Genomic DNA, 57,671 nt, shown 5'->3' on the forward strand with positions numbered 1-57,671 from the left:
CCCGCCCAACAACCCCAAGAGTCAGAGACCTCAGGCGCCCACCCACACACCCGACACCCGACACCAGCCACCCGCCACCTCCACCCCTCGGCCTTACTCATCTAGTCGCTGTCCCGTGGAGCACGGGGGCGCCCGAACACGCCGAAGCGCTGGCGGAGACACAAAGAGACACAGAAGAAGGGGCGGTCCGCACTGATCAGTGCGGACCGCCCCTTCCTTCGTGTCGGAAGATCCCGCGCTCAGCCTTCGGTTCCGGCCGGAGGGGCCGCGGCGAGTTCGCGGCGACGCACCTCGAAGCGGCGTGTCTCCTTCCACAGCCGCAGCACCAGGATCACCTCGAAGAGGGCCAGCGCCAGGACGGAGAAGACCGCCACCGGGATGATGAGGCTGTTCAACGGGGTGAAGAACGCCACGAGCACGGTGATCGGGGCGACCACGCACAGGAACATCTCGAACTCGATGCCGCTGAACAGGTGCGGACGCACGCGGTGCCGCATCAGCAGGCCACGGGCGCGCGGGTACAGCCCCTTGGACGATGTGGAGGTCGCCTTGCTCTCGGACTCCGCGGACTCGTCGTCCTCGGGGTCGGCGGCCTGGGAGGAGATCGCGTAGTCGTGCACCCGGTCGGCGTCACCGGAGGCGATCACCAAGGTCTGCCTCATGGACTTGCGTGTCTTGGCGACCTGGGACCCGTTGAGGTAGCGCAGCAGGTCGAAGAAGACCACCACGGGCGCGACGATCAGGTAGGCGGGGTTGTCGGTGATCAGCCACTGCCCGATGAGCAGCGTCATCACGCAACCGAAGAAGCGGATGCGGTCGAAGACGAAGTCGACCCACGCCCCGAAGATCGAACCGTTGCCCTTCAGGCGGGCGATCTTGCCGTCCATGCAGTCCAGTACGAAGCTCAGGTGGAACAGCAGGGCGCCGGCCACCAGCCAGACCCACCCGGTGTCACCGGCCCAGATCGGAGCGAGGAAGCACAGGGCGGAGAACAACCCCAGCACCCCGGCGCCCAGTGTGAGCTGGTTGGGGGTGATGTTCGTGCGGTTCGCCGTCCACACCACCAGCCGGCCGGCCAACGGGTCGACCAGGAAGACGGTCCACCAGGCGTCCTTGGCCTTGTAGGTCTCTTCCTTGACTTGCGCGAGAGTGAAACGCGACATGCTGGTTTTCTCCTGAAGGGATCTGGTGTCCCCTGCGCCCACCGGCAGCGGCGTCGTGTCACCGGGTCCGGGCATGGGTCAGGCACCGAGTCGAGGCGGGAATCGAGTCATCATTACAGACGGGGGTACCTCCAAGGTAATCGGTCACGGCATACTTGAGTCGTAAGAGGGGGATCAACAGGGTGCCGCCGGCGCCTAGCGGCGGAGTGGTCCACCCCCTTCGGTCTCGACCGAGGTAGAGGCATTGCGTTTTCTCAACGACCAGGTTCCCGATCAGGACCTGACGTACAGCGACGTGTTCATGGTCCCGGGCCGCAGCGCCGTGGGTTCCCGTCTCAGCGTGGACCTTTCGTCGCCGGACGGTACGGGCACCACCATCCCGTTGGTCGTGTCGAACATGACCGCGGTGGCCGGTCGGCGCATGGCGGAGACCATCGCCCGACGCGGCGGGATCGCCGTCATCCCACAGGACATCCCCATCGAGGTGGTGTCCGATGTCATCTCCTGGACCAAGCAGCGGCACCTGGTCTACGACACCGCCATCACCCTCAACCCGACGAGCACCGTCGGTGAGGCCCTCAACCTGCTGCCCAAGCGGGCGCACAACGCGGTGATCGTCGTCGACGACGACCGGCGTCCGCTCGGTGTGGTCACCGAGGCCGACTGCGCGGGCGTGGACCGCTTCGCGCAGCTGCGCGACGTGATGTCCGACGAGCTGCTGACCATTCCCGCGGGCACCGAGCCCCGTGAGGCGTTCGGCATACTGCACGACTTCCGCCACCGGTTGGCCCCGGTCGTGGACGAACAGGGCGCCCTGGTGGGTGTGCTCACCCGCACCGGCGCACTGCGCTCCACGCTGTACACGCCGGCCGTGGACTCGGAGAACCGGCTCCGCGTGGCCGCCGCCGTGGGCATCAACGGAGACGTGGCGGGCAAGGCCGGCGAGCTGCTGGCGGCGGGCGCGGACACGCTGGTGATCGACACCGCGCACGGCCACCAGGAGAAGATGATCGCCGCGATCGAGAAGGTCCGCGCGCTCTCTCCGAACGTGCCGATCGTGGCGGGCAACATCGTCACCGCACAGGGCACCCGCGATCTCATCGAGGCCGGTGCCGACATCGTGAAGGTCGGTGTGGGACCGGGGGCGATGTGCACCACCCGGATGATGACCGCGGTGGGCAGGCCGCAGTTCTCCGCCGTGCTGGAGTGCGCGGCCGCCGCCCGTGAAATGGGCGCACACGTGTGGGCCGACGGCGGTGTACGCCACCCGCGCGACGTGGCGCTCGCCCTGGCCGCCGGTGCCTCCAACGTCATGGTGGGTTCGTGGTTCGCGGGCACCTACGAGTCTCCCGGCGACGTCCTGCGCGACGCGCAGGGCCGCCAGTACAAGGAGAGCTTCGGGATGGCCTCGGCCCGCGCGGTGAAGCTGCGCACCGCCGAGGACTCGCCCTTCGAGCGGGCCCGCAAGGCCCTGTTCGAGGAGGGCATCTCGACGGGCCGGATGTACCTGGACTCCGAGCGTCCGGGCGTGGAGGACCTCGTCGACCAGATCATCGCTGGTGTGCGCAGCTCCATGACGTACGCGGGCGCCACCTCACCGACCGAGTTCCACGAGCGTGCCGTGGTGGGCGTGCAGAGCGCCGCCGGCTACAACGAGGGGCGTCCGGTGGAGAACGGCTGGTAGAGCCCGCTCCGACGGACGCCTTGGGGAGGGGCCTTCGGGCCCCTCCCCTTCCTGGGTTCAGGCACCCGTCGCGCCGCCCTTGGCCTTGTACTCCTTGCGGTACCGACCGCACATACGGTCGGCGTGCCGGATGGGCTCGGGGATGCGGTACTTGGGCGACACCCGGAGGATGAGGTCGGCGGCGCCGGCCAGGTCCACCCGATGGCCCACGGACACGTACACCGGTTTGGTGCGGCTCCGGGTGCGCAGGGTTCGGCCGATCACCTCGGTGCCCTGCTGTGCGAGGGTCTCGGTGTCCTCGACGAGTTCGGAGCGTCCGGCCACCATGGGGGTCCAGGAACCACGTTCCTCGCCGGGCAGGGAGTTCCGTCCGTAGAGCACCGTCTTGGCGGAGCCGACCACGCGGGCGTCGAGGAGGACGCCGAGGTGGCTGGCGACCCCGAAGCGGCGGGGGTGGGCCAGGCCGAAGCCGTCGCTGACGAATACGTCGGGGGTGACGTTCAACCCCTCGATGGCCTTGAGGACCGGCGGCAGCTCACGGAAGGCGAACAGCCCGGAGATGTAGGGGAAGGAAGGGGTGTCGGCGACCAGGGAGGTGTCGACGACCTCCAGGGTGCGGGCGTCGAGGACCACCGCGGCGGCGGCGAGTTCGGTGTCGCCCACCCCGTAGCTGACGTCCAGGCCACAGACCAGTTCCACCGCGGCGGCGTCGAGTGGTTCGGAGCGCACGCGGTCGGCGAGCGACCGTTGGCGGGTCACCGCCTCCTTGGGGTCCATCGGCCAATTCTCCGGGTCGTCCAGCGCCTTGGCCGCCCGTTCGGCGATCTCCGTCATCGGTCCCCCCAGCATCATCCGCCTGTCTGCCAGGCGCAGTCTAAGGCCGTACGCCTCGGGCCGTGCCCCCGTACACGGCTCGAGGTGGATCAGTGCGCGGCGCGTTCCACGGTGAACGGCTCGCCGTTGGCGGGGACCCCCACCCCGGTCCAGGTGAAGGGGAGCCCACCGGCCCGGTCCAGGTCGGCGTGGTCCATCAGTTGGAAGTGCAGGTGCGGTTCGGAGGAGTTCCCGGAGTTTCCGCACTCGCCGATCTTGTGGCCCGCGACGACGTGGTCGCCCTCCTTCACGGCGACGGAACCCTGACGAATGTGGGCGTAGGCGGCGTACACGCCGTCGCCCAGGTCGAGGACCACGTGGTTGCCCAGGATGCGGCCGGGTCCGCCCAGGGCCCGGACGAAACCTTCCAGGAAGAGGTAGAGCAACCCCGGATAGGAATTGCGGCTGTGATGGTCGCGCTGCCCGTCCGAGGTGTGCACGACCGTGGCGTCGGCGACGGCGAACAGGGGCGCCCCGAAGGACGGGAACCCGGTGGCCGGGCGCATGACCGGCCACCAACCGTCGACGATCGGGCGACCGGAGTCGATGAGGACGTCGATCGCGAAGGTCTGGCCCAGGCCGTGGGTGCCGTGGCTGGGCACCTTGTCGGAGGGTCCGTTGAGTCCGGTCCACTCGCCCTCCACCGGTGGCGCGACCTCGATGGGGGTCAGGTCGGTGCGACGTGAGGCCCACCGTCCGGCGAGTGCCCCGCACGCCGTTCCGGCGAGGTAGAGGGCGAGCGCCGGCACGGCGACCAGGAAGCCCGCGTAGCCGGGGATGGGTGCGCCCAGGTTCGACGCGACGACCAGTACGAACACCATGGCCGTCAGCACGAAGAAGATCCGTATCAGCACGGCACCCGTCTTGCGCAGCCTCACTTCGTTCATGGCCCCTCCTTGTCTCGTCCGCTCCACCCACAGGATTACGCAATTACGTATCTATTGCAATAGCTACGGGAAAACGAGCGGAACTGTGCGGGAGGCCACAGCGCCAGGCGATTACGGCACGGATTCGGCGCAGTACGGTGGAACTCGAATTTGTACTGACTAGTCAGTCTAAAAAGGGGGCACCAGGAATGCGTCGGGCCACCGGAGCGCGCGTCCACGCCGAGGACGTCACGCTCACCACCCGTGAGGGTCCCGTCTACACGGGGATCGACCTCACCGCCCGGCCGGGAACGCTCACCGTCTTCCAGGCGGACTCCGGCGGGGGCCGCAGCGCCCTGCTCCTCACCCTCACCGGGCGTATGCGCCCCACCGGAGGAGAACTGCACGTCGACGGCCACCCGTTGCCCCAACAGGCACGCAAGGTCCGCCGCATCAGCGCCCTCGGCCTCATGAACGACGTCAACGTGCTCGACGAGCGCCTGCGTGTGAGCGAGCACCTCTCCGAAGCCCGTCTGCTGCGGCTACGCCCCGCATCGCGCACCGTCGCCGAAGAGGCCATGGCGGCGGTCGGTCTGTCCGACCTGGACCGGAGCACCCTCATCAAGGAACTACCGATGCCCGAACGCCGACGCCTGGGCATGGCCCTGGGACTGGTGCACGAACCCCGCCTACTGGCGGTGGACGACGTCGACGGCGGCCTGAGCCCCCAGAACCAGGCCGCCATGTGGCGCACCCTCAAGGACCTGTCCGACGAAGGACTCACCGTCATCGCCACCTGCGCCGACGCCCGGGAGCTGGCCATGGTGGCCGACCACGACACCCAAGGGCCGATCCCCATCCGGCAGCGGAACCGCCGCGAGGGAGGCGCCCACCGTGCCCAGGACTGATCGGACCCCGCGCCCCCGCCCCCTGGCCGTCCCCCGACTCGGGCTGCTCACCATGCGGTCCTTCCTGCGGTCGCCCCTTCCCGCCGCCGCGCTGGCCGCCCTGACACTCATCCCCCTGCTCTACTCGGGAATGTACCTGTGGTCCTTCTGGGACCCCTTCGACCGCATGGAACACCTGCCCGTCGCCCTCGTCGTCGAGGACGAGGGGGCCGAGGTGGACGGTGAGCGGGTCAACGCCGGCGAGGAACTCTCCGACACCCTCCTGGAACGCGGTGACCTCGACTGGCGCCTCGTCGACGCCGACGACGCCGCCCGAGGGCTCGCCGGCGGCGACTACTACGTCACCCTCACCGTCCCCGACCACTTCAGCGAGTCCCTGACCTCGCCCTCGCGTGACCGAGAGGACCCCACCACCGCCCTTCTCGTCGCGAACTACAACGACTCCAACAGCTACATCGTCCGCCAACTGGCCGGCAGCGCCTTCAACGAGATCCGTCAGGCCGCCGCGTCCTCCGCGATCAGCGACTACCTCGACCAGATCTTCCTCGGCTTCAACGAGATCCACGACAAGACCGACGAGGCCGCCGACGGGGCCGACCGACTATCCGAGGGCGCGGGCGACGCCGAGAGCGGTTCCGGCGAGCTCTCCGATGGCATCGACGACGCGCACACCGGCGCGGGCTCCCTCGACGAGGGGATCGGCGACCTGTACGAGGGTTCCAAGACACTGGCGAGCGGTGCCGGCGACGCCTCGGAGCGGGTCTCCGCCAAGGTCGACGAGCTGGACACATTGGCCGACGACGCCCTCCCCCGGATCGAAGAGGACATCCCCGACATCCAGGACCGCGCCGAGCTGATCGCCGACGTGGCCGCCGGGGTGAACGACGCCCTCGACGAACTACCCGAGGAGATCGACGTCTCCGGCATGGAGGAGGTCGACGGCCGCCTCGCCGCCTACCTGGAGGAGAACCCGGAGCTGGAACGGGAACAGCCCGAACTGCACGTGTTGCTGACCGACCTCCAGGACGCCATGGACACCGCCCTGGACGTGGCCGGGTTCATCGACGACAACCGCGCGGAGATCGACGCGACCGCCGACGACGCCGCCGCGCTGAGCGAGCGCGCCACCGAGATCGCCGACGACCTGCCCGACATCGTGGGCAAGGCCGAGGACGCCCGCGACCAGATCGACGAACTGGACGAGGGCCTGGCCGACCTGGCCGAAGGTGCCGGGAAGCTCCGCGACGGGCTGTCCACCGCGTCCGAGGGCGCGGGTGAGCTCAACACAGGTCTGGGCACCATCGGCGACGGCGCGGGCGATCTGCATGACGGACTCGGGGAACTGTCCTCGGGCTCCGAAGAGCTCGCCTCGGGCCTGGCCGACGGGGTGGAGGAGATGCCCACCTACTCCGACGGCGGGCGGGCCACGGCCGCCCAGATGATGAGCGATCCCGTCCGGCTGGACAGCGAGGTCGACAACGAGGTGCCCGACTACGGCACCGGCTTCGCCCCGTTCTTCGTGCCCTTGTCCCTGTGGGTGGGAGCGATGGTCGTGTTCATGGTGCTGCCCGCCCTGTCCGACCGTGCCCTGGCCTCGGCCGCACCGTCCTGGCGGGTGGCGTGGGCCGGTCGGGTGGCGCCCATGGTGCTCGGCTGGGCGCAGGTGGCGGTCATGATGGCCGTCCTGCACCTGGGGTTGGGCCTGGAGTCGGTGAACTGGCCGCTGATGCTGGCGTTCCTGCTGCTCACCGCGTCCGCGTTCGCCGCCACCGTGCAGTTCCTGACCGTGCGGTTCAAGGCGGCCGGTCGTGTGGTGGCGCTGGCGCTGCTGGTGCTCCAGCTGACCTCCGCCGGCGGCACCTACCCGATCGAGACCAGCCCGGGCTTCTTCCAGGCCATCGGGCCGTACCTGCCGTTGCACTGGGGCGTGACCGCGATGCGACACCTGATCGGTGGCGGTGACATGGCGTTGGTCGCACAGGCATTCGGGGTGATGTCCTTGTGGTTGGTGATACCCCTGTTGTTGACGTGGCTCGCCGTGGCCCGCAGACGCTCATGGACGATGTCCACGCTCCATCCGGCCTTGAAGATTTGACCGGAGGGCACAATGGAGGCGATGAACGTGCAGACCCCGGGCCCGGCCCGACGTGTGGGAGGCCGCCGCGAGGCGACCCGACGCAAGCTCTTCGAGGCCGCCGTGACCCTGGTGTCCGAACAGGGATACGGCTCCACCACGGTGGACGAGATCGCCGAACACGCGGGGGTCGCCAAGGGCACCGTCTACTACAACTTCGGGGGCAAGGACGAGCTGTACGCCGCCCTGCTGGAATGGGGCGTGACCCGGCTGGCCGACACCCTGCGGCGGGCCGTCCCAGGCCCCGAGGTCGAGCCCCGCCAGGCACTGACCGAAGTGCTGCGGGCCGGTGTGGTCTTCATCGGCGCCCACGAGGCGCTGGCCCGGCTGCTCATGGCCGAGACCTGGCGCACCAACCGCTCCTGGTACACCACCGTCCGACAGATCCGCACTCAGGCGATCGGGGTCATCACCGAACAGCTCGACGCGATGGTCGAACGTGGTCTGACCCGGCCGGACCTGGAGACTTCGCTCGCGGGGTCCGCCCTGTTCGGCATGGTGGTGACCGTGGCGCTCGACTGGCGGACGCTCCAACCCGAACGTCCCGTGGAGGAGATCCACACCACCCTTGCGCACGTGGCCGACGGATTGATCGGCTCCCCCACACCGACGCGCTGAGCGTCACCCCCGACCCGCGCGAACCCGGAAGGACTCCCCCGACATGGCCGACCTATATCCCCTGTTGCCGGCTCTGGCCGGAGCGATCATCCTGTTGGTCGTCGCCCGGGACACCCGGATGGAACTACGCCTGATCAGACACGGCGTACGGGCCAAGGCCCGGGTCATCGGCTACCACGAGACGTCGGTCGCGTCCCGGATGATCGTGCAGTTCCAGACCGAGGACGGTAAGGAGGTCCACGCCGAGCACGAGAACACGGGGTGGACCGCCTCCCGTGCGGGGGAGATCGTCACCGTCTCCTACGACCCGGACAGCCCCGAGCGGGCCCGGATCGTCTCCGCCCCCTGGTTGAGCCACTACGTGCGGGCGCTGTTCGGCGCCCTGGGCCTGATCCTGGTGCTGGCCGGGATGTTCCTCGGCTACCTGAACTGGAACGAGACCACCTGAGGCTCATACGGGGGTGGGCCACCGCTCCGGTGGACGGGGGTGTTCGGTGTCGGGCGCCGAGTAGCGCACCAAACGCCCGGGCAGCCCACCGTCCAGGGTGGCGCGGGTGCGGACCCGGGTCCCGCAGACCAGGTCGGCCAGTCCCGTGCCGTCGGGTCGCACCAGCGCGGTGCAGGCGTGCAGGGCGACCACGATCAGCGACCACCACCCCAGGCCGAGGGCGATGAGCACCACGACGGGCGCGTGCAACAGGAGTGTGCGCGCCAGGACGCGGTGCCGGGCGGCCGAGCGGGCCGCCGTAGGTTCGGTCAACGCGAGACGGACGGCGGAGCACCCCGGGGTGGACCGGTCGCGACGCAGCAGGGGCGAGAAGAGCCAGAACACCGCCGCCAGGCCGAGGAGCGTGGCGGTTCGCACCTCGTTCTCGGCTCCGGGTTCGACCACTCCGTAGGCGTGCGACAGCGCGACGATGAGGGCCGACCCGTACCACCACGACCCCAGGTCCAGCAGGACGCCGAGGACCCGGCGGGTGAGGTCGGGAAGGCCGCGGTCGGGCACCGCACCCGGCCAGGAACGATGAGGGCCCCACGGCCACAGCACCGGCACCCAACGGGCCAGGAGCCACCCGAGGAGGACCCCGGCCACGGCGATGCCCGTGAGCGCGGTCGCGTCGTCGGCGTAGGAACAGGGGTAGAGGCCGAACACGCCGGTCGCCCGGACCGCGGTCACCGCCGACGCCAGTGCCATTCCTAGGGCGAAGGTGACCAGGAGACCTCGACGGAAGCGGGCGCGGGCCAGGATTCCGACCGGGAGGAACACCCCGAGGGCGAGCAGGGCCGGGCCCACGTCCAGGGCGGACGTCGGTCGGGGCACCACCGGGCACAACCCGTCGATGGAGGTCGGCAGGGGCCAGACCGCGTAGGCGGCCAGACCGAGCCCACTGAGCAGCGCGGCCAGGGTGAGTCGTCCGGGCCGGCCGACCAGGCGACCGTAGCGCCGGTGCTGTCCGCGTAGGTAGAGGGCGGAGCCGATCAACGCAAGCAGTGGCAGGCCGACCACCGCCACGTCGATGGCGGCCTGTCCCCCGCCGAACGCTCGCCCCATGGTGTCCCTCTCCCCGTTCCCGCGCCTCCGGGCCGCAACGCTAGTACGGACGAGGGCGAGGTGGGCACGGTACCGGGTTTTCGGCACCCCATACCCCTTGGTACGGCGACCGTATGTACCGGTGAATAACCGTTGCCACACCCCTATGGCCGCATGTGACCTTTGTCCTATAGTCATGCGCAACATCAGCACCATACTCACCAGTAGGTGGCAGACCAGCACTTGTATGAACATTTCACCGGTTCATGGCAGACTGCCTCTACCCCCGGATAATCCGGCGTTTCCCAGCCGAGATACGATCCCCCAAGCCGAAAACCCCCATATGTGGTTACTCTGCGGCAAGACCGTGTCACCCACACCCCAGGAGGGGCACGGCGCCCGGGCGGGAGGCGGTGTGCACACGCCGGTCGCGAAGAGCGACGAGGCGGACACGCCCCCGGACCCGAACGACTCACCCCATGACGCGGAGCGACAGGAGCATCGTGCAGGCAGTACCGAGAAAACGTGGGCGTACGATCACCGCCCGTATCCGCGCCATGGTCATGATCCCCACGACCGCCCTGCTCGTGCTGTGGCTGGTCCTCACCATCGTCCTCGGTGGTGACGCGGTCTACCAGCTGATCCGGGCCAAGGGCACCGAGGATCTGCTCACCCCTTCCGCGGTCGGCCTCGTGGACGCCATGTCCGAGCGCTCGGCCACGATCGCCTACCTGGAGAACCCCGAGGACGCCGACCTCTCCCAGCGAATGGCCGAGGCCCGGCAGAACACCGACGAGTCGCTCGGTGTGATCGTCGAGGACCTCATCGGCTTCGCCGACCTGGCCCCCGGTGACGGCGGCATGCACATCGAGATGCTGCACGACATGTACCAGGACATCGGTGAGATGCGCGAGGCCATCGACTCCGGTGACTCGGGCCGCGACGACGTCCTGGAGTACTACAACGAGCTCATCCAGCACGGCTCCGACAGCTTCGACAGCCAGGGCCGCACCGGTAACGACGGCGACGCGGTCAACCCCGGCTTCACCGCGGTGTACATGTTCCGCACGGTGGACATCCTCGCCCAGGCCGACGCACAGATCGCCCGAGGCTTCGCCACCGACGAACTCAGCGTGAAGGACCAGCGCGAGTTCACCGCCATGATGGGCTCCTACCAGACGATGCTGGACGCCAACGCTCCCTACTTGGGGGGCCCCGGCCAGGCAGAACGCTTCGAGGCGGTCCTGGAAAGCCCCGAGTACGCCGCCCTGCAACAGATGCGGGCCGAGATCTCCGAGCGTGAGGTCGAGTCCGAGACCAGCACCGACCCGATCACCCTCGCCCCGGAGACCGTGGAGAACCTGTCCATGCCGGTGGACGAGGCCGCGTGGGACCAGGCCCACGGGCACGTTCTGACCGAACTCACCGCCCTGGGCGCCGACGAAGCCGATTACACGGCCGTCGTGATCCGCAGGGACGCCAACCGGGCCGTGATGCTCGCGGTCGGCGGCAGCCTCGGCGTGGCCGCCGTGACCGGCGTCGCCTTCTACCTGGCACGGCGATCCTCCCGCAACCTCACCGAACGTCTGCTCACGCTGCGGGACGAGTCCCGGTCGCTGGCCGAGGAGCGTCTCCCCACGATCATGGAGCGCCTGCACCGCGGCGAACGGGTCGACACCACCACGGAACTCCCCGAACTGCACGCCGAGGACGACGAGATCGGTGACGTCGCCAAGGCCTTCAACACCGCCCAGCGCGCCGCGGTCGACGAGGCCGTACAGCAGACCGAACTGCGCCACGGCATCAACCGGGTCTTCCTCAACATCGCGCACCGCAGTCAGACCCTGGTCCACCGCCAGCTGCGTCTGCTGGACAAGATGGAGCGCGAACAGGAGGATCCGGACCAGCTCTCCCAGCTGTTCAAGCTGGACCACCTGGCGACCCGCTCTCGTCGTAACGCCGAGAACCTGCTGATCCTCGGCGGGGAGGCCCCCGGTCGCACCTGGCACCGCCCGATGCCGCTGATCGACGTCCTGCGCGGTGCGATCTCCGAGTCCGGTGACTACACGCGGGTCAAGCGCGAGCGCATCGCCCGGGTCGACCTCAACGGTCCCGCCGTCGCCGACGTCATCCACCTCGTCGCCGAGCTGGTCGACAACGCCTCGATGTTCTCGCCCCCGCACACGAACGTCCGGCTGAGCAGCGAGGACGTGCCCAACGGTGTGACGGTCGAGATCGAAGACCGTGGTCTGGGCATGACCGAGGCCGAGCTGGAGTCGGCCAACTCCCTGCTGGCCGAGCCACCCGAGTTCGACGTCATGCGACTCAACGAGAAGATGCGCCTGGGTCTGTTCGTGGTCTCGCACCTGGCCCACCGCCACGGCATTCGCGTGCACCTGCGCCCCTCGCCCTATGGCGGTGTGCAGGCCATCGTCCTGCTGCCGCAGGAGATCATCTCCGGTGACCGCACCCCGCTGCCCTCTCAGCAGGACTCCAAGGAGGACATCTGGGAGGTGCGCGAGATCGTCGACCGCACCCCCGAGGCCGCCCTGGAATCCGGTCGGACCGACGGTGGGGGCGACACCGACAAGCCGTTGCTGACCTCGGTCTCCACGCCGGTCGAACCGAGCACGGGTGAGGACGTCCTGGCCGGTCCCGGGGACGAGCGTCCTCCACTGCCCACCCGCGGCTCCCGGATCAGCGCCGTACCCGACGGCCCGACCGAGGCCGAGGTGCCGGCGACGTCGGCTCCGTCCGCTCCGTCGGCCCCCGAGACGGTGCCGGCCGGCGGTGGCCGACCGGCTCTGCCCAAGCGACGCCCACAGGAGAACCTCGCACCCCAGTTGGCCGACGGTCCCTCCTCCGAGGGCTCGGGCGGCCCCGCCTCCGGCTCCCAGAACACGACCCCGCACGCGCTCGACAGCTCGGAACGGCTGGAACGTCTGCGCAAGAACATGTCCGCGTTCCAGAAGGGGACGGACCGTGGACGACGTGAGGGCCGGCAGAACACCAACGACACCGACAAGGATTCGTAACCGTGACCAGTACCGAAAGCGCAGGCGGAACCGCCGGCAAGAAGGACATCGACTGGCTGCTCGACGAACTGCTGGACCGCGCGGTCGGTTCCCGGCACGCGATCGTCCTCTCGGCCGACGGCCTGCTCATCGGCCGTTCCCGTGACCTGGTCAAGGAGGACGCCGAGCACCTTTCCGCCGTGGCCTCCGCCTTCCAGAGCCTGGCTCGGGGTACCGGCCGCCACTTCGGTGGTGGCGAGGTACTCCAGACGGTCGTCGAGATGGAGCAGGCCTACCTGTTCGTCGCCGGTGCGGGACGTGGCGCCTGCCTCGCCGTCCTGGCCGAGGAGAGCGCCGACGTGGGACTCATCGCCTACGAGATGAACGTCCTGGTCGAGCAGGTGGGCCGTTACATGGACGCCGCGCCTCGACACGAGGGTGCTGTTCCCGAAGCCAACCGATAGGGGTCGGTATGCAAGCGCATGACGAGTTCCCGGACGGTATACGTCCCGTCCCACCCCAGCGTGACGTGGTGGGCGACTACGGCGAGGATTTCGCCCCCGAAGAGGCCGGCCCGCTCGTACGCCCCTACGTGATCGCGCAGGGCCGCGACCACGCGGACACCGTCCAGCTGGACATGATCAGCGTGGTGATCGCGGCCAAGCGGGCCGAGGTCGACGAACTGGCCCTCGAACCGGAACAGCTGCGCATCCTGGAGCTGTGCCGAAAGCCGCAGTCGGTGGCCGAGGTCTCCGCTCACCTGGACATCCCGGTCGCCGTGGTCAAGGTGCTGATCAGCGACCTTCTCAACCGGGGCCTCGCCCTGGCCAGAGCCCCCTACAAAGCAAAGAGCCCGGTGAGCCGGGACGTACTCCAGGCGGTACTCGATGGCATCCACAGACTCTGACCCGGGCACCGAGGCCCCGGTTCCCTCGGCCCTGAAGATCCTGGTCGCCGGTGGCTTCGGCGCCGGAAAGACCACCCTGGTCGGCGCGGTCAGCGAGATCGCCCCGCTCAGCACCGAGGAGGTGATGACCGAGGCCAGCTACGGGGTCGACGACCTGTCCGGGGTGGAGTCCAAGACCACCACCACGGTGGCGCTGGACTTCGGTCGCATCACCATCAACGAGAGCCTGGTGCTGTACCTGTTCGGTACACCCGGCCAGGAGCGTTTCTGGTTCATGTGGGAGGAGCTCTCGGAGGGCGCCCTCGGCGCCATCGTCATCGCCGACACCCGTCGTCTGGAGACGTGCTTCGCCGCGGTGGACTTCTTCGAGCGCCGCGGCGTGCCGTTCGTGGTCGCGGTGAACTGCTTCGAGGGAGCCCACCTGTACGAACCGGACGAGGTCCGCGAGGCGTTGAGCCTGAACCCGGAGATCCCGGTCGTCCTGTGCGACGCCCGCGACCGGAAATCGGCCAAGGACGTGCTGTTGACCCTGGTCAACCGCGTCGCCGAGAGCGTCAGCGCCTGACGGGCCCGGATCGTCAGGGGCGAACACCACCCACTTCCCCTGTACACGTGGGCCTTCCGGGTAAAGTCGGAGCGACGAAACGGAGCGGCGTTTCGTGTACCCGACGACCCTGGATCCGTCTCGGGCGGGCCAGGACGAAGGTGGGAGTTCCCATGAAACGTTTCGACCTGCACGACAAGATCCAGGGCCTGGACGCCGAAGCGGACTGCGAGGAGATCGTTCGCCTCCTGGGGACGCGGGAGTTCCCCTGGGACATCGAACAGGCCCTGGGCCTGGCGCTGTACCGCACCTACGCCATGCCCAGCGTCGGACAGCTGCTCGGTGACACCCATGAGTTCACCGAGCGCACCCAGCACCGCTACGACGACACCGCGCTGATCCTGAACGACATCATGGAGCACGGTTTCGGCCCCGGCCGCGGCCGTGACGCGCTGCGTCGGATGAACCAGATGCACCGCTCCTACGAAATCAGCAACGACGACTACCTCTACGTCCTGAGCACCTTCGTCGTCATGCCGGTCCGCTGGCTCAACGACTACGGCTACGGATGGCGCCGCCTGACCGACCACGAGATCACCGCGAGCACCAACTACTACCGCAAGCTCGGCAGGCACATGGCGATCAAGGACATCCCCGAGACCTACGAGGAATTCCGGGAACTCATGGACTCCATGGAGGCGGAACACTTCGCCTACACCGAGGGCGGCCGCGCGGTCTCCGACGCCACCCTCGAACTGATGGTGAACTTCTACCCGTCCTGGCAGCGTCCGCTGGTCCGCCCCTTCACCAAGGCCCTGTTGGACGACAGCCTGATCAAGGCGTTCGGCTACCCGGAACCGTCCGCCTTCTGGCGCAAGGCCGGTGACCTGGCGATGAAGGGCCGGGCCAAGGTGGTGCGGCGGATGAAACCGCGTGAGGAACCACGTTGGGCCCGGATGAGCCCCAACATCCGCATGTACCCCGACGGCTACGACCCCTCCCGCATCGGCACCTTCCCCAAGGGTTGCCCGGTCCCCCACGACATGCTCACCCAGGAGGTCGCCGCCACCGGAGCGAAGGTCCCCGCTCCCGGCCAGGCCATCGCCCCCGACCGGCGTTGACGGCCCTCCACCACGGACCATCCCCCGATCCCTCCCCCGAAGGACCCCCGTATGAAACGCTTCGACTGGCGCGACGAGACCCACCGCCTCGACGCGGAGGACGACTGCGTACGGATCATCCAGATCCTGACCTCCCACGAGTTCCCGTGGGACATGGGCCGGGCCCTGGGCATCGCCCTGTACCGGACCTACGCGGTGCCCAGCATCGGTGAACTCCTCGGCCGGACCGATGAGTTCACCGGCAAGACCCAAAAGCGCTACGACGACACCGCGCTCATCCTGGGCAACATGATGCGGCACGGCTTCGAGCCCGGCAAGGGCCGTGACTCCCTGCGCCGGATGAACCAGATGCACCGCTCCTACGAAATCAGCAACGACGACTACCGGTACGTGCTCAGCACCTTCGTCGTCATGCCGGTCCGCTGGCTCAACGACTACGGCTACGGATGGCGCCGCCTGACCGACCACGAGATCGCGGCGATCACGAACTACTACCGCAGGCTCGGCAAGTACATGGGGATCAAGGACATCCCCAAGACCTACGAGGAGTTCCGCGAACTCCTCGACGGCTACGAGGCGGAGCACTTCGCCTACACCGAGGGCGGCCGCGCGGTCTCCGACGCCACCCTCGACCTGATGGTGACGTTCTACCCGCCGCGCGTGTCCGGCCTGGCCCGCAAGTTCTCCATGGCGATCCTGGACGAGTCGCTCATCCGGACCTTCCGCTACGACCCGGCGCCGAGCAGGGCCTGGCGCAGGTCCGCCGACATCGCGCTGAAGCTTCGTGCGAAGGTCGTGCGCCGGATGAAACCGCGTGAGGAACCGCTGTGGGCGGACATGAACCCGAACATCCGTAGCTACCCGGACGGCTACGACGTCGACAAGATGGGCACCTTCCCCGCGACCTGTCCGGTGGCGCACAACGTGGACCCGGTGGGGCACGAGGAGTTGTACGGCCCCGCGGGCACCGACGCCCACGGGCCCGGGTGAGCGCCGTCATCGACCCGGTACGCCCCGCGCCGCTGCCCCGTTCGGTGCACGCCTGGTACGGCAGCGGCGCGGTGGCCACGGGCGTCTTCAACACGGTCCCCGGGTTGTTGCTGCTCATCTACCTGACCGACACCCTTGCGGTGAGTCCGGCCCTGGCCGGGGTGGTGATCTTCCTGCCCAAGGTGATCGACCTCCTGGTCAGCCCCTACATCGGCATCTGGTCCGATCGGACCCGCTCGTCCTGGGGTCCGCGTCGTCCGTGGATGACGGCGGGCGCGGTCACCCTGCCGGTGCTGTTCGCGGCGATCTTCTTCGGGCCGCCGTTGCAGGGCTCGGCGGCGGCCGGCTACGTGGTCGTGCTGTTCGTCCTCGCCGCCCTGGCGTCCTCGATGTTCCAGGTCCCGCACGCGGCGATGCCCGGTGAGATCACCACCGACTACCACGAGCGGTCCACGTTCAACACGTGGCGCACCGCCTTCGTGGGGTTGGCGCTGATGCTCGGTGGGGCCTTCGCCCCGGTACTGCAATCGGTGCCCGAGGATCCGGTGACGGGTTATCGCCTGATGGGCCTGGCCATGGGCGTGGTCATCCTCGTGGCCATGCTCGGTACGGTGGTGGGCACCCGTCGGGCTCCGCGCCCGAGCCACCCGGCGCGCACCGAGAACCTCCCACGGCAGTTGCGTTCGGCCTTCTCCCACCGCCACTTCCGGGTGCTGTTCCCGGCCAACCTGCTCATGGCGGTGGCGAGCGGGACCATGGTGGCGGGTGTGCCGTACGTGACCGCCAATGTCATGGGAGAGCCCGCCTACACCAGCGTCCTCATGGTGTGCGTGTTGGTGCCGCTCATGGTGTCGGCCCCGCTGTGGAAGCGGTTGTCGATGCGCGTGGACAAGCGCGCGGCCGCCGGTTACGCGGCGATCGTGTTCGCGCTGGGCGGCCTGGGACTGCTGCTCATCCCGGTGTGGGGCGTTCCCGGGGCGGTGTCCTCCTCGGTCCTGGTGGGTGTCGGCCTGTCCGGGACCAACCTGCTGCCGTGGTCCATGCTGGCCGACTGCCTGGCCACCGGTGACGCCTCCGGTCGCCGGCAGGGCGGGGTGCTGTCCGGGGTGTGGACCTCGGGCGAGGCCATGGCGCAGGCCGTGGGCACCGGTCTGCTGTCGATGTGCCTCGCGGTGAGCGGCTACGTGGAGTCCGGCGCGGGGCAGGTCGTCGAACAGAGCGAGGACGCCCTTCGTGGCATGTTGCTGGGCAGCACGTTGCTGCCGGCCGTGGTGATGCTGACCTGCCTGGTGCCGTTGATGTTCTACCGGCTCACCCGGGACGAGGTGTCGGTGGGCGCCGGGGAGCGCGTGGGCACGGGGGCCTGAGCGACCGCCGCCGCGTGGATGCGCAGGAAGGCGTCCACTCCCGACCGGACCACCGCGCGCACCTCTTCCCCCGGCAGTGGCAACGCCCCGAAGAACGTCCGGTTGTTGACGGGACTGCGCACCAGGGCCACGTAGTGCCCCGCCGCTTCGTCCTCCTCCTCGGGTCCGAGCGCCAGCAGGCCGCGGTCGGCCATGCCCCTGAGGTATGTGGCCAGGGTCCGCAGCGACAGGCCGGGACCACGCGCCGTCCATACCCTGGCGGCGTCCGGGAAGTGTGCGGCCTCGGAGATGAGCAGCCGGACCAGGGCGCCGTGGTCGGGACGGCGCCCGTTCGAGGAGAGCCACTCGTCCCCGAAGGCGATCAGCGCGGTCCGGGCGTCCTCGGCGTCGGCGAGGTGGCGTTCGGCGATGCGGGCGTGGTCGGCCGCCAAGGCGGCACTGCTGCGCTCCACGATCGTGACGAACAGTTCCCGTTTGTCGGCGAAGTGGTTGTAGATGGTGCGTTTGGAGACCCCGGCGTCGGCGGCGATGGCGTCCACCGAGGCGCGGGTGTAGCCCTCATGGAGGAACACGCGCAGCGCCGCCTCCACGATCGCCTCGCGTTTGACCTCGGAACGGCGTGGGCGCGCCTCATCACAGGGGTCCGTCATCGCCCACCTCCACCGTGGCCGCACCGATCCGTCTACCTCCACCAGTCTGGCGCACCTTCGGCGAGCCCCGACCGTTCCCCTGGGAAACTGCACCGTGTAGTTTCCTTGTGATGGCCGAGCACGATACCTCCCAGCCCACGCCGGACCCGTCCCTGGTTCCCGCCCCCTTACCCGCTCCCACCCGACTCGACCCCGCGTTGTGGAAGCTCGCCGGGGTCCTCCTCGTCGGGGCGATGGCCGCGCTGCTCGACACCACCATCGTCAACGTGGCGGTCGACCACCTGTCCCACGCCCTGGACGCCCCCGTGTCCACCGCACAGTGGGTGGCCAGCGCCTACCTGCTCTCCACCGCCTCCGTCATCCCGGTGACCGGTTGGGCCGTGGACCGGTTCGGACAACGCGCCACCTGGATGATGGCGCTGGGCCTGTTCGGTCTGGGGTCGTTGCTGTGCGCGACGGCCTGGTCGATCGAGAGCCTCATCGCGTTCCGCGTGATCACCGGGTTGGGCAGCGGCATGGTCCTGCCCCTGGTCATGACGGTGCTGGTGCAGGCCGCAGGGCCACAGCGCCTGGGGCGGGCCATCGGGCTGCTGAGCGTGCCGATCCAGATCGCGCCCGCCATGGGTCCGGTCCTGGGCGGTCTGGTCCTGGACTCGCTGGGGTGGCGCTGGATCTTCCTGGTGTCGATCCCCCTGGTGGTGCTCGCCATGCTCTTGGGCGTGCGCGGTGTGGAGCGCGGTGACCCGCGGTCGAGTGAGCGACTGGACGTGCTGGGGTTGGCGCTGCTCTCCCCCGGGATCGCGACCATGCTCTACGGCTTGTCGGTGCTGGGCGACGTACGGTTCGCGCCGTTGTTCGTCGCCGCCGGACTGCTCCTCATCTCGGGTTTCACGGTGCACTCCTTGCGTCGCCGCTCCGGCGGCCCCGCCCCCGTGATCGACCTGCGGCTCTTCGGTGACGTGCTGTTCCGGTTGGGCGCGATGCTCATGTTCGTGTTCGGGCTGTGCATCTGGGCGGGCATGTTCCTGCTACCGCTGTTCTTTCAGCAGGTGCAGGGGACCTCGGCGTTGACGGCGGGGCTGTTGATGGCGCCGATGGCGGCCGGGGTGGCGCTGGTCAACCTGTTCGTCGGCCCGATCGCCGACCGCAGCGGCCCCCGCTACCTGGTCGTGGGCGGGTTGCTGGTGGGCGCCGTGGCCACCGCGCCGTTCGCCGTGGCGGGACCGGACACCTCGCAGGCGTTGCTCGCCTCGGCGATGTTCGTACGCGGTCTGGGTCTGGGTACCGCGATGGTCCCGATGTTGGCCACCGCCTACCGCAGACTGCCCTCCGACCAGGTGCCCCGCGCCAGCAGTGCCCTGAACGTGACCCAGCGGCTCGGCGCCGCGGTGGGCACGGCCGCGCTCGCTCTGTTGCTGTCGTCGCTGCTCGCCGGCGGCACCGTCCCGACCTCGGCGTTCCAGGCCACCTTCTGGTGGATGACCGGTCTGACGGCGCTGGCGCTGATCCCCGCGATGTTCCTCCCGAAGGTCCGCCCCTGAACGTCAGCGCCCCAGTCTGCGCCAGATCGGGCGCGGCATCAGCCGCATTCCCGTGAACACCGGCCGTAGAACGCCCGGCGCCCACACGGTGGTCGCCCTGCCGCCCAACCCCTTGGCCACGGCATCGGCGACCTGGCCCGGCGTGGCGGGGAACGGCGCCGGGTCCACGTGCGCGGACATGCGGGTGGCCACGTACCCCGGGCGCACCACCAGAACGCGTGCCCCGCTGCCGTGCAGAGAGTCCGCCAGTCCCTGCGCGAACCCGTCCAGGCCGGCCTTCGCGGACCCGTAGACGAAGTTGGCGCGACGCACCCGGACCCCCGCCACGGACGACAGCACCACGAGCGCGCCGTGGCCCTGTTCGCGCAGCCGGGCGGCGACGGCCAGGTCGACCGACACGTGTCCGGTGAAGTTCACCGCCGCCGAACGCGCGGCGGCGTGCGGATCCCCGTCGTACTCGGTCTGCTCCCCCAGCACTCCGAACGCGTCCACCACCACGTCCAGGTCACCGACCAGCTCCACGGCGGCGGCCACCGTGTCGACGTGGGTGTCGGTCGCCTCGGCCTCGAACTCCAAGGAGTGGACGGTGGCGCCCAACGCCTTCAGCACGCTCGGCGGTCCGGCGACCCCGCCACGTGCGGCCAGGACCACTTCGCGGGCACCCTCGTGCACCAGCCGTTCGGCCACGGCGAGGCCGATCTCGCTGCGCCCGCCGAGCAACAGCACGGTGCGCACCTTTCCCAGCGAGTCGCGCATGGGGTTTCCTTCCGGTCCGGGTGGGTGGTTCAAAGGAGCCGCAGCCGGCGGGCCAGGTCGGAGACGAGGACCCCGTCGGGGTCGACCCGTTCGCGCACCTTCCGCCAGGCGGGCAGGTCGGGGTACATGGCGTGCACGGCCTCGGCGTCCGCCCGGCTGTCCTTGGCCAGGTACAGACGTCCGCCGGCGGCGAGCACCCGTTCGTCGAAACCTCGCAGCAGCCCGGCCAGACCGGGGAACTCGGCGGGCAGGTCCAGGGCGAGCGTCCACCCGGGTCGGGGGAACGAGAGCGGCCCCGGGGTGGGCGCGCCCATGCGTTTGAGGACCGCCAGGAACGAGGGCGCGCCGGCCTTCGACAACCCCTCCACGACGTGTCGCAGGGTGGCCTCCTCCCCGAAGGGCACCACGAACTGGTACTGCACGAACCCGTGCGGCCCGTACATGCGGTTCCAGCCCCGCACCTTGTCCAGCGGGTGGAAGAACCCGCCCAGCGGTTGCGCCTGACCACGCCTGCGTTCGGGCGCCGCGTGGTGGTAGGCGGTGTTGAAGGCGCCGACGGTCGCCCGGTTGAGCAGGCGCGGCGGCGCCCACGGCGGGGCGCTCAGTGGAGTACCCGGGCGGTACCTGAGGGGTTCGCGGCGCAGCGGCGCGGGCAGGTCGGTGACGCGGGCGTGGTGGGCCCGGGTCAGCACCCCGCGACCGGTGGCGGCCCCGCGGGCGAGCAGGTCCACCCAGCACACCGTGTACCGGTAGTCCTGATCGGTGCGCTCCATCAGCTCCAGCGTGGAGTCGAGGTCGCCGGTCCGGTCGGTGTCCACGCGCATGTGCGCGGTCTCCACGGGGATCACCGCCAGACGCACGGAGGTGATGACCCCGGTCAGGCCCATCCCGCCGACGGTGGCCCAGAACAGTTCGGTGTCACCGTGGTCGGGACCGACCTCCAAGGCCTCGCCTCGGGGCGTGAGGAGGGTCAGGGAACGCACGTGGGCGCCGATGGAGGAGTCGACGTGATGGTTCTTGCCGTGGACGTCGGCGGCGATCGCCCCGCCCAGGGTCACGTGTCCGGTCCCGGGGGTGACGGGCGGGAAGTATCCGCGCCGCAGCAGGTGCGCCATGAGTCGGCGCAGACTCGTACCGGCCGGCGCGGTGACCTCGCCGAGGTCGGGATCGAGCCGGGGCGGTCCGGTGAGTTCGGTGCAGTCCAGGACGAGCCCTCCGGCGGCCTGCGCGGCGTCGCCGTAGGAACGGCCCAGTCCACGGGCCAGGGCGCCGCGCGGTCCGGCCTGGGCCAGCGCCTCGGCGGCCTGTTCGGCGGTGCGCGGGCGCACCACGGTGGCGGCGGTGGGGGCGGTGCGGCCCCACCCGGTGAGGAGGGTCGGTCGACTCACAGGTAGATCCCCAGTCCGACCAGGAGGACGAGGGCCACCAGGACGAGCTGCAAGGGGCGGTCCCGCAGCGCGATCTCCTCTGGTTCCTCGCCCGCTCCCCGGTCCACGAGCAGGTTGTAGCGGAGCACGAACATGATGAACGGAACGATACTGGCCGCGTGGAACGGGGACTGCGGTCCTGCGGCCTGTTCCAGGGCCCAGAGACAGTAGGTGACGATCATGGCACCGGAGGCGATCGTGCGCGTCTGGGCCAGGTAGCCGGGGGTGTAGCCGAGCAGGGCGGCCCGTGTGGGGCGGGCCTCCTCGGGGGCCTCCGCGAGCCCCCGCAGCTCCGCCTCTCGCTTGCCGACCACCACGAGCAGGGCGGCCAACGACACCACGATCACGAACCATGAGGTCAGCGGTACCCCGACCACGTAACCGCCGGCCATGGCACGCAGTACGTGACAGCTCGCCACCGCCACCAGGTCGACGACGACCATGTCCTTCAGGAAGCGGGTGTAGGTCAGGGTGAGGACCACGTACACGCCCAGGACCGCGCTCAGCCCCGGGTTCCCCAGCGCGAGGGAGGCCAGGGGCGCGACGGTCACGAACAGGATCCCGGCGACGACGGCCACGGGCACCGGAAGAGCCCCGGAGGCGATCGGGCGGTGACGCTTGCGCGGATGCAGCCGGTCACCGTCCACGTCACGGACGTCGTTGAGCAGGTAGGTGCCGCCGGCGGCCACGCAGAACAGGGCGAAGGTCACCGCGCACAACAGCAGGGAACGGGGATCGGTGAGCGCTCCGGCGGTGGCCGGGGCGGCGAAGACCAACAGGTTCTTGAGCCACTGTCGCGGGCGACAGGCCCGCAGTAGGGCCAGGGGCAGTCCCACGACGTCGCTCCGCCCGGGTCGGTTCTCGGTCTCGGGGGCCGTGGTCACGCGTTCCCCCTCTGGGTCCGGCGATGGTGGGTGGATGTGGGAACCGGACCGCCCGCGGGGGTGACGGGCGGTCCGGTGGGGATGATCCGGCCGGGACAGTGGCCGGGGGGACGGGGGCGGTGGGGTCTACTGGGCGGCGCGGCGTCCGGTGACGAGCAGGACGACGGCGATGCCGATGAAGCCGACGCCGGCCACGAGCGAGACGATCGGCAGCGTGGTGTTCAGCAGCGGCAGGACCGCGCGGGCCTGGTCGGTGTTCTCGATGGCGGCGGCGCGGGTGGCGTCGTCGTAGACGAGTTCACCGCTCATCATGGTCAGCACCTCCTCCCCGTCCACGACGACGACCTGGTGGTGGTCCTCGCTGACGTTGATCGGTGAACCACTGACCGGTTCGATCCAGTAGGTGCGGATGATGGAGAAGCTCACGTCACCGACGACGTCGCCCTCACCATCGAGACCGGCGACCTCGCGCGGGATCTCCCGCTCACCGATGACGGTCGGATCGACGGTCTGGACGAACTTGTAGGCCTCGACCCCGTCGACGTCCTCGACGCCCTGGAACTCCATGGGGACGACCTCTTCGACGGTCGTCTCGAAGAAGTCGTAGTCCCGCTGTTCGGTGTTGAACGGGAACTTCCAGGCCTGGCCGCTCTGGGTGACGCGCTCTTCGTCCACCATGGCGTCGCAGCAATCGACGGCTTCACCCGTGACACGATCGTGCCCGGCGCGCCGGCTGCTGGAGCTGATCCCGAAGTCCGTGTCGGAGTCCTTGATCCAGGTGAACTGGTCCCACACCACCACGTCGTCGGTGCTGGAGGCCACGTCGGCACGCAGGGTGGAGTGCGCCTCGACCTGGGCGTTCTCCACCTGCTCGACGTCTTCGATGTTGAAGTAGGTGGCCTCGCCATTGAGGACGGTGGCGTTGTAGTAGTCCAGTGGAGTCTTCATCAGGGAAGTGGCCATCCACATGCGCATCATGGGTGCCAAAGCGAGACAGAAGACCCCCAGCGCGATGAGAACGACCGCAACGGTACGGCGCATGTGTGCCCTCCTGGGCGGATGAGAGTCCGGATCTGGAACTAGGTTCAGTTCCGGGTAGAGTACTGCCCAGTAGTGAACGACGTCACCTGGGCGTGTCTGAATTTTTATAACACGTTCTAGTGAAACGTGTTCTGACTCCCTCCCGCCCAGGAAGGCCCCATGGCGCCCACGCCCACCGCGCCCGAGGACCCCACCTCCGGCAGCCCCTTGACCGACGCGGCCGACCCCGAGCGCACGCTTCCCCAGGTGAGCGGGCGCCACCACGCCCTCGACGGGATCCGTGCCCTCGCCTGTCTGATGGTCCTCATCGTGCACGTGTCGACCGAGACCGGGGACGCTCTCGCGCCCGGGATCCTCGGCGGGGTGCTCAGCGCGACGGCACTCGCCGTCCCCCTGTTCTTCGCCCTGTCCGGAGTGCTGCTGTACCGCCCGTGGGCCCGAGCCGCCCTGGACGGCACCCGCGGCCCGAGCGCGCCCTCCTACCTGTGGCGACGCGTGATGCGCGTCTTCCCCGCCTACTGGGTGGTGGCGACCGTCGCGCTGGTGCTGTGGGCCGGGGAACACCGCGGTTCGGTGGTGCACTGGATCGAGGTCCTGACGCTGTCCTTCCCGTTCAACACCAGTCCCCACTGGGCGGGGCCGGGGCCCTACGGGCTCGGACAGATGTGGAGCCTGTCGGTCGAGGTGTCCTTCTACCTCACGCTTCCGCTGTTCGCCGCGGTGCTGCACCTGTGGGCGCGCGGCGGCGCGACGGTGAACGCGCGCGGGAAACGACTGTTCATCGGCCTGGCCACGATGACGGCGCTGTCGTTCCTCGCACTGATCCCGCAGTACTTCCCCGAGCCCAGCGAGCACATGCACTCCTGGCTGCCGCGCTGCATGGGCATGTTCGCGGTGGGCATGGGCCTGGCAGTCTTGTCGGAGTGGGCCTGGCGCGAACCCGGCGCGGACGGGCCTGTGCGCAGGCTCTGTCGCACCATCGCCGCCTCCCCCGGCCTGTGCTGGCTGGTGGCGGCCGCGTTCTTCCTGTTGGAGGCGACCCCCGCCGCCGGCGGCCGCTTCTTCGAACCGGGCAACCTGTGGATCTCGGCGGTCGAGAACCTCACCAACATCGGCTTCGCGCTGTTCATGGTCGCCCCGGCGGCTCTGGCGCCCCGGCCGAAGGAGGGGCCACCGCCGGCCATGCGCACCGCCGAGGCGTGGCGGGGCGGCGCGTGGCTGGACGCCCTCATGCGACACCGGGTGATGGTGTTCTTCGCGCCGATCAGCTACGGGGTCTTCCTGTGGCAGTTCGTGGTGCTGTACCTGTGGCGCGACTTCACCGGGCAGGAGATCTTCGTCGGTTCGTTCTGGCTGGACATCGTTCCGGTCCTGATCTTCACCACGTTGCTCGCCAAGCTCACCTTCCACTTCGTGGAGGAGCCCTCTCGGAAGTGGTCTCGACGCTTCCTCTCGGAGGGGAAGCGGGGACGGCGCCCGGTACCGGCGGGCCCGCCCCCACGCTGAGGACTCAGCCCTCCTCGTCCTCCGCTTCCTCGTCCTCCGCTTCCTCCAGGTCACTCGCGGGCGCCAGCGGGCCCAGGGAGGACCAGGTCACGCAGGTCTTGTCCGGGTCGGTGTACAGGGTGAACGTGTCGCCGCGCTCGCTCACCGGCACGTACCAGAACCCGCCGTCGGGCGCGGCCGGCAATTCGGTCCGCACCTCCTCGTCGCCCACCACCACGACCAGGTTGGCCTCCTCCTGGGAGGTGTAGCCGATCGTGGCCACCTGCTCGATCCCGCCGAACTCCCACACCGACCAGGACATCAGGCCGTCCCAGTTGTCCATGCAGTCCTCGTCCTCGGCGGGGACGAACGAGTTCACCTGCGACGGCGGACCCGCCACCACCAGGTTCCCCTCGTCGTCGAACACGTGCGCGGTGGGCGCGGGTTCGGGTTCGTACATCCGCTCGGCGAGTGCGCGATCGGCCACGGGTGTCAGCACGTACGAACTGAGCCGGCGCGGGCCGTTCCACTCCAGGACGATGTCGTCGGGCACCGGCCTGCTGTAGATCCCGGCGCCCTCGGGCACCTCGGCCAGGGACGTGCGCACGTTGTCCATGTAGGACCGCAACCGATCCCCGCTCAGCGTTCCGGCGTAGGTGTAGGTGGAGTAGCCGGCCGCGCCCGCGTAGATCAGCGTGACGACCAGGGCGAGCGCCCCGGTGACGCGTCCGGGGTGTACCAGGCGGAGTCTGCGGCGCGGGTCGCGCTCCTCCCCCGTGTTGCCCGTGTACTCTCTGGCCCGCTCCTCCTTCGGAACGAGGAAGGCGAGCGCGAGGACCAGCGCGAAGACCAGCGCGGCGTCGGCCACGTAGCGAGGGTCCGAGCCGACCTCTCCGTAGACGTCACCGCGGGCGATGACGGTCGGGATCGCGTCGGCGAACACCAGGTAGCCCAGCAGCAGCGCCCACGCCCGCCAGGCGCCCCGGCGCACACGCAGGCTCGCCACGACGATGAGGGCCAGCACGACCCACGCACCGATGAGCACGAAACCGATCGGGTCGAGCAGACCTCCGGTGGGGGTGATCGGGCTCCACTCGAACGGACCACCCAGGACGCCCACCGGGAACACCTCGGTCAGCATGCGGCGCATCAGCTCGGCGGCGGTGTCCCACACCGGCACCGAAGCGCCCTCCTCTCCGGTGCCGGCGTTCTGCCGGACCAGGTAGAGCACCAGGTAGCCCAGGGTGAGGCCGACCATGCCCGTCCAGAACCTGCGGTCCATCCAGAACGCGTACCGGATCGCCCGGATCGGCCCGCCCGGGTACAGGAAGGCCACCGCGAACGCCAGGAGCAGCGGTGGCAGCAGCATGGCCTTGACCGAGAACAGCATCCCGAACACCACCGCGGCCACGACCCACCAGACGTACCGGGTCACGCCGGTGCGCAGGTAGCGGACGGTGAACAGCAGTGCCAGGGCGACCGAAAGCTGGAACGGCACCGCGTTGAGCGCCGCCGCCCACCAGCCCAGCACCGGGATGGTGAGCGGGGCAAGGGCGTACACGGTGAGGGGCACCAGCAGGGCCCGGCGGCGACCGAACAGCTCCCACAGCAGCCGGAAGAAGACCAGGATCGCGGCGACCTGCAGGACCAACATGGTGCCCGCCGCCGACACCCAGTGGTAGGCGCCGAAGGCGTTCTGCAAGTAGATCAGGAACATGGCCCCCGGCATGAAGTGGCCCTTGTGCAACTCCAGCAGGAACTCGGGGGTGAGATCGCTGGAGTTGGCCGCCGCGAAGAACAGGAAGTCGTCTTCGACGAAGTACGACTCACCCAGCACGTAGACCTTCAGTACCGTCGCCACGGCGACGATGAGCATTCCGAGTTGGAAGACCCGGTCGCTTCGTACCCGGCCCAGCGCGGCGAACGCCTCCCGCGTGATGTCCCCGAAGGTGGGATCCTGCTCCTCGGCCTCCTCGACCGGTCCGCGTACTCTTGTGGTCCCGCCCTCATCGGGGGAAACAGGCGGCATAGGTACTCTCCCCGCCGTAGGTTGGCCAACCCGGAAAATGGGTGCCAGAATACAACACGTTCCACTTTTATTCCTGACCGTTGCCGCAGGTCTCGCAGACCCGGGCGTCCAGAACAGGAACAGGCTTCATTCAGCCCTGTTCCGGGACGGTCTCCAGCACCGTGGGGGTGATGCCGGTGGGGCTCGAACAGGTCCGCCGAGACTGGACCCGACTGGGATCCGCCGAGCCGCTGTGGGCGGTCTGCGTGGACCCGGACAAGCGTGACGGCGGGTGGGACGACGACGAGTTCCTCGCCTCCGGCCGTTCCGACATCGATCCGGCGGTGCACCGCCTGGACGAGCTCGGGCTCGCCGAGGTCCGCGGCCGCGTGCTCGACTTCGGCTGCGGTGCCGGGCGTCTGTCCAACGCCCTGGCCGCCCACTTCGAGCGGGTGGTCGGCGTGGACATCTCGGCACCCATGCTGGAGGAGGCCCGCCGCCTGGACCGGGCCGAGGGCCGGATCGAGTTCGTGCTCAACGAACGCCCCGACCTGTCCCGGTTCGAGGACGACTCCTTCGACGTCGTCTACACCGACCTGGTCCTGCAACACCTGCCCACCGACCTCGCCGAGGGATACGTACGCGAGTTCGCCCGCGTGGTGCGCCCCGGCGGCGCCCTGGTGCTGGGCGTGCCGGACAGTGAGCGGCGGACCTTCAAGGGGCTGGTGTTCAAGTACGTGCCCTGGCCGCTGGTGGCCCTGGCGCAGAGGGTGATCCTGCGGTACCCGGCGCCGATGCGCATGCACACCCTGAGCACCGAACGCCTCGCCGAACTACTGCCCGGCTCCGAGATCGTCGCATCCGACGAGTACTGGGGCGGCGACCACTGGCGACACCTGCGGCACTACGTCCGGGTGGGGGGCCGGGCGTGACCTCCACCGACAGCGGTACCGGAACGCGACCGGACGGAACCGTGCCGTTCCGCGCGACCCTCGGCCGGTCCGTGGGACTGTTCGCGGCCTTTCGCAAGGAGCAGACGGACCCGGAGTTCTTCTACGGCAAGCTCGCCCACGACACCGTCGACCAGCTGCGTTCCTACACGCCGTTGGACGGCCGGCTGGTGGTGGACGTGGGTGGCGGTCCCGGTTACTTCGCCGACGCCCTACGGGCCGAGGGTGTCCGGTGTCTGTGCGTGGACTCCGACGCCCACGAGATGACGCTGCACGGGCGGGACGCGGACGCGAACGCCGTGCAGGGCAGCGCATTGGACCTGCCGTTGCGTTCGGGGAGCGTGGACGTGTGCTTCTCGTCCAACGTGCTGGAGCACGTTCCGGACCGGATCCGCATGGCGGACGAGATGGTGCGGGTGACCCGACCGGGCGGACTCGTGTACCTGTCGTACACGCTGTGGTTGTCGCCATGGGGCGGGCACGAGACCTCGCCCTGGCACTACCTGGGCGGTTCCTACGCGGCCGAGCGGTTCACCCGCAAGAACGGGCGGCGACCCAAGAACGACTTCGGGCGCAGCATGTACGCCGCGTACGCCAAGGAGACACTGCGCTGGGTGCGCGGGCGCGAGGACGTCGACGTGGTGGACATCCGGCCGCGGTACCTGCCCACCTGGATGAAGCCGATCGTGCACGTGCCGCTGCTGCGCGAGATCATCACCTGGAACCTACTGATCGTGCTGCGCAAGCGGTGAGTCGTCGTCATTCGGTCGACGCGTGCCCGGCCGGGTTCGGGCTCAGTTGGACCTCGTCGATCCTGCGGCCGTCCGCGTCGGTGACCGTGGCGATCCACCCGCCCAGGTCCACCCGGTCCCCCGGTCCATCAGGGATGTGGCCGAGCCGGACCAGCACCATCCCCGCCACGGTGACGTAGGCGCCCTCGGGACGGTCGGTGAGTTCCACTCCCAGGTCCAGCAGTTCGTGCACGGGATAGGTACCGGGCAACCGGAGCACGCCCCCGGCCAACCTGTCGACCTCCGGCGGGTCCGGGTCGGTCTCGTCGGTGATGTCCCCGACCAGCTCCTCCAGCAGGTCCTCCAGGGAGACGATGCCACCGACCGCGCCGGTCTCCCCGATCACCATCGCGAGCTGTTGGCGTCCCTCCGTCATCCGACGCAGCGCCACCGATAAGGAGAGCGTGTCCGGTAGTTGGGTGATGTCCCGCACCAGGTCGGCGACGTCGTCGTTCCGCCCGATCAGGTCCGACCAGTGCACCACCCCGACCACGTCGTCCATGTCGCCGGACCGGACCACCGGCGCTCGCGAGTGGCCCCACTCGACCAGTAGGACGAGAGCCTCGTCCGCGCCGGTACCCGCCACCACGAAGTCCACGTCCCGGCGGGGCACCAGGACCTCGCGCAGGCGGCGCTCCCGGATCGCGAAGGCACCGTCCAGGATCTGCCGTTGTTCCGGGGTGATGTCCCCACGCGAGGTGATCATCTCGCGTAGTTCCTCCTCGGTGACCTCCTCTCGTTCGGCCTGCGGATCCCCGCCGAACAGGCGCACCACCAGGTCCGTGGAGACCCCCAGCAGCCACACCACCGGTCTGGTCAGCGTGGCCAGCAGGTCCAGCGGGCGGGAGACCATCAACGCCCACCCCTCCGCCCGCTGCATGGCGATGCGCTTGGGCGCGAGTTCGCCCAAGACCAGGGTGATGAAGCTCAGCACCACGGTGACCGACACGATCGAGACGGGGGCGGCGTAGCGGCCGAGGAATCCCAGCGGTTCCACCAGCGGCTGAGCCAACGCGACGGCGGCGGTCGCGGAGGCGAGGAAACCCGCGAGCGTGATGCCGATCTGGATGGTCGCGAGGAACCGATTCGGGTCCCGTGCGAGTTTGGCGACGGTGCGACCGCCAGGGCCCCGCGTCTCCATGCGCCGGATCTGCCCCTCCCTGAGGGTCACCAGGGCGATCTCACTGCCCGCGAACACGGCGTTCAGCACGACCAAGACCAGCACGAGACCGATCTGGACCCCATAACCCTCCATGGGCGCTCCCACCGTCGGCGACTCGCTGGATTCGAGGTTCTTCCCCACCATCCCCCACCGTCACACGTACGCCTCCGATACCGGGCGTTGAATAACCGAGCATGGGTCAGGACCTGCCACCACCGCGGACAGACAGCCCGAAAAACATGACGAACCGGAACTACAACCGGAGTGTCGGGCGCCTGGGGCTTCACCCGAGAGCCATGGCATGCTCTGGTCGTGACGATCAAGGCCGATCGTGCGATCCCACCCCACCCGCACAGCCGCCATCCCAAGGAACCATGACCATCGCCATCCTCTCCCGCTATGTCTGGCTCACCCTGCGAGCCCTGGCGGTCCTCACGTTCACGATCGTGTTGTGGCAGCGCACGCCGCTGCCGACACCGCCCCCGCCGGCGCTATCGCCACCAGCACTACTACCGGTGTTACTACCGCCGCTCCTCGCCTTCGTCCTGTACTTCCTGCGGGCACCCGGCGACCCGCCCGGTCGTCCCCGGTACCTGAACCCCTTCTGGGTTTTCCTCGCCGACCTGCTCGCAGCCCTGGTCCTGTTCATCTCGTTCACGTTCCTGTTCTCAGGACTCCCCTGGCAGCTGCTCACCGCCCTCGCCGCGGCCCTCCTCGGGGCCTTCGCCCTCCGGTGGCGGGCCACCCCGGACCCCGTGCCCTATCCGCTTCCGCACGCCGACCCCCGCCGGCACCCGACCGTAGTGGTGCCCGCCGTTCTCCTCACCTTGGCGATGCTCGCTGGGTTGGCAGCCACGGTGACCTGGCGTCCCTTGCGTGAACAGATCGCCTGCGGCGGTCTCACCACTTCTCCCGGGGCCCCGCGCTGGTGGACGACGGAGACGGCCGAGGTCGCGTTGCCCGAGGAATTCCCCGAACCCTCCTGGCAGCGGGTCTTGGGAGAGGACACCCTCTCGGCGGAGCGAACGGCCGGCGCCTCGGACCGATCCCTCATTCTGGCGGACGATGACGGGGTCGTTGCCCTGGCCACCGAGGACGGCACCCCGTCATGGCACCTGGACACCACCCACCTGGATGCCACCGTGCTCCACGGCAACGACGACTCCTTCAGCCCGGACGGGGTCGCTCACGTCGGCTCCACCGTCCTGATCGAATACGACTACCCGCGTACCGGCACTCGGGAACAGCCCGGGCCGCTCGTGATGGCCTTCGACGACCTCACCGGTGAACAGGTGTGGTGTGGCTCCGGGATACGGGGAGTGGTCACGGGGATCGGGTCCTCGGAGCACTTCGTGGCCTGGTCGGGGGAGGAACCCACCCTGTTCGACTCGACCGACGGGTCGGTGGTCGCCACCCTGCGGGGCGGTCCGAGCGAACCCGTGGACTTCGAGGACGACGAGGAGTTCCACGCCCTGGTCGACGACGGCCGAGTGCTGTTGTGGGAGCGGGACCGTCTGTCCGCCTTCGACCTGGAGACCGGTGACGCGCTTTTCACGGTGGAGGACGTGGTCCCCGACCGCCGCGGAGCCGGGTCGAGGAACATCAAAGCGGTGATCGCTTCGCAAGACGTGACCGTGGTGGAGTTCGGCCGCGGCCGTCTGGGCGGGGAGAACGACGCCGCGAACTACCTCGCCGCCTACGACCTCGATGGCGAGCCCCTGTGGGACTCGACCGGCGAAGGCGTCACGGAGGTGGGCGGCCCGCTCGTCGGTGGCGAGCTCATGTACGGCCAGGCCTCCACACGCGTGGTCTTCGACGAGCACGTCCTGGCGCGGAGCGCACACGGCGAACGCCGACCGGTCCACGCCGTGAACCTACGTGAGGGAACGATCACCTGGTCGTCGGCGGACGAACCCTATGGGGACTGCTCGTCTTCGGACGGGACGGTCCTGGACGAGACCCTGTACCGGGCGAACACCGTGATCACCTCGGAAGGCTGTTCTCCCCTGGAGAACACGCCTCTGGAGAAGGTCTTCGGTGTCCAGGACGCGATGGTCGCCTGGTCCGAACACCGGGACCGCCGGGTGCTGTCCTTCTTCCACTGAGGCTCATCGGCGCTCGGTGCGCGGCCGGGGGACGACTCCGCCCTCTCTTTGGTCCAACAGACCCAGCGCTTTGCGCGGGGATCTGGCGTGTCTACGCATCCCCGCGAACGGGCACTCGTCGCGGTCCAGGTCGATGGTGAAGCCCTGGGAGGACGTGAGTCCGTCCAGTTCCTCCCAGGTGATCGGGGTGGCGACGGGAGCCCCCGGTCGCGCCCGCACGGTGTACGGCGCCACGGCCAGCTGCCCCTTCCCGTTGCGCAGGTAGTCGACGAACATGCGGCCGTGGCGGGCGGCCTTGCGCACCCGGGTGGTCCACTCTGCGGGTGCGCGGGCGGCCACCCGGTCGGCGACCGCCTTGGCCAGCCTCCTGACCTCGGAGTCGTCCACCTCCGGCCGCAGTGGGGAATGGACGTGCAGCCCCCGGGAGCCGGTGGTCATCACGTAGGCGGCCAGCCCCAGTTCGGACAGGACCTCGCGAACGCTCCAGGCGGCCTGCCGGCAGGTGTCGAACGCGTCGGGGCCCTCGCCCACCGGATCGAGGTCGAGGACCATCCGGTCGGGCACGCCCAGGCGCGGGGTGCGGGAGGACCAACTGTGCAGGGTGATGGCGGCCTGGTCGGCGCACCACACCAGAGCAGCGGCGTCCCGGCACTCCATCATGCGACCGGAGGAGGTCCACACGGTGCGGATCCACCGGGGATGGGAGGGGTGCTGAACAAGGAAGCCGGATCCGTCGATTCCCTCAGGAAAGCGTTGGAGAGCGACGGGTCGACCCTTGATCTGCGGCAGCATGAGCGGGGCGATCCTGGCGTAGTAGCCGGCCAGGTCGGCCTTGGTGATCCCGCCGGCACCGAAGAGGGGTTTGTCGGCGTTCCCGACCTCCACCTTGCGCCGTCCCGCCCGCACCGTGGTTCGCATCGCACCTGCCCCTTCCCTACCGCCTCCACGCGGTCGTTCGCCGGGTCTACCCGAGGCCCTACCCTGAAAACCACCCGCAACATTTCATATCGGCCAAACAGCCCCAGATCACCACAAAGCAGCTGTCGTCACGTCGAGTCCCGACCACTCTTCGCCCATTCGCCGGCGTGACCGTGGTCGACCTGGGCGGCGAACCGGTGGCCTTCGGCTCCGATGGAGAAGCGCCTGGCACACCCCGGGATTCGGTCTCGGCGGTTGTGACGACACTCCCGGGGTGGTGCGCGGGTTCGAGGGGTTGTTCCTGGCCGTGGAGGATCCCGGGGGCGAGCCGGTACCGGTGGCGCTGACCGGTGCGGACGGCACCGAGGTCTGGCGTGACGGCCCCGGAGTGGACCTTTGCGGGGTGGGTCAGGGCGTGGTCGGTGACCGGTTGTCCCTCACCACCGGTTCGGTGGTGGCCCCCGACGGCCCGGTCGCCCACCCGGAGCCGACCGACGTGGACCTGCGCCTGGAATTCGTCCCCCAACGGGGTTCTTTCCGGCATGGGCTCCACCCGCACCTTCCATCCGACCCCCGGCCGAGTTCCTGCCCCGGTCCTCCCGGGGCTTCCGGTTTTCGGAGCGAGCGGGAAAGGCCGACGCCCGGCCGGGGGATCCCGGTCGGGCGTCGGCTCGATCGCTCAGCGCACGGTACTACTTGCGCTTGTTGATCTCCTCGGTGAGCTGCGGGGCGACCGTGTGCAGGTCACCCACGACGCCGAAGTCGGCGAGCTCGAAGATCGGAGCCTCGGGGTCCTTGTTGACCGCGACGATGTTCTTCGAGGTCTGCATTCCCGCGCGGTGCTGGATCGCGCCGGAGATGCCCAGAGCCACGTACAGGTTCGGGCTGACCGTCCTACCGGTCTGGCCGACCTGGAACTGGTTCGGGTACCAGCCGGAGTCGACGACGGCGCGGGAAGCACCCACGGCCGCACCCAGCGAGTCGGCCAGGTTCTCGACGACGGCGAAGTCGTCGGAGCCCACGCCACGACCGCCGGAGACCACGATGGCGGCCTCCTCCAGTTCGGGGCGCTCGCCCTTCGCCTGGACGACGCGCTCGACGACCTTGGCGCCCTTGGCGGCGTCGGAGATGTCGACCGAAACGGCCTCCTCGGCGGCGGCACCGGCGGTGGCCTCCGGGACGACGGAGTTCGGACGGACCGCGATGACCGGCACACCGGTCGTGACGCGGGCGTGGGTGACGGTGGCGCCACCGAAGATGCTGTGCTCGGTGACCAGCTCGGCGTTGACGTCGACGACGTCGGTGAGCACACCGGAGCCCAGCTTCACTGCGGTACGACCGGCGATCTCCTTGTTCTCGGCGGTGGCCGAGACGAGGATGGCGGCGGCGCCCTTGTCCTGGGCGAGCTTGGCGAGCAGCTCGGCCTTGGGTGCGACGACGTAGTCGTTCACCTCGGCCGGAGCCACGTACACCTTCTCGGCGCCGAACTCGGCCAGGGTGGCCTTGCCCGACTCCGCACCGTCGCCGACCCAGACCGCGGCGGGCTCGCCGATGCGGCGCGCGGCGGTGAGCAGCTCGGTGGTGACCTTCTTGACCTGTCCGTCGACGTGGTCGACGAGGACGAGGACCTCAGCCATAATCCTTGAACCTTCCCTGAGTCTCTCGTCTACCTACACGAACTTCTTCTCGGCGAGGAAGTCGGCGGCCTTGACGCCACCGTCGCCCTCGTCCTTGACGATCGTGCCCGCGGCGCGCGGCGGCGCGGCGGCGAAGTCGACGGTCTCGGTGGTGGCGTTGGCCAGACCGACCTTGCCGGTGTCGATGCCCGCGTCGGCCGCGGACTTCTTGTCGACCGGCTTCTTCTTCGCCTGCATGATCAGCTTGAAGGACGGGTAACGGGGCTCGTTGATCTTCTCGACGACGGAGACGACCGCCGGGAGCCGAGCCTCGACCACGTCGTAGCCGTAGTCGGTCTGACGCTGGATCTTGATGGCGCCGCCGTCGATGTCGACCTTGCCGGCCAGCGTGAGCTGGGGCAGGCCGAGGTACTCGGCGAGCGCGGCGCCGATGACACCGGTGCGGGCGTCGGTGGACTCCGAGCCGAGCACGACCAGGTCGAACTCGAGGGTGCCCAGGGCCTGCGCGAGGGCGTAGGCGCTCTGGATGGCGTCGGAGCCGTGCAGCGCGTCGTCGTTGACGAAGACGGCCTTGTCGGCGCCCATGGACAGGGCCTTGCGGATCGAGTCCGTGGCCTGGTCCGGGCCCATCGTCAGGATGGTGACCTCGCCGCCGTGCTTCTCCTTGAGGAGGAGCGCCTCCTCGATGGCGTACTCGTCGAGCTCGTTGATGACACCGTCGGACGCTGCGCGGTCCAGCGTCTTGTCATCGGCGTTGAGCTTCCGTTCGGTCGCCGTGTCCGGGACCTGCTTGACCAAAACGACAATATTCATGGCCGGTGGCCGACCTCCCTGCACTCCCATATCCGCCGTCTGGCGGGTGGGCGCTGGCGCGCCCCGATACTGCCAACAATGCCGAATGCCGTTCGGTCATCCGACGGCGGGTCCCGTGTTCACGTCAACATGGCCCGCCATGTGCTCATACACCAGATGTTACTGGCTAGTAGCTTGAAGACCAACCCCTGGCGCCCGAGTTCAACTTAGGAAACCCTAACCAAACACCGGGCCGAAGTCGCCCTGACCCCTCCAGAACGCCGCCCACCAGGGAAGACGGGCGAAAGGGCGATGGCTTCACCCTCCACTCTAGTGACCGGTCCCACTCCCCGGGCGGGCGCGCCATCGCCGAAGTACCGGCGCGGCACCGGTAAAGGACGAACGCCCCTCCTCCGACAGGAGGAAGGGCGTCCCCACGAACCGGGCCGGTCGGGCCGGTCGGACCGAACCAGCCGAACCAGCCGAACTAGCCGAACCAGTCCGCCGGGCCGGTGAGCGGTCCCATCTTCCAGATCGGAGCCGAGCCCAGACCGATCGACAGGATCAGCAGGGTCAGCAGCAGGATGCCGACGATCACACCGATGTACAGGTACAGGTTGTGGAAGCGGACCCGCTCCACCAGCCACACCGCCTGGTGCCTGGCCTCGCGCCCGCTCGGCATAATGTAGCTGAGCAGGATCATCACGAACACGGCGAACGCGCCCGTGTAGTTGGCGCCGTCGTTGCCGGTCTCCATCATCGTGGCGTAGACCATCCCGACCAGGATGCCCGCCACCAGATAGATCAGGCCGAATCCGACCGTGCGCAACACCATGCGGCCGAAGGCCCAGGGGAAGCTGAGCGCCACCACCATGCCGTCGGAGTTGCGCCGCCCCCGGGTCTGCAGACGTCGGGCGTGCTCGGCCTTGACCACGTCCAGGGCGCCCAGGCCGGCGATGACGACGACGCCGAGGATGATCCCGAACCACGGGAACCACAGCGCCACACCGGCCAACGACAGCATGATGGGGATGAGCACCAGCGGGTGCATCCGCCAGGCCTGGTCGTAGTACTCGTCCTCGTCCTCGTCCTCGTCGTCGGCGTTGTGGCCGCGGAAGTAGTCGCCGAAACGGTCGCCGCCGCCTCGCTTGAAGCGGCTCAGCAGCCCGCCGCGCTCGTTGTAGTCCTCTTCGTCGAACTCCTGGGTGGTGTCCCTACGGCCCTGCTGCCCGACCGGCGTCAGGATGTCCTCGAAGGCGCTGGGGTCCAGCGGCGAGTTGAAGAACTGGGTCTGCTGGACGCCCTCGGGCCCGCGCTGCGGAGGCTCCGCCTGGCCCATCATCATGGTGCCCTGCGGGTCCTCCTGCTGACGCGCCAACTCGCCCGGGTCGAACCGTTGGGTGCCCAGGACGTCGTCCTGTCCGGTCTGGATCCGTTGGGTTCCCTGCTGGTCGTGCAGGTCATCGGAGGAGGACGGGGTGATGCGTTCGGTGCCCGCCATGGCGCCCAGATCGTCGGTGGCCTCGTCATCGACGTCGCGGCCCGAACCCCTACCGCCGAGGTCGTCGGTGGCCTCGTCGTCGACCGGGTGACCACCCGAGTAGGCGTGGCTCGTCTGCGGCGCGGAAGGGCTGGACCACGCGCTGTCCGTCGAGGTCGGAGCGCTGCGTGTGTGCGCGGGCCCCCAACCCTCGCCGGCGCTCTTGCCGAGCAGGTAGCCCGCGGCGCCACCGGCGGCCGCACCACCCAGCGCCGAACCCATGCCGCCGCGACCGCCCGTGTCGCCGCCCGCGCCCGGAGCGGGCGTGTGGCCGCGCACGGTGTGCCCACCGGTCTGGTCGATCGGGCCGAGCTGCGGTTCCCGCCACGGCAGGTCCAGGTTGAGCCGGCCCGTCTCGGCGACCAGCTCGGCCGCGCTCGGACGTGCCCGCATGTCACGGGAGACCGCCCGATTGACCAGGGGCCGCAGCGCCTCGTGCATCCCGTCCAGGTCGATCTCGCCGTTGAGGATCCGGAAGAAGATGACCTCGAACGAACCCGCGCCGTAGGGCGGGCGCCCGGTCGAGGCGAACGCCACGGTGCCGCCCCAGGCGTGCACGTCGGTGGCCGGACCCAGGTCGGTGCCCTCGATGACCTCCGGGGACAGGTAGCTGGGCGTACCGACGAACGTGCCGGTCTGGGTGAGCTTGGCACCGTCCACCGCGTGCGCGATGCCGAAGTCGATGACGATCGGCTCACCGTTGGAGATGATCACGTTGCCGGGCTTGAGGTCGCGATGGATCACGTCCACCGCGTGGATGTCCTTGATCGCCCGGGCCATACCGGCGACGAAGCGGGTCAGAGCGCGGCCGCGCAGGGGACCGTGGTCGGTGACCGTGGCGTCCAGGGTGGGTCCGGGGATGTACTCGGTGACCACCCAGGGCAGCTCGGCCTGGGTGTCCGCGTCGATGACCTCGGCCACGTTGGGGCTCTGCACGCGGCGCATCGTCTCGACCTCTCGAGCGAGCCGCGCGCGTGCGATGTGGTCTCCTGCGACCTCCGGCTTGAGAACCTTCACCGCGACGAACTGGTCGGTCCGGGGGTCCTCGGCCTGGTACACCACGCCCATGCCGCCCGCACCGATGCGGCGACGAATGACGTAGTGGCCGATGCGCTCCGGCAGCTCCTCACCCGTGGGGAAACCTGCCGACATTGCCATCGAGAACTCATCCCCTCAAAAGACCGCATACCACCACGTCCAGCTTATCGGCCGGGGGGATGGGTCACCATTGGCTTGTTCGACCCCGGAGGGGCCTCGTATGGTCTGTCGGTGTCGTCGGAGAGCAGACGCTGACCGCGCCCCGGGGACTCCGGACGAACCGTCCGTCGTGGGACGACCAATGACGAGTATGACGGAAGAACAGCGTGCGCGGTTCCCCCGCCCCCGTACCGTCTGGCCGGATCCGGTCGACCGGGCCGACCCCCGTGACGCCACTGAACATGACGAAGGTCCATTGTCGTGGCAAAACGTGGCAAAGGGAAGTTCAAGCGTGGGACGGGGCACCGGTCCGAAGGCCGTGGCGCCCCGTCCGAAACGGGTTCGGATCCTTCAGCGACCGCTGAACTTCGCCTTGCCCGGCCCCTGCTCGATGAAGCTGCGCATGCCGCTCTTCTGGTCCTCCGTGGAGAAGAGCCCGGAGAACTGCAGGCGCTCGATCTCCAGTCCGGTCTCGAGGTCGGTCTCCAGCCCGCGGTCGATGGCCTCCTTGGCCGCCGCCAGGGCGATCGCCGGACCTTCGGCGTACTCGGCGACCAGCGCGACGGCGGCCGAGTAGACCTCCTCGTCGGCGACGACCCGGTCCACCAGACCGATCCGCTCGGCCTCCTCCGCGCGCACGTGACGGCCGCTGAAGGTCAGGTCCTTGGCCTTGGCCGGACCGATGAGGCGCGGCAGGCGCTGAGTGCCTCCGGCGCCGGGGATCACCCCGAGCTGGATCTCGGGCTGTCCGAGCCTGGCCTTGGTCCCGGCGACCCGGAAGTCGGCGCACAGCGCCAGCTCGCAGCCACCACCGAGCGCGAAACCGCTGATAGCGGCCACGACGGGCTTGGGGATCCGAGCCACGGCGGTCAACGCGTTCTGCAGCGCGCGCGAGTAGTTCAGCATCTGCGCGTGGTCGAGGTCGACCATCTCCTTGATGTCGGCCCCCGCCACGAAGGCGCGTTCACCGCCGTACAACACTACGGCGCGTACGGAGTCGTCGTTCGACACCCGGGCCGCGGCCTCGGCGATCTCCTTGGTGACCTGTCCGTTCAGCGCGTTCAGCGCCTTGGGTCGGTCGATGCGGATGACGGCGACCGCGGGGTTCTCCGGGTCGGCCTCCACGCGAACGAACTCGCCCACGTTGTCCACCTCTTCGTGTCGGTGTCGGTATTCGATGGCAACCCAACCACGCGGGTCAGGAGAAGAGCAGCACCAGGGTCCCCAGCCGGGCCGAGACCGTGTAGGCGACGGCCAGGAGAAGGGCGGTACCCACGAGCAGGAGCGTGTCGGCGACACGCCAGCGACTGATCCGCGCGTGGGTGCGCGGCCCGGTCCCGAAGGCCCGCGCGTCCATGGCGGTGGCCAGCAGGGTACCGATCCGGATGGCGCGGACCAGCAACGCGAACAGTCGTCCGAAGAACAGCCGGACCACGTTCAACGGGTTGTATCCGGCCTCCAGTCCCCGGGCCCTGCGGGCCAGGGTGATGGTGCGCCACTGGTCGGCCAACAGCGGGACGAGACGCAGCGCCGCGAGCACGCCCATGGCGGGGCGCTCGGGCACCTTGAGTCTTTGCACGAGCCCGTCGGCCATGTCGGTGGGGTCGCTGGTGATGGCGGCGAGGAGTCCGGGCAGGGCGATGGCCAACAGACGCACCGCCACCCCGATGGCTCCTTCGAGTCCCTGTTCGCCGTACAGGTAGTTGACCGCGGCACTACTCAGACCCATGAGCATGAAGGGGCCGGCCAGGATCAGCAGGGTGCGGCGGTCCACCCCGCTGAAGGGCACGCACAGCAGGACTGCGGCCAGCACGATGCCGCCGGTGACCACGTCCACGGCGGGGACGAGTCCGAGACCGATGCCGAGGGCGGCGATCAGTTTGGCCGCGGGGTTGAGTCCGGTGAGCCGGGGGGCCTCGCTCACTCGTCCTCCTCGGCCACGGCGCGCCCCTCCGCCACCCGCACCCGCACGTCCGTCAGATGGCTCAGGAGCAGCCCGTCGTGGGTGGCCACGGTGATGGCCCGCCCCTCGGCGCGCAGTTCCGCGAGGAGCTCCACGAGCTCGGTCCAGGTACGGGTGTCCTGGCCGAAGGTGGGCTCGTCCAGGGCCAGGACGTCGGGGGCGTGCAGGGGGCCGGAACTGAGCGCGGTGGCCACCGACAGACGGCGTTTCTCCCCACCCGAAAGCGTGTACGGGTGCACGTTCGCCAGAGGGGTCAGCCGCAGCCGTTCCATGAGTTCGCCGACCCGGCTCTCGGTCTCCGTCTCGCCCAGGCCGGCCCGCAGTGGGGCGAACCGGAGTTCGTCTCGGACCTCGGTGGTCACGAACTGGTCCTCGGCGTGCTGGAAGACGGTGCCCACGTGGCGGGCCAGTCGGCGCGCCGGCCAACGGACCAGTGGACGCCGGTCGATCTCCGCCAGGGCCCCGCGCGGCACCACCCGACCACGGTGCGGTCCGGTCAGACCGGCCAGCAGGGTCAGCAGAGTGGACTTACCCGCTCCGTTGGGCCCGGTCAGCGCGGTGACGGCCCCCGCGGGCACGGTCAGGTCCACGTCTTCGAGGACGGTGCGCGGGGCGGCCGCCCGCACTCCCAGTTGGAAGGGGGGCCGCGCCGTCACACCCTCCGCCGCCAGCATGGGCGCTCCGCCCGGGGCCGAGGGCAGGTCGGGTGAGGGTTCCTCTCCGGGCACCCACACCCCCTGTTCGGCCAGGGCCCTCCCGTGCTCGGAGAAGACCTTCGCCGGTGCCCCGTCGGCGATCACGCCACCGCCGGGTTCGACCACCACCACACGGTCCACCAGGTCCATGACCTCGGCGACGCGGTGTTCGACCAGGACGAGGGTCGCCTCGCTCTCGGAGAGCAGGCGGGCCAACAGGTCCCGGACCAGCGCGCCCCCGACCGGATCGAGGTTGGCGGTGGGCTCGTCCAACAGCAACAGACGCGGTCGCATGGCCAGCGCCCCGGCGATGACCAGGCGCTGCTTCTCTCCGCCGGACAGGGCACCGGTGGAGTGCCCGAGCCCGTAGGGGAACCCGACCTCGGCCAGGGCACGTTCGACCCGCGACCAGATCTCGCCGCGCGCCACCCCCAGGTTCTCCGGTCCGAACGCCACGTCGTCGCCGGCGCGTGCCATCACCAGCTGGGCCTCGGGGTCCTGCGCGACCAGCCCCACGCCGCCGCGCCCCCGGGAGGCGGGCTCGCCGTCCACCCGGAGCAGGCCCTCCTGGTCGCCACCGATGGCGCTGTCGGGCCCGGTGAGGCCGGCCAGGGCGTGCAACAGGGTGGACTTGCCGGCGCCGGAAGCACCCAGCAACAGGACCCGCTCTCCGGGTTCGATGACCAGGTCGACGCCGCGCAGGGCGTGGGCGGCGCGGCCCGCGTGCTTCCATCCCCAACCGGAGAGTTCCACACGCGCGCCGCGCGCGTTCGCAAGGGCCATGGTCAGCCCTTGGCCGAGGGGAAGGGGGCCAAGGCCCCGGAGCGGGCCAGGGCCGTGGTGAGCAGGCGTCCACCCACCCCCGCGATCAACGCGCCGCTCACCAGGACCAGGCCGCCGTAGACGAGCTGGTGCGACAGTGGCCAGGTGGCGTAGTAGACGACGGCGTCACGGATGGCCGGGGAGATCCCGGCGAGGGCACCGGCCAGGGCGGCCACGCCCATGCCCCAACGGCGGTAGAGGAAGAGCAGGAAGACCAATTCGGGCAGCAGCCCCTGCATGGCGCCCTCCAGGACCACCGTGACGCCCCATTGGGAGCCCAGCAGCGCCGAGACCGAGGCCGCGGTGATGGAGGTGAGCACGGCCGCGCCGGACCGTCGGATGATCAGCCCGCCCAGGACTCCCGGAAGCAGCCAGACCCCGTAGAGGATCGCCTGCGCCGGGGGGAAGAGCACGAACAGCGGTCCGGTGATCGTCCAGACCACGTCCCACAGCCAGAACACCACGCCCACCGCGGCGCCGAGCACGGCGGCCACCACGATGTCCACGGTGCGCCAGGCCCCGAACTCGGTGCGGATCCAGTCCTTGATCCGGCCGAGGAGCCCGCGACTCGCGCCGGCATGCCCGGTTCCGGTGTCGATACCCATCGAAATGAGGTCCCTTCGTCGAGGTCGACGAGGGGAATGCGGCCGAGAGCGTCTCCCGCGCCGGCGGCACGGAGATGACGGATTCCACGACTTCCTTCGCCGGCATGACCCGGATCAGGTGTGTAAGGGTCTGCGGTCCGATGCCGCACTCTCAGCGCTCACGCGCTCCCCTGTCGGTTCTCCTCCATTATGCGTCAACAAGGAGGGCCGTGGGATGTTTCCATCCCACGGCCCGATTCCTCTGGCTCCCTCGCCGGTCAGGCCTCGGTGTCGGATTCGTCGTCCTTGGACTTGGGCGGATCGGCGTTCGGGTCGCCGAAGGACCCGGGCGAACCCGCGAAGTCCTCGGCCTCCAGGCCGGCGGTGCCGCCCCGCATGCTCTCCTGCCAGATCGGGCCGGGCAGGCTGCCCCCATAGACGATGCCGTAGTAACGGCCACCGATGGTCACGCCCTGTAGCGGGTTCGCCTCGCCGCCGCGCACGTCACCGACGACCACGGCCGAGGAGAGGTTCGGGGTGTAGCCGGCGAACCAGGCGTAGGCCGCGCCGTCGGTGGTGCCGGTCTTGCCCGCGACCGGTCGCCCAAGGTCCAGACCGTTGGCGGTGCCGCCCTTGAAGGGCTGCTGGAGCAGATGATTGACCCCGTCCGCGGTCTGCTTCTTCACCGCTCGTTCGCAGTGGGAGTCGGCGGTGACCCGCTCGCCCGTGCCATCCTCCCGGATCGCCCGGACCGGGCGCGGGTCACAGCGCGTGCCTCGTGCCGCGAAGGTCGCGTAGGCGTTGGCCACGTTCAGCGGAGAGACCTCCTGGTCGCCGAGGGTGAAGGAGCTCCATACCCCGAGGTCGCCACCGTCGGCGCGGTGGATCCCGACCGCCTCGGCGGTCTCGGAGGTCTCGCACAGGCCGACTCGACGCTGTAGCTGGGCGAAGTAGGTGTTCACCGACCCCTTGGTCCCGCTGAGCATGTTGTGGCCGCCCTCGTCGCTCTCACCGGCGTTGCGGACGTTCCAGGACGACATGGTGCCGCCCTCGCAGTTGGCCATGCCACCGATCGACATGCTCTTGGGCGAGTTGAAGCTGGTGCCGTATCCCAGGCCCTTCTCCAAGGCGGCGGCCAGGGTGAAGGCCTTGAACGTCGACCCGGCCTGGAATCCGCTGGAGCCACCGTCGGCCTGGTCCACGGACAGGTTGATCGAGGTGGTGCCGACCTCTTCGTCGTCGAACCCGTAGCGCAGGTTCTGGGCCAGGGCGCGCACACGGCCCGAACCGGGCTCGATCATGGCCTGGGCGGAGAACTTGGTGGAGTCCTGGTGCGGGACCCGGCGGTCGATGGCCTCTTGGGCGGCGTCCTGGGCGTCCCGGAGCAGACTGGTCTGGACGGTGAAGCCGCCCCGGGAGATGCGCTGTTCGCGCTCGGCCTTGGTGTCGCCCAGCAGGTCGGACTCGGCGAGCCAGCGCATCGTGTAGTCGCAGAAGAACGGGTACTCGCTCTCGGCGCAGCTGCCCGCGCGCGGCGTGGTGTCCACTCCCAGGCCCTTCTCCTTGTGCGCGGCGGCCTCTTCGGAGTCGAGTTGCCCGGTGGCGACCATCCGGTCCAGCACGAGATCGCGGCGTTCCCTGGCCTCGTCGGGGTTGTTGATCGGGTCGTAGTACGAGGGCGCTCGGACCAGACCGGCCAGCGTGGCGGCCTGCCCGGGGTCCAGTTCGGCGGCGGAGGTCGAGAAGTACCGTTTGGCGGCGATCTCGACCCCGTGCGCGCCGGACCCGAAGTAGGCCAGGTTGAGGTAGCCCTGCAGGATCTCGTCCTTGGTGTAGCGGTCCTCGATGTCGATCGCGTAGCGAAGCTCGGTGAGTTTGCGGGTGATCGTCCGGGCGCTGGCCTGGTCGACGTCCTCCTCGGTTTCGGCGGTCTCGATGAGGAGATTCTTGACGTACTGCTGGGTGATGGTCGAACCACCCTGCGTGTTCCCCTGGGCGGTACGGATGGCGGCACGGAGGACACCGCGCAGATCGAGACCGTTGTGCTCGTAGAAACGGTCGTCCTCGACCGCCATCAGGGCCGCGCCCATCCAGGGGCTCATCTCGTCGAGGTCGACGACATCGCGTTCGCGTTGGGCGACCTCGCCGAAGGGTTCCCCCGAGTCGTCGGTGAGCAGGACGCGCGACGACGGGTATGGAACGTCGAGGTGGTTCGGCAGGGACATGAAGCCCGCGGCGGCGTCCCTGGCCACGATCCCGGCACCGCCGACCAGGGGTATGACCAGGATCGCCGACAGTAGCCCGGCGATGAGACCGAGTCCGGACAGACGCAGGATCGCCTCGCGTCGATCCTTGCCATCATCCCCTTCCAACTTCGCGGTTCCGCCTTCTACCAGGGCCCGGGCTCTGTCCCCGAACCGACCAATGCGGCTGGACTCCGTCACGTCGCACCCCCTACGGCCGTGTGCGGCCCGGTGCCACGTGGCACCGGGCACTGCGTCGACCACACTCGCAGTCGGCCCGCAAAGGGAACGCCGCCAAATCGGGCGTGTCACCGAAAAGCTTCCTCAATCCCCGGCAAAGCACCCAGAAGCGCCACAGCACGGCCACAGTGGACCGTTCACAAGGAACCGACCGCATCCAATCTCGACATCAAGACGAGAGACCCGACGAATTGGCCGGCACGAGAAGCAATTCCCCCGGATACGCGACAATTAATCCCTCAAGGGACACAACGGACACATGGGGATGTCCGGAATACGCCTCACCCCGCCCGACACACATTCGTTCATCCCTACCCGCATGAACCTCGTACACAACATGGGAGAAGAATTTTCCGACTTTTCATGAAGAGGCACGGGAAAGCGACCACAGAAACCCCTGAATCTGCTGTGGCGAACTGCCCGTTTTGCGAGGTTTTCCAGGGTGAAACCCGACAAATACCAGGTCTGACCCACCAAGGCCAGCGTGGCGAGGATCACATTAATTATCCGGCCCCGACACTCTTCCAAACCCCGCTAGAGGGCCGACGATAGACAGCGGAGGGCACCGAAGCCGCAATCTGGACAGTTTTCGATCCAGCACTTCGTTGACCCCGTTATTCGTTGGATTAACTTCCGATTAATTCCGCACGCGAGTCGCCGCGTGCTGCCCCATAACGCCCGAACCACGACAATGACGGTGTAGCCAGTGATCGGACGACTGCCCATCCTCGACATCTCTCCAGAGAACGTCCTCGGCCCGGTGAAGGCGGTGCCCGAAGAACGTTTCACCGTCGGCGCGACGGTGATCCGCGAAGGGCACGATTCCCTCGCCGCGGGCGTCGTCGTCCACTCACCCGAAGGGCGTCGACTGCCCCTCGTCCCGATGCGGGAAAAGGCCCCCGGAACGGACCGCTACGAAGCCGAGATCAGCCTGCCCGCGGAGGGACGGTGGTCCTTCTCCATCGAGTCGTGGAGCGATCCCTTCACCACCTGGCTCCACGTCGCCCGCGTGAAACTTCCCCTCGACACCGACACGGACCTCGTCCTGGAGGAGGGCGCCCGCCTGCTGGCCAAGGCCGGCCGCCGCGTCCCCCGCAACCCCGACCTGTCCAGGGCCGCCAAGGTCCTGCGCGACACCTCCCTGTCCCCCATGGAGGCCTTCGAGGCCGCCGTCACCGACGACGTCGTCTCCGCCATGGAGCGCGACCCCGTCCGCGAGCTCGTCACCAGGTCCAAGCGGACCAAGGTCGTCGTGCATCGCGAACGCGCCCTGTTCGGCTCCTGGTACGAGTTCTTCCCCCGCTCGGAGGGCGCCCAGGTCGACACCGCTCCCGGCCAGGAGCTCTCCGGCACCTTCGCCACCGCCGCCAAACGGCTGCCCGCCATCGCCGACATGGGCTTCGACGTGGTGTACCTGCCGCCGATCCATCCGGTCGGCACCGCCCACCGCAAGGGTCGGAACAACACCCTGAACGCGCACGCCGGCGATCCCGGGTCGGTGTGGGCCATCGGTTCGGCCGATGGGGGCCACGACGCGGTCCACCCGGACCTGGGCACCATCGCCGACTTCGACGCGTTCGTGACCGAGGCCGCCGAACACGGCCTGGAGATCGCCCTGGACCTGGCCCTACAGTGCTCCCCCGACCACCCCTGGGTCACCGAGCACCCCGAATGGTTCACCACCCGGGTCGACGGTTCCATCGCCTACGCGGAGAACCCGCCGAAGAAGTACCAGGACATCTACCCGCTCTGCTTCGACAACGACTTCGAGGGTCTGTACGCCGAGGTCCTTCGTGTGGTCCGACACTGGATGGACCACGGGGTGCGGATCTTCCGGGTGGACAATCCACACACCAAGCCCGTCGCGTTCTGGGAACGTCTGCTCGCCGACGTCGCGCGCACCGACCCCGACGTGCTCTTCCTGGCCGAGGCCTTCACGCGCCCCGCCATGATGCGCACCCTGGCCGGGGTCGGATTCCACCAGTCCTACACCTACTTCACCTGGCGCAACGGCAAGGACGAGCTCACCGAGTACCTCACCGAGCTCAGCCGGGAGACCGCGCACTACCTGCGCCCCAACCTGTTCGCCAACACCCCCGACATCCTCAACGCCTACCTCCAGGACGGTGGCCGCCCCGCGTTCGAGGCGCGCGCGGTGCTGGCCGCGACGCTCTCTCCGACCTGGGGGATCTACTCGGGCTTCGAGCTGTGCGAGAACACCCCCGCCGCGCCCGGCAGCGAGGAGTACCTGCACTCGGAGAAGTACGAGTACCGCCCTCGCGACTGGGCCGGGGCGGACGCCTCCGGTACGACCATCGCCCCTCTCATCACCCGGCTCAACGAGCTCCGCCGGGTCCACCCCGCCCTGCGCGAACTGCGAAACCTACGGTTCCACCACGTGGATGGGCCGGAGATCGTCTGCTTCTCCAAGCACCGACCCGGCGCCCCCGGTGAACCCGACGACGCCGTCATCGTCGTCGTCAACCTCGACCCGCACCGGGCCCATGAGGCCACGGTGCGTCTCGACCTGCCGTCGATCGGCCACACGTGGGAGGAGGACCTCAAGGTGACCGACGAGCTGACCGGCCACTCCTACACATGGCGAGCCGACAACTACGTCCGGCTCGACCCGGCGACCGGGCCCGCGCACGTGTTCACCGTCAGCGGCAGATAGCGGGTCGGGGCACCGGAACGCGGCGGTCACGGTACCGCCGCCGTCCGGCTCCCGCACACCTGTAGATCCGATGTCGAACATTTTGGTGGGGAGCAGTAGATGAGCAACGACGAGTCCGGACCCGGCGCACACGAGCACGCCGAACACGGTCCGCTCGCGCCGGCCACCGGGGCCGCGACCGGCCCGCTCATGTCCTCGGGAGGTACCGGTGAACCCCACTGGTACAAGCACGCCGTCTTCTACGAGGTACTGGCCCGGGGGTTCTTCGACTCCAACGGGGACGGCACCGGTGACCTCACCGGGCTGGTTCGGAAGTTGGACTATCTCCAGTGGCTCGGAATCGACTGCGTCTGGTTGCTTCCGATGTACGAGTCCCCTTTGCGGGACGGTGGATACGACATCTCGGACTACTTCAAGATCCTCCCGGAGTTCGGCAACACCGCCGACTTCGTGGAGCTACTCGACGAGTCGCACCGGCGCGGCATCCGTGTCATCACCGACCTGGTCATGAACCACACCAGCGACCAGCACCCTTGGTTCAAGGCCTCCCGGGAGGACCCGGACGGCCCCTACGGCGACTTCTACGTGTGGTCGGACACCGATGACCGCTACGACGAGGCGCGCATCATCTTCGTCGACACCGAGACCTCCAACTGGACCTACGACGAAGTGCGCGGCCAGTACTACTGGCACCGCTTCTTCTCGCACCAGCCGGACCTCAACTTCGAGAACCCGGCGGTCCAGGAGGCGATCCTGGAGGTACTGCGCTACTGGCTGGACCTGGGGATCGACGGTTTCCGGCTGGACGCGGTGCCCTACCTGTACGAGCGTGAGGGCACCAACTGCGAGAACCTCAAGGAGACGCACGAATTCCTCAAGCGGGTGCGCGCGGAGGTGGACCGCCTCTACCCGGACCGGGTGCTGCTGAGCGAGGCCAATCAGTGGCCCTCGGAGGTGGTCGACTACTTCGGCGACTTCGAGTCCGGTGGCGACGAGTGCCACATGAACTTCCACTTCCCGCTGATGCCGCGCATGTTCATGGCGGTCCGGCAGGAGCAGCGCTTCCCGATCTCGGAGATCCTCGCCCAGACCCCGCCGATCCCCCGCAACTGCCAGTGGGCGATCTTCCTGCGCAACCACGACGAGCTGACCCTGGAGATGGTCACCGACGAGGAACGCGACTACATGTACGCGGAGTACGCCAAGGAACCCCGCATGCGCGCGAACGTGGGGATCCGGCGGCGCCTCGCGCCCCTGTTGGACAACGACCGCAACCAGATCCAACTGTTCACCGCGCTGTTGTTGTCCCTGCCGGGTTCCCCGGTCCTGTACTACGGCGACGAGATCGGCATGGGCGACAACATCTGGTTGGGCGACCGTGACGCCGTACGCACGCCGATGCAGTGGAACTCCGACCTCAACGCCGGGTTCTCGCGCAGTGACCCCGCCCGCCTCTACCTGCCACCGATCATGGATCCGGTCTACGGCTACCAGGCGATCAACGTGGAGTCCCAGCGGGAGAACCCCGGTTCACTGCTGCACTGGACCCGTCGGATGATCCAGATCCGAAAGCGGCACCCCGTGTTCGGCACCGGGGAGTTCACCGAGCTGAACGCCACCAACCCGAGCGTGTTGGCCTACATCCGCGAGCACGGCGACGACCGGATGCTGTGCGTCAACAACCTGTCCAAGCACCCACAACCGGTGGAACTGGACCTGTCGCGCTACGCGGGTGTGAGCCCGGTGGAGTGCGTGGGCGGGGTCCGTTTCCCGGAGGTCGGTGAGCTGCCGTACCTGCTCACCCTCCCGGGCCACGGCTTCTACTGGTTCCAACTGCCTCCGGAGCGCGCGTCGGGGACCGAGTCCAAGGACGGCGAGGGCGTGCCCTCGTACGGACTCCCGGCGGCGGGGCTGAGCACCTCGGACGCCTTCGACACCGGCCACCGCAACACAGCCACCGATCGGCCCGCCGGCGCGAGCCGGGACCGTGGTGGGAAGGGAACCAGGCCTCTCTGACATGTCGCAGCTAGAAGAACTCCTGGCAGTCTGGCTACCTCGACAACGATGGTTCTCCGGCAAGGGGATCCCGATCCGTCGGGTCCGGGTCGAGAGCAGGTACACCCTGGTCTCGGCCGGACCCGGTGGTCCCGACCTGAACGTGCTCGTGGTCCAGGCGGGCCAACGCGGCACGAGTTCCCGCTACCAGGTGCTGCTCGGGTCGCGTCCGCCCCGGTCACTGCCACCCCACCTGGCCCGTTCCGCCATCGGCGTGTGCCCGGTGGCCGGCGGCCGGCCCCGGGTGGTCTACGACGCGGCGCACGATCCGCAGCTGACGTCGTTGCTGCTGGAGCGGTTCAACTGCGCCGAGGACGGCGAGCGTCGGGGACGGGTGCGTTTCCGTACCCTTCCCGGCGCCGAGGTCAAGGCGTGCGGCTCGGGTCGCCTGCTGACCGGTGAGCAGTCCAACACTTCACTGGTGTACGGACGCGACTACGTCCTCAAGACCTTCCGCAGGCTCTGGCCTGGGCGAAACCCGGACCTGGAGCTGAACATGGCGCTGTCGGGTTCGCCGTACGTGGCGCGCCCGTGCGGGTGGATCGAGGCGGACCTGTCCGGTCACACCACGCCCACCACCTTGGCGCTGTTGCAGACGTTCGTTCCGGACGCCACCGACGGCTGGGTGCTGGCCACCGAGAACGTGCGCACGCTGTTGGACGGCCAGGACGCCGACTTCGGTGAGGAGTCCGCGCGGTTGGGGCACACCACCGCACAGGTGCACAGTTCGCTGGCACGGGCACTGCCCACCGACGTGCTCTCCCCCATCTCGGCGGCCGAAGTGGCCGACGCGATGGTGGAGCGACTGGCCATGGCCAGCGGTGAGGTGCCCGAACTGGCCGAACACGCGCCGAGGGTGATGGAGGCCTACTCCGACTTCGCCCGTGTGGACGAACCGCTGCCGATACAGCGCATCCACGGCGACTACCACCTGGGGCAGGTCATCCGGCCGAAGTCCGGGTGGGTGCTGCTGGACTTCGAGGGCGAACCGACGGTGTCGGTGCGCGAACGCCAACGTCTGTCCAGTCCGCTGCGGGACGTGGCGGGGATGCTGCGTTCCTTCGACTACGCGGCCGGTTACCTGTTGGTCGGGCATCCGGACGACCAGGAGTTGGCGTGGGCCGCCCGGGAGTGGGCACGCCGCAACCGGGAGGCGTTCTGTCGCGGTTACGCCGACGGTGGGGGCGCCGATCCGGAGAAACACCTGACCGTGCTGCGCGCCTTCGAGTTCGACAAGGCGGTCTACGAGGTCCTGTACGAGGCGCGCAACCGCCCCGACTGGCTTCGAGTGCCGCTCGATTCCATCGCCACAGCGGCCGGGGCACCTCCGGTGCCCGGCTGATCCCCGGCGGCCGCCGTTCGCGCACGGCGGCCGCCCTTCGTTCCCCCTCCCGAACCATCGCCTCGTCATCCGAACACCACAAGTCATCACGGAGTCGAATTGTCACCGCGTACGTCCAAGAAGGCCGCTACAGCCGACGAACAGCCGGCGGCGGAGCCCGAGGCGGCGAAGAAGGTGCCCGGCAAGAAGAAGGCCACGAAGACGGTCAAGACCACGAAGGCCACGGCCCCGAAGAAGGCGGCCCCTGAGAAGACCGACGTGAAGAGGGCCGGCGCGAAGAAGGACGCGCCGAAGAGGACCCGCGTCCCCGCCGCACTCGCGGGGGACCTGCTCGTCGAACTCGACCGGGTGGTCGACGGCCACCACCACGACCCGCACTCGGTCCTGGGCCTGCACGGACGCGACCTGAGGGTCCTGCGCCCGGGCGCGGTCGAGGTGCACGCCGTACTGCCCGACCAGACCCGGGTGGCCCTGCCGCACCGCCACCGTGGCGTGTTCGCGGCCCGTCTGCCCAAGAAGGTCGACGACTACCGCGTCGCGGTCCGCTATGAGGGCGGACCCGAGCTCCTGCGGGCGGACGCCTACCGTTTCGAGCCCACGTTGGGCGAACTCGATCTGCACCTGATCGGTGAGGGTCGGCACGAAGAGCTGTGGAACGCTCTGGGCGCCCACGTGATCGAGCGGAACGGCCCGATGGGCGAGGTCACCGGGACACGGTTCTCGGTCTGGGCGCCCGACGCGCGCGGGGTCCGGGTCATCGGCGACTTCGACCACTGGAGCGGAATCGCCCACCCGATGCGCAGCCTCGGTTCGTCCGGGGTGTGGGAGCTGTTCCTGCCCGGGCTCGGAGACGGCGACCTGTACAAATTCCAGATCCTCGGCGCGGACGGGCACTGGCGGGACAAGGCCGACCCCATGGCCCGCCGGACCCAGATGCCGCCGGCCACCGCCTCGGTCGTCACGGTCTCCGACCACGTGTGGAGCGACCAGGAGTGGATGGCCGAGCGCAAGGGCGTGGAACCGCACCGGGCGCCGATGAGCGTCTACGAGGTGCATCTGGGTTCCTGGCGACCGGGTCTGTCCTACACCGAGCTCGCCGAGGAACTGGTGTCCTACGTGACCGAGATGGGCTTCACGCACGTGGAGTTCCTGCCGGTGGCCGGGCACCCGTTCGACGGGTCCTGGGGTTACCAGGTCACGTCCTACTACGCGCCCACGCCGCGGTTCGGCTCTCCGGACGAGTTCCGCCACCTGGTGGACTCGCTGCACCGGGCGGGTGTGGGCGTGTTCCTGGACTGGGTGCCGGCGCACTTCCCCAAGGACGAGTGGGCGCTCGCCCGGTTCGACGGTAGTGCCCTGTACGAGCACCCGGACCCGCGCCGTGGCGAACACCCCGACTGGGGCACGCTCATCTTCAACTACGGGCGGACCGAGGTGCGCAACTTCCTCGTCGCCAACGCCCTGTACTGGTTGGAGGAGTTCCACGTCGACGGGCTGCGTGTGGACGCGGTCGCCTCGATGATCTACCTCGACTACTCGCGCGACTCCGGTGGTTGGGAGCCGAACGTGTTCGGTGGCCGGGAGAACCTGGAGGCCATCGACTTCGTCAAGGAGCTCAACACCACGGTCTACCGCCGCAACCCCGACGTGGCGATGATCGCGGAGGAGTCGACGGCCTACACGGGGGTGACCACCCCGGTGGACCACGGCGGGCTCGGATTCGGGCTGAAGTGGAACATGGGGTGGATGCACGACTCCTTGGAGTACGTCAAGAAGGAGCCGATCCACCGCGAGTACCACCACGACGACATCACGTTCTCGATGGTGTACGCCTACAGCGAGAACTACGTACTGCCGCTGTCGCACGACGAGGTGGTGCACGGCAAGGCGTCACTGTTCAACAAGGCGCCCGGTGACGAGTGGCAGCGTGCGGCGACGCTGCGGGCGCTGCTGTCGTTCATGTGGTCCCACCCGGGCAAGCAACTGCTGTTCATGGGCGGGGAGATCGCCCAGGGCGAGGAGTGGTCACACGAGGACGGGGTGCCGTGGTGGCTGTTGCGGTACGACCACCACGCGGGCACGCAGCAGCTGGTCAAGGCGCTCAACGACGCCTACCGGCCGCGGCCCGCGCTGTGGTCGTTGGACACCGACCCGGCCGGGTTCACCTGGTTGGACGGCGGTGACCGCCAGGGCAACACCCTGAGCCACCTGCGCCACGGCGAGGACGGTTCGGTGCTGGCGTGCGCGGTGAACTTCTCGCCGGTGCCCCGCTCGAACTGGCGGATCGGTCTGCCGGTCGAGGGCCGGTGGAACGCGGTGGTCAACTCCGACGATCCGCGCTTCGGCGGTTCGGGGTACGAGGCGCCGGCCACCGTTGAAGCACAGGCCCAGGAGTGGCACGGTCAGCCGTTCTCCGCGGAGATCACGCTGCCCCCTCTGGGCGCCGTCTGGTTCGAACCCGCGCGCTAGGCGCGCTCGGAGCCAGGGCCCTGGACGTTCCCCCGGAACGCCCAGGGCCCTTCCTCGTTCGTTCAGCGCCCGGTGACCAGGGCGACTGCGGCGTCGATGGCGGCCCGGGGGCCGTCCAGTGGAGCCCCTTCGGGCAGGCGGGCGCAGGTGAGCCAGAGGCCGTCGATCATCACCAGGAGCAGCTCGGCGAGTGCTTCGGTGTTCCGACCGGACACGAGTTCCCCCTGTTCACGGGCGTAGCCGAGGGCGGCGGCCAGGTTCACGCGCGCTTGTGCGTCCAGATCGGCGAGTTTCTCGGCGAACCCCGTGTCGACGGCGGCGCGGGCGTAGAAGGCGGCCCAGATGCGGGCCTGGGCGCGGCGGCGGTCGTCGGTGGGCAGCAGGTCCACGAGGACGGCCCGCATCCCCTCGGCGAAGGTCAGCGACTCGGGTCCGATCCGGACTCGGGAGAAGCGGTCGGCGACCTCGGCGATGGAGAAGTCCAGGGCGAAGCGGAGCAGCTCGTCCTTGGTGCGGAACTCGCGCTGAACGGCGCCGACGGACAGCCCCGCCTCGGCGGCGACCACGCGGACACTGACCCCTTCGATCCCCTCACGGGCGGCGATGCGATGAATGGCCTCGCCGACGCTCTGACGACGATTCTGACTGTCCACGACCTTCGGCACCTCTTCATTCTGGCACATCCACACGGACTGATACGTTCGTATCGATACGCCTGTATCGGAAGGATGTCGCCATGCCCCGTCCCCTGGTCCGCCGAACCCTGCTGACCCTATCCACCCTGTTCGCCCTGCCGGGGATCGTCGCCTTGGCCCTGGTCCTGCTGCCACCGCCCTCCTGGGACGCCTGGCAATACGCGCTGCTCATCCTGGAGTTCTCGCTCTGGCTCACCCTCCCCGCGCTGTGCGGGCTCGCCTTCGCCCTGTTCGCCCGAGGACGGTGGGGGTGGTCGCTCGCCGGGGCCAACGCACTGCTGCTGATCCTGGCCCTGGTGCCGTCGACGGCACTGTGGAACACCGCACGAACGAAAGACGCTCCATTGAGCCTGGGCGCCTACACCTCGGGCCTGGCCACCTCCACCGACCGGGATCCGCTGACCCTGACCTACCACCGGATGGACGACGAGCCCCTTGAGTTGGACGTGTGGGAGCCCGCCGAGCCCTCAGGCGAACCGCTCCCGGTGGTGGTCAACGTCCACGGTGGCGCCGACGACCTCCCGCAGAGCCTGCTGCCGCGTTGGGACACCTGGCTGGCCGACGGCGATCGGGTGGTGTTCGAGGTCGACTACCGCTTCTTCCCCGACGGAGCTTGGGAGGAGTCCGTGGCGGACGTGCGGTGCGCCCTGGGGTGGGTCCACGAGCACGCGGCCGAATACGGCGGTGACCCGGATCGGATCGCCGTCACCGGCCAGTCCGCCGGGGGTCTGCTGGCGCTGCTGTCGACCTACACCGACCAGGTCGAGCCCTCGTGCGACACCGAGGTCCCGGACGTGTCCGCCGTGGTCGCCTGGTACTCGATCACCGACGGCACCGCCAACGCCCGGATCCCCTGGCGCCAGCGCCACTCCCCCATCGGCGACGAGCTGCTGGAGTCCAGCGAACGCATGGTCGGTGGCGCCCCGGAGGAACTGCCGGAGGCCTACGAGGCCATGTCCCCGATCCACCTGGTCGGCCCGGACGCGCCGCCGACCCTGGTGATCACCGCCGGACACGATCTGTTCCTCGACCCCGAGGACAACCGACTGTTCGTCGACCGCCTCGACGAGGCAGGCGTCCCGCACGACCACCTGGAACTGCCCTGGACCGAGCACATGTTCGACCTCAACTGGGGCGGCTTCGCGAGCCAGATCACCCGCTACTCCATCGACGGTTTCCTCGACGAGCACCTGACCCCCTGAGAACCACCTGTCCGGAGAAGCGGGGTGGGACCCTGGTGAAAGCCTCTTCAGCTCTTCAGGCCCCCTCCCCGCCACCTCCACGATCGTCGATCGGCGCGTGCACGTCCCCGGTGTTCGGACGGATCAGCTCCCGCTCCTCCCCCACCGGCCGAGCCGGGCCACCGCCTCGTCGAGCACCTCGTCCTTCTTGCAGAAGGCGAAGCGCACCAGGTGGCGGCCCTCGTCCTGGTGGTCGTAGAACACCTTGGCGGGTACGGCCGCCACACCGGCCTCGCGGGGCAGCGCCCGGGCGACGTCCTCGCCGTCGAGGTAGCCCAACGGTCGGACGTCGGCCATCAGGAAGTAGGTGCCCTCGGACACGTTCACGTCGAACCCGGCGCCGCTGAGGCCCTCGGCGAGGCGGTCGCGCTTGGCCTGCATGGCCACGCGCTGCCGCTCGACCCAGGCACCCTCGTTGTCGATGGCGTCTGCGATGGCCAACTGAAGGGCTCCGTTGGCGGAGAAGGTGAGGAACTGGTTCACCGTGCGCACCGCACGGACCAGGGGTTCGGGACCGCTCACCCAGCCGGTCTTCCACGCGGTGACGGCGAACATCTTGCCGACCGAGGAGATCGACAGGGTGCGCTCGCGCATACCCGGCAGGGTGGCCAGCGGGACGTGGGGACGATCGTCGAAGGTGAGGAACTCGTACACCTCGTCGGTGACCGCGATGAGGTCGTGGTCACGGCATACGGCGGCGATCTCCGCCATCTCCTCGGCGGTGAACACCGTGCCGGTCGGATTGTGCGGGGTATTGACCATGATGAGCCGGGTGCGCGGGGTGACGGCGGAGCGCAGCTCGGCGGGGTCGAAGGTGAACCTGCCGGTCGCGTCGTCGCGGCGCAGCGCCACGGGACGGCGCACACCGCCGGCCAGCGAGATCATCGCGGCGTAGGAGTCGTACATCGGCTCGAAGACGATGACCTCGTCACCGCGTTCCACCAGCGCCAGCAGCGAGGCGGCGATGCCTGCGGTCGCACCGACGGTGACGTAGACCTCCGTGTCGGGGTCCAGGTCCAACCCGTGGTGACGGGAGCGGTAACGGCTCACCGCCTGACGCAGCTCCGGGCGTCCCGGGCCGGGTGGGTACTGGTTCACCCCTTCGAGGATGTGTCGCGAGGCGTTCTCCAGCAGACTTCGCGGCCCGTCGGTGTCGGGGAAACCCTGCCCCAGGTTGACGGAGTCGGTCTCGACGGCCAGACGCGTCATCTCGGCGAAGATCGTCTCACCATAGGTACGCATACGTTCGATCAGCGGTTCATCCACCCTTCGAGCGTATCGACCCGGTCCGGACCCGGGCACCCCCACGCACCCCCACGCACCTCGGACGCTCCGACGAACGCGAGAGGGCCCCGGTCTCGTGGTGCCCGGTGCGTCACCGGATGCCACGAGGCCAGGGCCCCTACGAGCGCGACCGCCTTTACGGAAGCAGCAGGCTGAGCACGATCCAGACCACCGGACCCGCGATCAGCAGGGAGTCGATGCGGTCCATCAGACCACCGTGGCCCGGCATGAACCGGCCCATGTCCTTGACTCCGAGGTCGCGCTTGAACAACGACTCGATGAGGTCGCCGACCGTGGCGGCCAGCACCACCGCAAGACCCAGCACCACACCGACCCACCAGGGGCCGTCCAGCATGAGGGTGACGCAGAGCGCACCCGCCACCGCACAGCCGACCACGGAGCCACCGAAGCCCTCCCAGGTCTTGTTCGGGCTGATCACCGGCGCCATCTTGTGCCGCCCCAGCAGGATCCCGGCGAAGTAACCGCCGATGTCACTGGAGATCGTCACCACGATGAACGCCACGAGACGGTACTGTCCGTCCTCGGGGTGCGCGATGAGCAGCATCCAGGTGGCCAACAGCAGCGGCAGGTACACGAGGGTGAACAGGTTCGCCGACGCGTCGGCGACGAACCCCTCCGCCCCGCCGCGCAACCGCCAGACCAGGCAGGCGATCGCGGTGACGGCCGCGATGCCCACCAACCATTCGGCGCCACCGAAGTAGGCTCCGGCCTGCATCGCCACTCCGCCCACGGCCAACGG

The 57,671-nt window shown here is 69.1% G+C and carries 45 protein-coding genes and 1 riboswitch (1 of these 46 running past the window's edge); of the genes, 22 read left to right on the forward strand and 23 right to left on the reverse strand.

What is annotated here, in order from left to right:
• Nucleotides 1-239: 239 nt before the first annotated feature.
• Nucleotides 240-1,163 carry a CDP-alcohol phosphatidyltransferase family protein gene (locus tag NLI01S_RS07985; RefSeq protein WP_067601640.1) on the reverse strand — a complete coding sequence of 308 codons (924 nt, stop codon included), beginning with the start codon at nt 1,161-1,163 and terminating at the stop codon, nt 240-242.
• Nucleotides 1,164-1,407: 244 nt separating this feature from the next.
• Here NLI01S_RS07985 and NLI01S_RS07990 point away from each other — a divergent pair, with 244 nt between their 5' ends.
• The gene (locus NLI01S_RS07990) at nt 1,408-2,847 is read left to right on the forward strand and encodes a GuaB1 family IMP dehydrogenase-related protein (protein ID WP_067601643.1); all 1,440 of its coding nucleotides are present in this window, start codon (nt 1,408-1,410) and stop codon (nt 2,845-2,847) included.
• Nucleotides 2,848-2,904: 57 nt separating this feature from the next.
• Here the strand turns inward: NLI01S_RS07990 and NLI01S_RS07995 are convergent, their stop codons facing one another.
• The gene (locus NLI01S_RS07995; RefSeq protein ID WP_067601647.1) at nt 2,905-3,681 is read right to left on the reverse strand and encodes an endonuclease V; all 777 of its coding nucleotides are present in this window, start codon (nt 3,679-3,681) and stop codon (nt 2,905-2,907) included.
• 89 nt (nt 3,682-3,770) lie between these two features.
• On the reverse strand, nt 3,771-4,607 hold the full coding sequence (locus NLI01S_RS08000) for a M23 family metallopeptidase (RefSeq protein WP_067601650.1): 837 nt from the start codon (nt 4,605-4,607) through the stop codon (nt 3,771-3,773).
• Nucleotides 4,608-4,795: 188 nt separating this feature from the next.
• Here NLI01S_RS08000 and NLI01S_RS08005 point away from each other — a divergent pair, with 188 nt between their 5' ends.
• Genes NLI01S_RS08005 through NLI01S_RS08020 form a run of 4 tightly spaced genes read left to right on the forward strand, consistent with a single transcriptional unit; the run spans nt 4,796 to nt 8,694 of the window.
• Nucleotides 4,796-5,494 (forward strand): ATP-binding cassette domain-containing protein, encoded by a 699-nt coding sequence (locus NLI01S_RS08005; protein ID WP_067601652.1) that lies wholly within the window; start codon nt 4,796-4,798, stop codon nt 5,492-5,494.
• 52 nt (nt 5,495-5,546) lie between these two features.
• Nucleotides 5,547-7,589 (forward strand): YhgE/Pip domain-containing protein, encoded by a 2,043-nt coding sequence (locus tag NLI01S_RS08010; protein WP_084392400.1) that lies wholly within the window; start codon nt 5,547-5,549, stop codon nt 7,587-7,589.
• Between the two features lie 12 nt (nt 7,590-7,601).
• Nucleotides 7,602-8,246, forward strand: coding sequence for a TetR/AcrR family transcriptional regulator (locus tag NLI01S_RS08015; RefSeq protein WP_067601664.1), 645 nt, complete (start codon nt 7,602-7,604; stop codon nt 8,244-8,246).
• A gap of 43 nt (nt 8,247-8,289) precedes the next feature.
• Nucleotides 8,290-8,694 carry a DUF3592 domain-containing protein gene (locus NLI01S_RS08020; RefSeq protein ID WP_067601667.1) on the forward strand — a complete coding sequence of 135 codons (405 nt, stop codon included), beginning with the start codon at nt 8,290-8,292 and terminating at the stop codon, nt 8,692-8,694.
• Between the two features lie 3 nt (nt 8,695-8,697).
• Here NLI01S_RS08020 and NLI01S_RS08025 read toward each other — a convergent pair whose 3' ends face one another.
• Nucleotides 8,698-9,798: an RDD family protein gene (locus NLI01S_RS08025; protein WP_067601670.1), complete on the reverse strand. Its 1,101-nt coding sequence runs from the start codon at nt 9,796-9,798 to the stop codon at nt 8,698-8,700.
• Between the two features lie 458 nt (nt 9,799-10,256).
• On the opposite strand from NLI01S_RS08025, the gene NLI01S_RS08030 reads away from it, so the two are divergent.
• From NLI01S_RS08030 to NLI01S_RS08060, 7 genes are all read left to right on the forward strand, one after another.
• Entirely contained in the window at nt 10,257-12,812 is a 2,556-nt protein-coding gene (locus NLI01S_RS08030; RefSeq protein WP_067601672.1) for a sensor histidine kinase, read from the forward strand.
• A gap of 2 nt (nt 12,813-12,814) precedes the next feature.
• Nucleotides 12,815-13,255: a roadblock/LC7 domain-containing protein gene (locus NLI01S_RS08035; RefSeq protein WP_067601675.1), complete on the forward strand. Its 441-nt coding sequence runs from the start codon at nt 12,815-12,817 to the stop codon at nt 13,253-13,255.
• Between the two features lie 8 nt (nt 13,256-13,263).
• Entirely contained in the window at nt 13,264-13,698 is a 435-nt protein-coding gene (locus NLI01S_RS08040) for a DUF742 domain-containing protein (protein WP_067601682.1), read from the forward strand.
• Entirely contained in the window at nt 13,679-14,263 is a 585-nt protein-coding gene (locus NLI01S_RS08045; RefSeq protein WP_067601684.1) for a GTP-binding protein, read from the forward strand. The genes NLI01S_RS08040 and NLI01S_RS08045 overlap by 20 nt, the downstream gene beginning before the upstream one ends.
• A 152-nt stretch (nt 14,264-14,415) precedes the next feature.
• Nucleotides 14,416-15,363 carry an oxygenase MpaB family protein gene (locus tag NLI01S_RS08050; protein WP_067601689.1) on the forward strand — a complete coding sequence of 316 codons (948 nt, stop codon included), beginning with the start codon at nt 14,416-14,418 and terminating at the stop codon, nt 15,361-15,363.
• A gap of 51 nt (nt 15,364-15,414) precedes the next feature.
• Nucleotides 15,415-16,353, forward strand: a complete 939-nt coding sequence (locus NLI01S_RS08055) for an oxygenase MpaB family protein (RefSeq protein WP_067601690.1) — start codon at nt 15,415-15,417, stop codon at nt 16,351-16,353.
• Nucleotides 16,350-17,720, forward strand: coding sequence for an MFS transporter (locus tag NLI01S_RS08060; protein ID WP_067601692.1), 1,371 nt, complete (start codon nt 16,350-16,352; stop codon nt 17,718-17,720). Before NLI01S_RS08055 ends, NLI01S_RS08060 begins: the two co-directional genes overlap by 4 nt.
• Here the strand turns inward: NLI01S_RS08060 and NLI01S_RS08065 are convergent.
• The gene (locus NLI01S_RS08065) at nt 17,657-18,370 is read right to left on the reverse strand and encodes a TetR/AcrR family transcriptional regulator (protein ID WP_084392394.1); all 714 of its coding nucleotides are present in this window, start codon (nt 18,368-18,370) and stop codon (nt 17,657-17,659) included. The genes NLI01S_RS08060 and NLI01S_RS08065 overlap by 64 nt on opposite strands.
• A gap of 110 nt (nt 18,371-18,480) precedes the next feature.
• Between NLI01S_RS08065 and NLI01S_RS08070 the strand changes: the two genes are divergently transcribed.
• Nucleotides 18,481-19,911, forward strand: a complete 1,431-nt coding sequence (locus tag NLI01S_RS08070; RefSeq protein ID WP_084392395.1) for a DHA2 family efflux MFS transporter permease subunit — start codon at nt 18,481-18,483, stop codon at nt 19,909-19,911.
• A gap of 3 nt (nt 19,912-19,914) precedes the next feature.
• Here NLI01S_RS08070 and NLI01S_RS08075 read toward each other — a convergent pair whose 3' ends face one another.
• The 4 genes from NLI01S_RS08075 to NLI01S_RS08090 form a co-directional block, all read right to left on the reverse strand.
• Nucleotides 19,915-20,667 carry an SDR family NAD(P)-dependent oxidoreductase gene (locus tag NLI01S_RS08075; protein WP_067601702.1) on the reverse strand — a complete coding sequence of 251 codons (753 nt, stop codon included), beginning with the start codon at nt 20,665-20,667 and terminating at the stop codon, nt 19,915-19,917.
• A gap of 29 nt (nt 20,668-20,696) precedes the next feature.
• On the reverse strand, nt 20,697-22,055 hold the full coding sequence (locus NLI01S_RS08080) for an FAD-binding protein (RefSeq protein ID WP_067601705.1): 1,359 nt from the start codon (nt 22,053-22,055) through the stop codon (nt 20,697-20,699).
• Nucleotides 22,052-22,978 carry a decaprenyl-phosphate phosphoribosyltransferase gene (locus tag NLI01S_RS08085; RefSeq protein WP_067601707.1) on the reverse strand — a complete coding sequence of 309 codons (927 nt, stop codon included), beginning with the start codon at nt 22,976-22,978 and terminating at the stop codon, nt 22,052-22,054. The genes NLI01S_RS08080 and NLI01S_RS08085 overlap by 4 nt, the downstream gene beginning before the upstream one ends.
• Before the next feature lie 126 nt (nt 22,979-23,104).
• Complete coding sequence (locus NLI01S_RS08090) at nt 23,105-24,019, reverse strand: DUF3068 domain-containing protein (RefSeq protein ID WP_067601710.1); 915 nt, start codon at nt 24,017-24,019, stop codon at nt 23,105-23,107.
• 159 nt (nt 24,020-24,178) lie between these two features.
• Here NLI01S_RS08090 and NLI01S_RS08095 point away from each other — a divergent pair, with 159 nt between their 5' ends.
• Nucleotides 24,179-25,525, forward strand: coding sequence for an acyltransferase family protein (locus tag NLI01S_RS08095; RefSeq protein ID WP_067601713.1), 1,347 nt, complete (start codon nt 24,179-24,181; stop codon nt 25,523-25,525).
• 4 nt (nt 25,526-25,529) lie between these two features.
• Here the strand turns inward: NLI01S_RS08095 and NLI01S_RS08100 are convergent, their stop codons facing one another.
• Nucleotides 25,530-27,533 carry a hypothetical protein gene (locus NLI01S_RS08100; protein WP_067601716.1) on the reverse strand — a complete coding sequence of 668 codons (2,004 nt, stop codon included), beginning with the start codon at nt 27,531-27,533 and terminating at the stop codon, nt 25,530-25,532.
• Nucleotides 27,534-27,703: 170 nt separating this feature from the next.
• On the opposite strand from NLI01S_RS08100, the gene NLI01S_RS08105 reads away from it, so the two are divergent.
• Complete coding sequence (locus tag NLI01S_RS08105; protein ID WP_190318391.1) at nt 27,704-28,444, forward strand: class I SAM-dependent methyltransferase; 741 nt, start codon at nt 27,704-27,706, stop codon at nt 28,442-28,444.
• Nucleotides 28,441-29,214, forward strand: coding sequence for a class I SAM-dependent methyltransferase (locus NLI01S_RS08110; RefSeq protein ID WP_067601721.1), 774 nt, complete (start codon nt 28,441-28,443; stop codon nt 29,212-29,214). The genes NLI01S_RS08105 and NLI01S_RS08110 overlap by 4 nt, the downstream gene beginning before the upstream one ends.
• A 7-nt stretch (nt 29,215-29,221) precedes the next feature.
• Here NLI01S_RS08110 and NLI01S_RS08115 read toward each other — a convergent pair whose 3' ends face one another.
• Nucleotides 29,222-30,508 carry a hemolysin family protein gene (locus NLI01S_RS08115; RefSeq protein WP_067601893.1) on the reverse strand — a complete coding sequence of 429 codons (1,287 nt, stop codon included), beginning with the start codon at nt 30,506-30,508 and terminating at the stop codon, nt 29,222-29,224.
• A gap of 281 nt (nt 30,509-30,789) precedes the next feature.
• Between NLI01S_RS08115 and NLI01S_RS08120 the strand changes: the two genes are divergently transcribed.
• Nucleotides 30,790-32,520 carry an outer membrane protein assembly factor BamB family protein gene (locus tag NLI01S_RS08120; RefSeq protein ID WP_067601723.1) on the forward strand — a complete coding sequence of 577 codons (1,731 nt, stop codon included), beginning with the start codon at nt 30,790-30,792 and terminating at the stop codon, nt 32,518-32,520.
• Nucleotides 32,521-32,523: 3 nt separating this feature from the next.
• Here the strand turns inward: NLI01S_RS08120 and ligD are convergent, their stop codons facing one another.
• The 9 genes from ligD to NLI01S_RS08165 form a co-directional block, all read right to left on the reverse strand.
• Complete coding sequence (gene ligD, locus NLI01S_RS08125; RefSeq protein WP_067601727.1) at nt 32,524-33,438, reverse strand: non-homologous end-joining DNA ligase; 915 nt, start codon at nt 33,436-33,438, stop codon at nt 32,524-32,526.
• A 692-nt stretch (nt 33,439-34,130) separates the two neighbouring features.
• Complete coding sequence (locus NLI01S_RS08130) at nt 34,131-35,075, reverse strand: electron transfer flavoprotein subunit alpha/FixB family protein (protein ID WP_067601730.1); 945 nt, start codon at nt 35,073-35,075, stop codon at nt 34,131-34,133.
• A 33-nt stretch (nt 35,076-35,108) separates the two neighbouring features.
• Nucleotides 35,109-35,888 carry an electron transfer flavoprotein subunit beta/FixA family protein gene (locus tag NLI01S_RS08135; RefSeq protein WP_190318392.1) on the reverse strand — a complete coding sequence of 260 codons (780 nt, stop codon included), beginning with the start codon at nt 35,886-35,888 and terminating at the stop codon, nt 35,109-35,111.
• 466 nt (nt 35,889-36,354) lie between these two features.
• Entirely contained in the window at nt 36,355-38,565 is a 2,211-nt protein-coding gene (locus tag NLI01S_RS08140) for a serine/threonine-protein kinase (protein WP_223809162.1), read from the reverse strand.
• A 390-nt stretch (nt 38,566-38,955) separates the two neighbouring features.
• Complete coding sequence (locus NLI01S_RS08145; protein WP_190318393.1) at nt 38,956-39,756, reverse strand: enoyl-CoA hydratase/isomerase family protein; 801 nt, start codon at nt 39,754-39,756, stop codon at nt 38,956-38,958.
• Between the two features lie 46 nt (nt 39,757-39,802).
• The gene (locus NLI01S_RS08150) at nt 39,803-40,528 is read right to left on the reverse strand and encodes an energy-coupling factor transporter transmembrane component T family protein (protein WP_067601739.1); all 726 of its coding nucleotides are present in this window, start codon (nt 40,526-40,528) and stop codon (nt 39,803-39,805) included.
• A complete protein-coding gene (locus tag NLI01S_RS08155) occupies nt 40,525-42,045 on the reverse strand; it encodes an ABC transporter ATP-binding protein (protein WP_067601742.1) in 1,521 nt (506 codons plus the stop codon). Before NLI01S_RS08155 ends, NLI01S_RS08150 begins: the two co-directional genes overlap by 4 nt.
• Before the next feature lie 2 nt (nt 42,046-42,047).
• Nucleotides 42,048-42,689, reverse strand: a complete 642-nt coding sequence (locus tag NLI01S_RS08160) for an ECF transporter S component (protein ID WP_067601745.1) — start codon at nt 42,687-42,689, stop codon at nt 42,048-42,050.
• 74 nt (nt 42,690-42,763) lie between these two features.
• Nucleotides 42,764-42,871, reverse strand: a riboswitch (TPP riboswitch).
• Nucleotides 42,872-42,946: 75 nt separating this feature from the next.
• Complete coding sequence (locus NLI01S_RS08165) at nt 42,947-45,112, reverse strand: transglycosylase domain-containing protein (protein WP_067601748.1); 2,166 nt, start codon at nt 45,110-45,112, stop codon at nt 42,947-42,949.
• A gap of 745 nt (nt 45,113-45,857) precedes the next feature.
• On the opposite strand from NLI01S_RS08165, the gene NLI01S_RS08170 reads away from it, so the two are divergent.
• The 4 genes from NLI01S_RS08170 (at nt 45,858) to glgB (ending at nt 53,691) form a co-directional block, all read left to right on the forward strand.
• Complete coding sequence (locus NLI01S_RS08170) at nt 45,858-47,825, forward strand: alpha-1,4-glucan--maltose-1-phosphate maltosyltransferase (protein ID WP_067601751.1); 1,968 nt, start codon at nt 45,858-45,860, stop codon at nt 47,823-47,825.
• A 99-nt stretch (nt 47,826-47,924) separates the two neighbouring features.
• Nucleotides 47,925-49,841: a maltose alpha-D-glucosyltransferase gene (treS, locus tag NLI01S_RS08175; protein ID WP_067601754.1), complete on the forward strand. Its 1,917-nt coding sequence runs from the start codon at nt 47,925-47,927 to the stop codon at nt 49,839-49,841.
• 1 nt (nt 49,842) lies between these two features.
• Nucleotides 49,843-51,222: a maltokinase N-terminal cap-like domain-containing protein gene (locus NLI01S_RS08180; protein ID WP_067601757.1), complete on the forward strand. Its 1,380-nt coding sequence runs from the start codon at nt 49,843-49,845 to the stop codon at nt 51,220-51,222.
• A 327-nt stretch (nt 51,223-51,549) separates the two neighbouring features.
• A complete protein-coding gene (glgB, locus tag NLI01S_RS08185) occupies nt 51,550-53,691 on the forward strand; it encodes a 1,4-alpha-glucan branching protein GlgB (protein ID WP_223809164.1) in 2,142 nt (713 codons plus the stop codon).
• Between the two features lie 62 nt (nt 53,692-53,753).
• Here glgB and NLI01S_RS08190 read toward each other — a convergent pair whose 3' ends face one another.
• Nucleotides 53,754-54,356: a TetR/AcrR family transcriptional regulator gene (locus NLI01S_RS08190; protein WP_067601763.1), complete on the reverse strand. Its 603-nt coding sequence runs from the start codon at nt 54,354-54,356 to the stop codon at nt 53,754-53,756.
• A 71-nt stretch (nt 54,357-54,427) separates the two neighbouring features.
• Here NLI01S_RS08190 and NLI01S_RS08195 point away from each other — a divergent pair, with 71 nt between their 5' ends.
• The gene (locus tag NLI01S_RS08195) at nt 54,428-55,588 is read left to right on the forward strand and encodes an alpha/beta hydrolase (protein ID WP_067601766.1); all 1,161 of its coding nucleotides are present in this window, start codon (nt 54,428-54,430) and stop codon (nt 55,586-55,588) included.
• 123 nt (nt 55,589-55,711) lie between these two features.
• Here NLI01S_RS08195 and NLI01S_RS08200 read toward each other — a convergent pair whose 3' ends face one another.
• A complete protein-coding gene (locus NLI01S_RS08200) occupies nt 55,712-56,893 on the reverse strand; it encodes a pyridoxal phosphate-dependent aminotransferase (RefSeq protein WP_067601769.1) in 1,182 nt (393 codons plus the stop codon).
• A gap of 154 nt (nt 56,894-57,047) precedes the next feature.
• Nucleotides 57,048-57,671 carry the 3' portion of a phosphatidate cytidylyltransferase gene (locus tag NLI01S_RS08205; protein WP_067601772.1) on the reverse strand. The gene runs 315 nt beyond the window's last position, so 624 of the gene's 939 nt are visible here — the last part of the coding sequence; the start codon falls outside the window, past its right edge; it ends in the stop codon at nt 57,048-57,050.

This window comes from Nocardiopsis listeri NBRC 13360 (genome assembly GCF_001570765.1).
GTDB classification, from domain to species: Bacteria; Actinomycetota; Actinomycetes; order Streptosporangiales; family Streptosporangiaceae; genus Nocardiopsis; species Nocardiopsis listeri.

Excerpts from the sequence above, each read along its gene's own strand:
- NLI01S_RS08120 (WP_067601723.1), top strand. The coding sequence starts at position 30,790 with ATGACCATCGCCATCCTCTCCCGCTATGTCTGGCTCACCCTGCGAGCC.
- NLI01S_RS08000 (WP_067601650.1), bottom strand. The coding sequence starts at position 4,607 with ATGAACGAAGTGAGGCTGCGCAAGACGGGTGCCGTGCTGATACGGATC.
- NLI01S_RS08140 (WP_223809162.1), bottom strand. The coding sequence starts at position 38,565 with ATGGCAATGTCGGCAGGTTTCCCCACGGGTGAGGAGCTGCCGGAGCGC.
- NLI01S_RS07995 (WP_067601647.1), bottom strand. The coding sequence starts at position 3,681 with ATGACGGAGATCGCCGAACGGGCGGCCAAGGCGCTGGACGACCCGGAG.
- NLI01S_RS08155 (WP_067601742.1), bottom strand. The coding sequence starts at position 42,045 with ATGGCCCTTGCGAACGCGCGCGGCGCGCGTGTGGAACTCTCCGGTTGG.
- NLI01S_RS08045 (WP_067601684.1), top strand. The coding sequence starts at position 13,679 with ATGGCATCCACAGACTCTGACCCGGGCACCGAGGCCCCGGTTCCCTCG.
- NLI01S_RS08115 (WP_067601893.1), bottom strand. The coding sequence starts at position 30,508 with ATGGAGGGTTATGGGGTCCAGATCGGTCTCGTGCTGGTCTTGGTCGTG.
- NLI01S_RS08025 (WP_067601670.1), bottom strand. The coding sequence starts at position 9,798 with ATGGGGCGAGCGTTCGGCGGGGGACAGGCCGCCATCGACGTGGCGGTG.
- NLI01S_RS08160 (WP_067601745.1), bottom strand. The coding sequence starts at position 42,689 with ATGGGTATCGACACCGGAACCGGGCATGCCGGCGCGAGTCGCGGGCTC.
- NLI01S_RS08030 (WP_067601672.1), top strand. The coding sequence starts at position 10,257 with ATGACGCGGAGCGACAGGAGCATCGTGCAGGCAGTACCGAGAAAACGT.
- NLI01S_RS08010 (WP_084392400.1), top strand. The coding sequence starts at position 5,547 with ATGCGGTCCTTCCTGCGGTCGCCCCTTCCCGCCGCCGCGCTGGCCGCC.
- NLI01S_RS08005 (WP_067601652.1), top strand. The coding sequence starts at position 4,796 with ATGCGTCGGGCCACCGGAGCGCGCGTCCACGCCGAGGACGTCACGCTC.
- NLI01S_RS08055 (WP_067601690.1), top strand. The coding sequence starts at position 15,415 with ATGAAACGCTTCGACTGGCGCGACGAGACCCACCGCCTCGACGCGGAG.
- NLI01S_RS08100 (WP_067601716.1), bottom strand. The coding sequence starts at position 27,533 with ATGCCGCCTGTTTCCCCCGATGAGGGCGGGACCACAAGAGTACGCGGA.
- NLI01S_RS08095 (WP_067601713.1), top strand. The coding sequence starts at position 24,179 with ATGGCGCCCACGCCCACCGCGCCCGAGGACCCCACCTCCGGCAGCCCC.
- NLI01S_RS08070 (WP_084392395.1), top strand. The coding sequence starts at position 18,481 with ATGGCCGAGCACGATACCTCCCAGCCCACGCCGGACCCGTCCCTGGTT.
- NLI01S_RS08180 (WP_067601757.1), top strand. The coding sequence starts at position 49,843 with ATGTCGCAGCTAGAAGAACTCCTGGCAGTCTGGCTACCTCGACAACGA.
- NLI01S_RS08130 (WP_067601730.1), bottom strand. The coding sequence starts at position 35,075 with ATGGCTGAGGTCCTCGTCCTCGTCGACCACGTCGACGGACAGGTCAAG.
- NLI01S_RS08015 (WP_067601664.1), top strand. The coding sequence starts at position 7,602 with ATGGAGGCGATGAACGTGCAGACCCCGGGCCCGGCCCGACGTGTGGGA.
- NLI01S_RS08040 (WP_067601682.1), top strand. The coding sequence starts at position 13,264 with ATGCAAGCGCATGACGAGTTCCCGGACGGTATACGTCCCGTCCCACCC.
- NLI01S_RS08195 (WP_067601766.1), top strand. The coding sequence starts at position 54,428 with ATGCCCCGTCCCCTGGTCCGCCGAACCCTGCTGACCCTATCCACCCTG.
- ligD (WP_067601727.1), bottom strand. The coding sequence starts at position 33,438 with ATGCGAACCACGGTGCGGGCGGGACGGCGCAAGGTGGAGGTCGGGAAC.
- NLI01S_RS08105 (WP_190318391.1), top strand. The coding sequence starts at position 27,704 with ATGCCGGTGGGGCTCGAACAGGTCCGCCGAGACTGGACCCGACTGGGA.
- NLI01S_RS08065 (WP_084392394.1), bottom strand. The coding sequence starts at position 18,370 with ATGACGGACCCCTGTGATGAGGCGCGCCCACGCCGTTCCGAGGTCAAA.
- NLI01S_RS08090 (WP_067601710.1), bottom strand. The coding sequence starts at position 24,019 with ATGCGCCGTACCGTTGCGGTCGTTCTCATCGCGCTGGGGGTCTTCTGT.
- NLI01S_RS08135 (WP_190318392.1), bottom strand. The coding sequence starts at position 35,888 with ATGAATATTGTCGTTTTGGTCAAGCAGGTCCCGGACACGGCGACCGAA.
- treS (WP_067601754.1), top strand. The coding sequence starts at position 47,925 with ATGAGCAACGACGAGTCCGGACCCGGCGCACACGAGCACGCCGAACAC.
- NLI01S_RS07985 (WP_067601640.1), bottom strand. The coding sequence starts at position 1,163 with ATGTCGCGTTTCACTCTCGCGCAAGTCAAGGAAGAGACCTACAAGGCC.
- NLI01S_RS08020 (WP_067601667.1), top strand. The coding sequence starts at position 8,290 with ATGGCCGACCTATATCCCCTGTTGCCGGCTCTGGCCGGAGCGATCATC.
- NLI01S_RS08050 (WP_067601689.1), top strand. The coding sequence starts at position 14,416 with ATGAAACGTTTCGACCTGCACGACAAGATCCAGGGCCTGGACGCCGAA.
- NLI01S_RS08075 (WP_067601702.1), bottom strand. The coding sequence starts at position 20,667 with ATGCGCGACTCGCTGGGAAAGGTGCGCACCGTGCTGTTGCTCGGCGGG.